The 57,671-nt window shown below is 65.6% G+C and carries 40 protein-coding genes (2 of these 40 cut by a window edge); 20 read left to right on the top strand and 20 right to left on the bottom strand.

The genetic code is table 11. From position 1 onward, the window contains the following. Positions 1-1,014, top strand: the 3' portion of a protein-coding gene (gene ggt, locus ACQY5B_RS22800; RefSeq protein WP_420327205.1) for a gamma-glutamyltransferase. Its footprint begins 774 nt before the window's first position; only the last 1,014 of its 1,788 coding nucleotides appear in the window; its start codon lies beyond the left edge, outside the window; its stop codon occupies positions 1,012-1,014. A gap of 6 nt (positions 1,015-1,020) precedes the next feature. On the opposite strand, the gene ACQY5B_RS22795 is transcribed toward ggt, so the two are convergent. The 3 genes from ACQY5B_RS22795 to ACQY5B_RS22785 all read right to left on the bottom strand — a co-directional run bounded on the left by ACQY5B_RS22795 (position 1,021) and on the right by ACQY5B_RS22785 (position 4,296). After that, entirely contained in the window at positions 1,021-1,989 is a 969-nt protein-coding gene (locus ACQY5B_RS22795; protein ID WP_420327206.1) for a GGDEF domain-containing protein, read from the bottom strand. Between the two features lie 70 nt (positions 1,990-2,059). Beyond that, positions 2,060-2,569 carry a methanogen output domain 1-containing protein gene (locus tag ACQY5B_RS22790; protein ID WP_420327207.1) on the bottom strand — a complete coding sequence of 170 codons (510 nt, stop codon included), beginning with the start codon at positions 2,567-2,569 and terminating at the stop codon, positions 2,060-2,062. 158 nt (positions 2,570-2,727) lie between these two features. After that, entirely contained in the window at positions 2,728-4,296 is a 1,569-nt protein-coding gene (locus ACQY5B_RS22785; protein WP_305970127.1) for a 2-isopropylmalate synthase, read from the bottom strand. A 429-nt stretch (positions 4,297-4,725) separates the two neighbouring features. On the opposite strand from ACQY5B_RS22785, the gene ACQY5B_RS22780 reads away from it, so the two are divergent. Then, positions 4,726-7,680 carry a calcium-binding protein gene (locus tag ACQY5B_RS22780; RefSeq protein WP_420327209.1) on the top strand — a complete coding sequence of 985 codons (2,955 nt, stop codon included), beginning with the start codon at positions 4,726-4,728 and terminating at the stop codon, positions 7,678-7,680. 166 nt (positions 7,681-7,846) lie between these two features. Here ACQY5B_RS22780 and epsE read toward each other — a convergent pair whose 3' ends face one another. Further along, on the bottom strand, positions 7,847-9,064 hold the full coding sequence (gene epsE, locus ACQY5B_RS22775) for an exopolysaccharide biosynthesis GT4 family glycosyltransferase EpsE (RefSeq protein WP_420327210.1): 1,218 nt from the start codon (positions 9,062-9,064) through the stop codon (positions 7,847-7,849). Positions 9,065-9,250: 186 nt separating this feature from the next. On the opposite strand from epsE, the gene ACQY5B_RS22770 reads away from it, so the two are divergent. The 7 genes from ACQY5B_RS22770 to ACQY5B_RS22740 all read left to right on the top strand — a co-directional run bounded on the left by ACQY5B_RS22770 (position 9,251) and on the right by ACQY5B_RS22740 (position 25,853). Beyond that, positions 9,251-10,096: a glycosyltransferase family 2 protein gene (locus ACQY5B_RS22770; RefSeq protein WP_420327212.1), complete on the top strand. Its 846-nt coding sequence runs from the start codon at positions 9,251-9,253 to the stop codon at positions 10,094-10,096. After that, entirely contained in the window at positions 10,093-11,454 is a 1,362-nt protein-coding gene (locus ACQY5B_RS22765; protein WP_420327213.1) for an oligosaccharide flippase family protein, read from the top strand. Before ACQY5B_RS22770 ends, ACQY5B_RS22765 begins: the two co-directional genes overlap by 4 nt. A gap of 172 nt (positions 11,455-11,626) precedes the next feature. After that, entirely contained in the window at positions 11,627-18,091 is a 6,465-nt protein-coding gene (locus ACQY5B_RS22760; RefSeq protein ID WP_420327215.1) for a type I polyketide synthase, read from the top strand. Between the two features lie 5 nt (positions 18,092-18,096). Further along, entirely contained in the window at positions 18,097-19,113 is a 1,017-nt protein-coding gene (locus tag ACQY5B_RS22755; protein WP_420327216.1) for a glycosyltransferase family 2 protein, read from the top strand. Positions 19,114-19,118: 5 nt separating this feature from the next. Next, positions 19,119-23,615 carry a MupA/Atu3671 family FMN-dependent luciferase-like monooxygenase gene (locus ACQY5B_RS22750; RefSeq protein ID WP_420327217.1) on the top strand — a complete coding sequence of 1,499 codons (4,497 nt, stop codon included), beginning with the start codon at positions 19,119-19,121 and terminating at the stop codon, positions 23,613-23,615. Between the two features lie 5 nt (positions 23,616-23,620). After that, positions 23,621-24,295, top strand: coding sequence for a 4'-phosphopantetheinyl transferase family protein (locus tag ACQY5B_RS22745; RefSeq protein WP_420327218.1), 675 nt, complete (start codon positions 23,621-23,623; stop codon positions 24,293-24,295). A gap of 229 nt (positions 24,296-24,524) precedes the next feature. Beyond that, entirely contained in the window at positions 24,525-25,853 is a 1,329-nt protein-coding gene (locus ACQY5B_RS22740) for a GumC family protein (RefSeq protein ID WP_420327220.1), read from the top strand. Between the two features lie 83 nt (positions 25,854-25,936). Here the strand turns inward: ACQY5B_RS22740 and ACQY5B_RS22735 are convergent, their stop codons facing one another. The 6 genes from ACQY5B_RS22735 to ACQY5B_RS22710 all read right to left on the bottom strand — a co-directional run bounded on the left by ACQY5B_RS22735 (position 25,937) and on the right by ACQY5B_RS22710 (position 33,846). Next, the gene (locus ACQY5B_RS22735) at positions 25,937-27,214 is read right to left on the bottom strand and encodes a CpsD/CapB family tyrosine-protein kinase (protein WP_420327221.1); all 1,278 of its coding nucleotides are present in this window, start codon (positions 27,212-27,214) and stop codon (positions 25,937-25,939) included. Positions 27,215-27,502: 288 nt separating this feature from the next. After that, the gene (locus ACQY5B_RS22730) at positions 27,503-29,605 is read right to left on the bottom strand and encodes an NAD-dependent epimerase/dehydratase family protein (protein ID WP_420327222.1); all 2,103 of its coding nucleotides are present in this window, start codon (positions 29,603-29,605) and stop codon (positions 27,503-27,505) included. Between the two features lie 11 nt (positions 29,606-29,616). Then, a complete protein-coding gene (locus ACQY5B_RS22725) occupies positions 29,617-30,576 on the bottom strand; it encodes a glycosyltransferase family 2 protein (protein WP_420327224.1) in 960 nt (319 codons plus the stop codon). Further along, complete coding sequence (locus ACQY5B_RS22720) at positions 30,573-31,802, bottom strand: glycosyltransferase family 4 protein (protein ID WP_420327226.1); 1,230 nt, start codon at positions 31,800-31,802, stop codon at positions 30,573-30,575. Before ACQY5B_RS22720 ends, ACQY5B_RS22725 begins: the two co-directional genes overlap by 4 nt. Then, positions 31,799-32,785, bottom strand: a complete 987-nt coding sequence (locus ACQY5B_RS22715) for an NAD-dependent epimerase/dehydratase family protein (protein WP_420327228.1) — start codon at positions 32,783-32,785, stop codon at positions 31,799-31,801. Before ACQY5B_RS22715 ends, ACQY5B_RS22720 begins: the two co-directional genes overlap by 4 nt. Continuing rightward, positions 32,773-33,846, bottom strand: a complete 1,074-nt coding sequence (locus ACQY5B_RS22710) for a Gfo/Idh/MocA family protein (RefSeq protein WP_420328578.1) — start codon at positions 33,844-33,846, stop codon at positions 32,773-32,775. Before ACQY5B_RS22710 ends, ACQY5B_RS22715 begins: the two co-directional genes overlap by 13 nt. Positions 33,847-34,130: 284 nt before the next feature. Here ACQY5B_RS22710 and ACQY5B_RS22705 point away from each other — a divergent pair, with 284 nt between their 5' ends. Next, the gene (locus ACQY5B_RS22705) at positions 34,131-34,895 is read left to right on the top strand and encodes a WecB/TagA/CpsF family glycosyltransferase (protein ID WP_305970143.1); all 765 of its coding nucleotides are present in this window, start codon (positions 34,131-34,133) and stop codon (positions 34,893-34,895) included. Positions 34,896-34,931: 36 nt separating this feature from the next. On the opposite strand, the gene ACQY5B_RS22700 is transcribed toward ACQY5B_RS22705, so the two are convergent. The 3 genes from ACQY5B_RS22700 to ACQY5B_RS22690 are packed head-to-tail and all read right to left on the bottom strand — an operon-like array spanning position 34,932 to position 39,294. Then, a complete protein-coding gene (locus tag ACQY5B_RS22700) occupies positions 34,932-35,696 on the bottom strand; it encodes an SDR family oxidoreductase (protein WP_420327230.1) in 765 nt (254 codons plus the stop codon). Further along, positions 35,693-37,246: a GMC family oxidoreductase N-terminal domain-containing protein gene (locus tag ACQY5B_RS22695; protein WP_420327231.1), complete on the bottom strand. Its 1,554-nt coding sequence runs from the start codon at positions 37,244-37,246 to the stop codon at positions 35,693-35,695. Before ACQY5B_RS22695 ends, ACQY5B_RS22700 begins: the two co-directional genes overlap by 4 nt. Next, positions 37,243-39,294, bottom strand: a complete 2,052-nt coding sequence (locus ACQY5B_RS22690) for an acyltransferase family protein (protein WP_420327233.1) — start codon at positions 39,292-39,294, stop codon at positions 37,243-37,245. The genes ACQY5B_RS22695 and ACQY5B_RS22690 overlap by 4 nt, the downstream gene beginning before the upstream one ends. Before the next feature lie 156 nt (positions 39,295-39,450). Between ACQY5B_RS22690 and ACQY5B_RS22685 the strand changes: the two genes are divergently transcribed. Further along, positions 39,451-39,942, top strand: a complete 492-nt coding sequence (locus tag ACQY5B_RS22685) for a serine acetyltransferase (RefSeq protein WP_305970147.1) — start codon at positions 39,451-39,453, stop codon at positions 39,940-39,942. Between the two features lie 11 nt (positions 39,943-39,953). Here the strand turns inward: ACQY5B_RS22685 and ACQY5B_RS22680 are convergent, their stop codons facing one another. The 4 genes from ACQY5B_RS22680 to ACQY5B_RS22665 are packed head-to-tail and all read right to left on the bottom strand — an operon-like array spanning position 39,954 to position 43,161. Then, entirely contained in the window at positions 39,954-40,463 is a 510-nt protein-coding gene (locus ACQY5B_RS22680; protein WP_420327235.1) for a GNAT family N-acetyltransferase, read from the bottom strand. After that, complete coding sequence (locus ACQY5B_RS22675) at positions 40,460-41,746, bottom strand: glycosyltransferase family 4 protein (protein ID WP_420327237.1); 1,287 nt, start codon at positions 41,744-41,746, stop codon at positions 40,460-40,462. Before ACQY5B_RS22675 ends, ACQY5B_RS22680 begins: the two co-directional genes overlap by 4 nt. A gap of 11 nt (positions 41,747-41,757) precedes the next feature. Beyond that, positions 41,758-42,441: a hypothetical protein gene (locus ACQY5B_RS22670; RefSeq protein WP_420327239.1), complete on the bottom strand. Its 684-nt coding sequence runs from the start codon at positions 42,439-42,441 to the stop codon at positions 41,758-41,760. A gap of 54 nt (positions 42,442-42,495) precedes the next feature. After that, entirely contained in the window at positions 42,496-43,161 is a 666-nt protein-coding gene (locus ACQY5B_RS22665; RefSeq protein WP_420327240.1) for a hypothetical protein, read from the bottom strand. Between the two features lie 202 nt (positions 43,162-43,363). Between ACQY5B_RS22665 and ACQY5B_RS22660 the strand changes: the two genes are divergently transcribed. From ACQY5B_RS22660 to ACQY5B_RS22640, 5 genes are all read left to right on the top strand, one after another. Further along, on the top strand, positions 43,364-44,554 hold the full coding sequence (locus tag ACQY5B_RS22660; protein ID WP_420327242.1) for a glycosyltransferase family 4 protein: 1,191 nt from the start codon (positions 43,364-43,366) through the stop codon (positions 44,552-44,554). Between the two features lie 91 nt (positions 44,555-44,645). Beyond that, a complete protein-coding gene (locus tag ACQY5B_RS22655; RefSeq protein ID WP_420327244.1) occupies positions 44,646-45,482 on the top strand; it encodes an SHOCT domain-containing protein in 837 nt (278 codons plus the stop codon). 136 nt (positions 45,483-45,618) lie between these two features. After that, positions 45,619-46,197, top strand: a complete 579-nt coding sequence (locus tag ACQY5B_RS22650) for a hypothetical protein (protein ID WP_420327246.1) — start codon at positions 45,619-45,621, stop codon at positions 46,195-46,197. A 256-nt stretch (positions 46,198-46,453) separates the two neighbouring features. Then, complete coding sequence (xsc, locus tag ACQY5B_RS22645) at positions 46,454-48,247, top strand: sulfoacetaldehyde acetyltransferase (RefSeq protein WP_420327248.1); 1,794 nt, start codon at positions 46,454-46,456, stop codon at positions 48,245-48,247. Continuing rightward, the gene (locus ACQY5B_RS22640; protein WP_424976705.1) at positions 48,244-49,398 is read left to right on the top strand and encodes an acetate/propionate family kinase; all 1,155 of its coding nucleotides are present in this window, start codon (positions 48,244-48,246) and stop codon (positions 49,396-49,398) included. Before xsc ends, ACQY5B_RS22640 begins: the two co-directional genes overlap by 4 nt. Positions 49,399-49,402: 4 nt before the next feature. Here ACQY5B_RS22640 and ACQY5B_RS22635 read toward each other — a convergent pair whose 3' ends face one another. Continuing rightward, a complete protein-coding gene (locus tag ACQY5B_RS22635; RefSeq protein WP_420327252.1) occupies positions 49,403-50,254 on the bottom strand; it encodes a phosphate acyltransferase in 852 nt (283 codons plus the stop codon). Positions 50,255-50,484: 230 nt separating this feature from the next. Here ACQY5B_RS22635 and ACQY5B_RS22630 point away from each other — a divergent pair, with 230 nt between their 5' ends. The 4 genes from ACQY5B_RS22630 to ACQY5B_RS22615 all read left to right on the top strand — a co-directional run bounded on the left by ACQY5B_RS22630 (position 50,485) and on the right by ACQY5B_RS22615 (position 56,884). Continuing rightward, complete coding sequence (locus ACQY5B_RS22630) at positions 50,485-53,298, top strand: molybdopterin oxidoreductase family protein (protein ID WP_420327254.1); 2,814 nt, start codon at positions 50,485-50,487, stop codon at positions 53,296-53,298. A gap of 115 nt (positions 53,299-53,413) precedes the next feature. Further along, positions 53,414-54,163, top strand: a complete 750-nt coding sequence (locus ACQY5B_RS22625) for a 4Fe-4S dicluster domain-containing protein (protein WP_305967841.1) — start codon at positions 53,414-53,416, stop codon at positions 54,161-54,163. Continuing rightward, entirely contained in the window at positions 54,164-55,036 is an 873-nt protein-coding gene (locus ACQY5B_RS22620; protein ID WP_420327256.1) for a dimethyl sulfoxide reductase anchor subunit family protein, read from the top strand. It abuts the gene before it with no gap. A 363-nt stretch (positions 55,037-55,399) separates the two neighbouring features. Further along, a complete protein-coding gene (locus tag ACQY5B_RS22615) occupies positions 55,400-56,884 on the top strand; it encodes a hypothetical protein (protein WP_420327257.1) in 1,485 nt (494 codons plus the stop codon). A 33-nt stretch (positions 56,885-56,917) separates the two neighbouring features. Here the strand turns inward: ACQY5B_RS22615 and ACQY5B_RS22610 are convergent, their stop codons facing one another. Together ACQY5B_RS22610 and ACQY5B_RS22605 are read right to left on the bottom strand one after the other, a co-directional pair. Next, positions 56,918-57,532, bottom strand: a complete 615-nt coding sequence (locus ACQY5B_RS22610) for a DUF1523 family protein (protein ID WP_305967844.1) — start codon at positions 57,530-57,532, stop codon at positions 56,918-56,920. A 14-nt stretch (positions 57,533-57,546) separates the two neighbouring features. Further along, positions 57,547-57,671: the 3' portion of a hypothetical protein gene (locus tag ACQY5B_RS22605; RefSeq protein ID WP_305967845.1), read on the bottom strand. The gene runs 145 nt beyond the window's last position; 125 of the gene's 270 nt are visible here — the last part of the coding sequence; its start codon lies beyond the right edge, outside the window; the stop codon is at positions 57,547-57,549.

Here is a 57,671-nt window from a genome sequence, read left to right as displayed (position 1 = left end):
CAGGGTGAGATCGCGCAGGACATCGTCGACACGGTGCGCGGGTTCGAGCCCAATCCCGGTGTCATGAGCCTGGCCGACCTCACCGCCTACGAGGTCAAGGAGCGCCCGGCGGTCTGTGCGCCGTTCCGGGGGCTTGAGGTCTGCGGCATGGGTCCGCCCTCTTCCGGCGCGCTGACCGTTGGGCAGATCCTTGGGATGCTGGATGCCTCCGAGCCCGGGGCGGCAGATGATCCGCAGACCTGGCGCAAAATCGGCGACGCCTCGCGGCTCGCCTTTGCGGATCGTGGCCGGTACATGGCCGACAGCGATTTTGTCCCAATGCCGACCGATGGTCTGGTCGATCCGGCTTACCTAGGCGAACGCGCGCGCCTGTTGGAAGGCGACGATGCCCTTCCGGAAGTGGCGCCGGGGATGCCGGCGTGGGACCATGCGAAGCTCTGGGCCGATGACGAGAGCATCGAGTTCCCCTCGACCTCGCATATCTCGATCGTCGACCAGTACGGAAATGCGCTGTCGATGACGACGACCATCGAGAACGGCTTTGGCTCGCGCCTGATGACCAACGGGTTCCTGTTGAACAACGAACTGACGGATTTTTCCTTCCGCTCGCACCAGGACGGGGTGCCGATCGCGAACGCGGTGGCGCCGGGCAAGCGGCCCCGGTCGTCGATGTCACCGACCATCGTGCGCGAAGAGGGCAAGCCGGTGCTGGTGATCGGCTCTCCCGGCGGGTCGCGGATCATCGGCTATGTCACGCAGGCGATCATCGCGCATGTGGACTGGGGCATGGACGTGCAGCAGGCGGTGGCCATGCCGCATGGCGTCAACCGCTTCGGCACCTTCGACCTGGAGGCGGGGACGCCGATGGCCGAAATGGCGGCGGCCCTGGCAGAGATGGGGTTCAACACCGATGTGCGTGACCTGAATTCCGGCCTTCATGCCATCGCCATCGGGGCGGACGGTCTGCAGGGCGGCGCCGATCCGCGCCGCGAGGGCATCGCGCTGGGTGAGTGACGCCGCTCAGCCGGACAGGTGCAGACAAGTCCCCCGTCGGCGGGTCTTGTCTGCGTACATGCGCGCATCCGCCCTTTTCAGCAGCATGTCCACGTCGGTGCCGTCATCCGGGGCCGTGGCCCGGCCAAAGGCGGCATTGATTCCGGGCAGGACGATATCCGTTCCGCCCGGTCGTTCCAATGTCATCGGTCGGGACAATGCGGCGCGCAGGTCGTTGACACAGGTCAGTATGGTCCTCTGGCTGGTGTCCGGGTGCCAAATTCCGAACTCATCGCCCCCCAGGCGGGCAGCGTTGCCGTCGTTGCCCAGGGTTTCGCGCAGGCGTCGGGCAACCCGGCTAAGCACCTCGTCGCCGGCGCAATGGCCGTACTGGTCGTTGATCGGCTTGAAGCCGTTCAGGTCGATGTAGATCAGCCCGACGGTGCCTTGCGGCTTGGCCAGCAGCCGTTGCCCCTCTTCACGGAAACTGCGGGCGTTCATCAGGCCGGTCAGAGGGTCAGTCATGGCAAGGCTGGACAGTCGGCGCGCCGTATGACGTAGCCTGTCGCGCTCCTCTTCCGTCTGGCTCAACCGGCGGCGGGTGTTGTCCTGCTTGCGTTCGAGAGAGGTGAGGCGTGCGGCAAAGAGGTTGGACGGGTCGGATTTCAGCATCACCAGAGGGTGTTCCGAGCCGGGCAGCGGGTCGATCCGCCAAGCCTGGAAGGTCATCGGCTCCTCGGTGAAGGTCAGGCGAAGCGGAATGCCACGCGAAATGGAAATCGCCTGTCTCAACCCACTTGTCATGGTCTCGGCGCCTTCGCGGGCAAGGCTGGTCAGGTGCAGGCCCACCGTCAGCCCGGGCAGATCGCGCGCCTGGCGATTGGCCAGCAGGATGGTCCACTCATGGTCCAGCAACATCATCGCGCGCGGGGCGCGCTCGATCGCCTGGCCGATGGCCCCCAGGGCCGCATCCAGCACGGCGTCGGTCACTATCATTCCTTTGTCAGGCTCCGGGACAGGGAACAGCCCTGATCCCGGTCGCGGTTGTTTGCGTGCACAAGACCCTTCATGCGAAAAACTCGAACAAGTCCGCGTCCTCGCTTCGGACCAGGTGAACCGTGACGTGACAGCGGGAATGCCCTATCGACAGGGCCTCGTCGATCTCGACCGAGGCATAGCCATTTGCCTCGGCGGCGATGCGGCCAAAGACGTTGGTGGTCATCATGCAAAGCGAGGGCCTGCCCTCGACCCGCTGACCAAAGGGGCAACTGGACGCGGTGAACACCAGCTTGTCGGGCCCCGCCTCGATCAGTTCGAAATGCCCGCCGATCTTTTGCTTGAGATCACAGAGGATGCGGCCGATTTCGGCCGGTTCGGCAGGCAGTGCACCGTCGTCATCGCGGTAGCGGTCGGCGATGCTGCGGCCCATGTCATCCCCGACGCGCGCCACGAAGGCCGAAGCCTCGTCCATGCCCACGACTTCCTGCAGGGTACCGGACAGGGCGCCAACGATATCCGCGAAGAAACCCTTGGGGTTCAGGTCGTCAATGTCGGGCTTTGGGGGCGTCGGGGCCATCGGGGCCTCCAGAAAACGGGTAAACTCGGTTAACAAAACATCAAAATGGTTAAAATGCTGTAAAGACCTGATCCGGGATCACACGCATTCGGCCCCGTCAAATCGCGCTTTCCGAGGGGCTCCGCCAACGAGAACGCCGGCGGAGCAGAAGGGCGTGGTCAGCCCATTTCCTTGTAGGAGATTTCACGCGTGTCCGCGCCCGGTCCCATCTTGGACCGGCGCACCATGAGCCGGTTCAGGGCCTGGATATAGGCGCGTACCGAGGCGACGACCGTATCGGTATCCGCCGACTGGCCGGTGGCGATGATGCCGTCCTCTTCGAGTCGCACGGAAACGGTGGCCTGCGCGTCGGTGCCCTCGGTCACGGCGTGCACCTGGTAGAGCTGCAGCTGCGCCTTGTTGGGATGCAGTTCCCGCACCGCCTTGAAACAGGCATCCACGGGGCCGTCTCCATGACAGGTCGCGCTCTGGTCCTCGCCGTCGACCTCCATCTCCAGCTGGGCCTCGGCCGGTCCGCCAGTGCCGCAGACCACGCGCAGGTTCACCAGCTCAAGACGGTTCGAATCGCCGTCCGTGGTCGCGGTGACAAGGGCCAGGATGTCGTCGTCAAAGACCTCTTTCTTGCGGTCGGCAAGATCCTTGAACCGCACGAAGATGTCCTTGAGCTGGTTGTCCCCGACCTCGACCCCAAGATCATTGAGTTTCGCCCGCAGCGCCGCGCGGCCCGAGTGCTTGCCGAGCGGCAAGGAGGTGCCCGCGATACCCACGTCTTCGGGGCGCATGATCTCGAAGGTCTCGGCGTTCTTCAACATCCCGTCCTGGTGGATGCCGCTTTCGTGCGCAAAGGCATTCTTGCCGACGATGGCCTTGTTGAACTGCACCGGAAAGCCCGAGACGGTCGAGACACGGCGCGAGATATGCATGATCTTCTTGGTGTCGATCCCGGTGTGATAGGGCATGATATCGCCCCGCACCTTGAGCGCCATGACCACCTCTTCGAGCGCGGTGTTGCCCGCGCGTTCGCCAAGGCCGTTGATGGTACATTCGATCTGACGCGCGCCCCCGGCAACGGCGGCAAGGGCGTTTGCCGTCGCCATGCCAAGGTCGTTGTGGCAATGGGTGGCAAAGACCACCTCGTCCCCGCCGGGCACGGTCTCGATCAGCTTGCGGATCAGGTCCGCGCTTTCGACCGGCGCGGTATAGCCCACCGTATCGGGGATGTTGATCGTGGTGGCGCCGGCCTTGATGGCAATCTCGACCACGCGGCAGAGGTAATCCCATTCCGTCCGGGTCGCGTCCATCGGCGACCACTGGACGTTGTCGCAGAGGTTGCGCGCATGGGTCACGGTTTCATGGATGCGTTCGGCCATCTCGTCCATCGTGAGATTGGGAATGGCGCGGTGCAGCGGCGAGGTGCCGATGAAGGTGTGGATGCGCGGACGCTCGGATTTCTTGACCGCCTCCCAGCAGCGGTCGATGTCGGGCAGTTGCGCGCGTGCAAGCCCGCAGATCACCGACTGTTTCGAACGTTCGGCGATTTCGGAAACGGCGCGGAAATCGCCCTCGGAGGCGATCGGGAACCCGGCCTCGATGATGTCGACGCCCATGTCGTCGAGCAGCTCTGCGATCTCGAGCTTTTCGGCATGGGTCATGGTGGCGCCGGGCGATTGTTCGCCGTCGCGGAGGGTGGTGTCGAAGATGACAACGCGGTCTTTGTCGGTGCTCATGGTCTGTCCTCAGCTATGCGGGCGGAACGCCGGGGCGTCCCGGAATGTCTTGGGGGGTTGACCTGCCGGCACGCGCGCGGGCTCCGCGAAGGCGGAGGGATGACGGCCCCGGTACTGGCCTGATGTGTCTGTCATCGGAAAGATCCCAACTCGTGTGCGTGCAGGTCCCGGCGCGTCACACATCTCCTCTGAGCACGCGCGCCGAGGGGGCCACGCTCAGAGGCGAGTTAGCAGTAGACCGCTGCCAAGCGCAAAGACCGCCGAAAGGCGGGTCTGGCGGGCGTTATGGCGGGTCTCGGTCATGGCGGCCACTATACGGAGCAAATTCCAAATGAAAACCCATGATTTGACCTGATTTCCGGGACCGGCCCGTTTCGTACGCTTTGTCCCGGATGCGGTTTGAGGCATAGTCGCGGCAGGCAGGAAAACATGAGGCAGACCAACATGCGCAAATGGCTGAGGGCGCTCGCGCTGGCTTTGATTCCGGCGCTTTGTGCAACCATCACGGTGGCGGAACGGGACGAGGCGCGCGTCTACGTCTTTGGCAATTCGCTGGTGCATCACCTCAGCGAAACGTCGGACCATACCAACGTTCCCCACTGGATGAACCAGATGGCCAAGTCCGATGGCCGGTCGCTGGCATTGGACGGGCAATGGGGGTTCCTCCGGAACTTTGCAGACGGCCTGCCGCCGACGGCGAACTGGTCCTTTCCGGGTTTGCAGGGGGCCTGGTCGCCGGAACAGGGGCTGTTCCGCGACGGGCGCTACGACGCGGTGATCGTGACGCCCGCGAACTTCATCCAGTACCAGTTGCCCGACGTGCCCTACGACGGCGACAATCCGGACCGCGAAAGCCCGCTGGGCGCCTTGCAGCGGATCTTTGACTGGGTCGAGGTCAATAGCCCGGACACGCGGCTGTTTGTCTACGAGGGCTGGTCGGACATGGCCAGTTTCTCGCGCAGCTTTCCGCCGTCGAACCGGCAGTTGCGCCGCTACCATGCCTTCAACGCGGGCGAATACCACCAGTGGTATCGCGACCTGCTGAACGTGATGTCCGTCACCCGCCCCGACACGCAGGTCGAGGTGATCCCGGTGGCCTCTGTCCTGGCCGGGTTCTTTCAGCGGGGCGGCCTGCTGGAGGGGCTGCCGGCAGAGGCGCTTTATACCGATAATGCTCCGCATGGGACGCCGACGCTTTACATGCTGGCGGCGATGGTCACTTATGCCTGGGTCTATGACGCGCCGCCGCCGGACGGGTTTTCGCCCCCTGCGGTGCTGCACCCGGATGTCGTGGCCAATTACGCCCAGCTGGCCGAGGCGATCTGGGAGCAGGTGCCGCAGCGCGAGGCCGCGACCCCCGCTCCCGCCGACCCGCCGGTCGAAGAGGCCCGCGCACCGGACCTGCCCGAGCGCCAGCCGATCTCGCTGCCGCCGCGCGGGGTCAGGCCGCAGGGCGCCCCCGCGCTGGGGCTGGGCCTGAACGGCATATCCGACTGGTCGACGCAGCATCCCTTTCTGGACCTGATGAAATCCTCGCGCGGCTGGGTCGGCAACATCGGCGACCAATGGGGCGCCGTAAGCACCGAAGAGCTGCGCGCCGGTGGCCATCTGGACGAAGACGACTGGCCTCTGCGGGTGCCCGAGGGTGTCGATGCCATCGAGACGGTGATCCTGACGAACCAGCCCAAGGCTGCCGGGTCCCTGCGCGGCGACTATGTCCTGACCTATGACGGCAAGGCCAAGTTCAAGCTGGTCGGCCGGGCCCGGCGTGTCCGCACCGAGCCGGGCCGCATGACCTTCAGCTATGAACCGGGCGAGGGCCTGGTGGCGCTGTCGATCACCGAGATCGATCCCGCCGACCCGATCCGCAATATCGTCATCCTGCGTGAAGAGCACGAGGCGTTGTACCGTGCCGGGGCGCTGTTCAACCCGGATTTCCTGGCCCGGGTCGAGGACGTGCGTGTGTTGCGCTTCATGGACTGGATGATCACCAACGGCTCTCCGGTGACCGGCTGGGAGACGCGGCCGACGATGACCACCGCCAGCTGGTCGGAATGGGGTGTGCCAGTCGAGGTCATGGTGCGGCTGGCCAACGTGATCGGGGCCGATCCCTGGTTCAACATGCCCCATCTGGCCGATGACGATTACGTCCGCCGCTTTGCCGAGGTGGTGAAGCGTGACCTTGACCCGCGGCTGAGGGCCTATGTCGAACTGTCCAACGAGGTCTGGAACCCGGGTTTCCCGCAGGCGGCCTGGGCGCGCGGGCAGGCAGAGACGCTCTGGGGCGCGACGGACCAGGGATGGGCGCAATTCTACGGGCTGCGGGCGGCGCAGGTGATGGACATCTGGTCGGATGTCTACGGCGATCAGTCCGACAGCCTTGTGCGCGTGGTGGCGACACACACAGGTTGGCCCGGTCTGGAAAAGGAGATCCTGCAGGCGCCTCTGGCCTTTCTGCGACTGGGGCACATGCCGGTCGACAGTTTTGACGCCTACGCGGTGACCGGCTATTTCGGCTACGAGATGGGTGGCGAGGAAATGGCGCAGCGCATGGACGGCTGGCTGGATAAAGCCGCCGAACTTGCCCGGGACGCGGGTGAGGCCGAGGGCCTGCAACGGGTTGCGCTGCGGGAATTTGTCAAGGACCGCAGGTTCGAGGCCGCTATCGCCCCCGTGGCCGAGGCGCTGGAGAAAGGCTCGCTGCGGCAATTGGTCGAGGAGATCTTTCCCTATCACGCCGGGGTGGCCCGCAAGAACGGCCTGCGCCTGATCATGTACGAGGGCGGCACGCATCTCGTCGGGCACGGCGCGCGGGTCAACGACGAACGGCTGACCGCCTTTTTCGAAACCTTCAGCTATAGCCCGGAAATGGCCCGCCTGTACGAGATCCTGTTGGCGGGATGGGTGGATGCGGGTGGCGTTCTGTTCAACGCTTTCGTGGATGTCGCCCCCTCGTCCATGTGGGGCAGCTGGGGCGGGCTGCGCCACCTCGAGGACGAGAACCCGCGCTGGGACATGCTGATGGCCTACAATGCTTCCGGCCCCAACAGCTGGGAGGCCAGGGACGAGGCTGCCTTTCTGAATGGCATTAGAGTGCTGGGCGGAGAGGGCCGGATCGAGGGCACCGCGCAAGAAGACTACCTGACCGCCGGGCCGGGGGATGATGTTCTGGTCTCGGGCGGCGGCGCGGACGTGCTGAACGGCGGACCGGGGCAAGATCGTGCGGTCCTGCCCGGAGCGCGTGAGCGCTATGAATTCAAACTGGAAAACGGCATCGTCCATGCCCGTGCCGACAGCGGCCTGCTGCGCATGGTAGGGATAGAGGAAGTGGTCTTTGACGCAGCTCCCGAGGCCGCGATTTCCGTGGCGGACCTGCTCCCCTGACGTTGTCTGCCTGCGCCGAGATCGTCACCTCGACTTTGGCGGACCGTGTTTGTGCCGACGAGGTTCCGACAATTCGGCTGAGGAACGGCGACAGGGTCCAGAGTGGCTGTGCAAGTGGCTTGAGGCCAGAGAGGAGCGAGCAGGGCGGGGCGGCGGGGATCCCGCGCTACATCTCCTGGGCGCTGTCCGGGTTCCGCAGGCGCTCGATCTCTTCGACCAGCACCTCGGCCCCCAGCGAGGCGCGGAAACTCTCGACGATGTGCTGGCGCCCGGCCTCTGACAGGCGCTTCAGCGCGTCCGGATCGCCGACGAGGCTGCGGATCGTGCGGGCCAGCATCCCGGGGTTCTTCGGTTCGACAAGATAGCCGGTGGACCCGTCCGTGATCAGTTCGCGCACGCCGCCCGCATCGGTGCCAATGGTCGGGACACCCATCGACATGGCTTCCATGTAGGCGACGCCCAGCGGTTCGTGCCAGGACGCCAGCACGAACAGATGCGCCTCTTCCAGCTTGTCCTTGACCTCGCCCGCGTCGATCGCGCCCAGAAGCTTGACGTGATCCTGAAGGCGCAGCCGCTTCAGCGTCTCTTCCAGTTCGATCCGGTAGCCGGTGCCACCGTCGTCATCCTCTCCGGCGATTTCGACACGCACGTCGACGCCCTGGTCCAGAAGCTGACGGGTGGCGGCCATCAGGTCCTGGTGACCCTTGACCAGGTTCAGACGCCCACAGGCGAAAATGCGGATCGGGCGGCCATGTTCGGGCGGCTGGTAGGGCGTGCGGCGCTGCAGTTTGTCAGTGTCCACGCCCATCGGGCGGATGATCCGCCGTTCGGGGAGCGATCCGGCCAGGGTCTCTTCGATTTCGGCGAGGATCTTGCGCGTGATGATCGTGGCGAAACTGGCGTGCCGCCATTTTACCCGCTGACCGGGGCCGTAGTCCGACAATGGCCCGTGCAATGTCATCGAGTAGCGCGGCCCGCCCATGAGATGCGCGAAACAGGTGATGAGCGCGACGCGACCGCAGGAATGGGCGTGGATGTGATCGAGCCCGCGCGCTGCCGCCTCGCGCCGCAGCCTTTCGGCGGCGGCCATCGTCATCAGCGCGTCCCGGGCGAATCCGGGGCCCTCGCGCAGCATCCAAAGCGGCAGTCGCTTGGTGCTCAACTTGGTCAGTGCGGTGGCGGCAAGCAGCGGATCTAAATGCCCCAGGTAAGTGGTGCGCGCGATCGCCTTGTCGGACCAGTCGTGCGAAATCAGGCGGCGCGGCGGCTTGCGGGTCGAGAATACATGGACCTCATGTCCCATCGCTTCCAGTGCGCGGATCTCGCGCCAGAAGAAGATGTGCGTCTGTCCCGGGAATTGCGGGACGATGTACCCTATACGCAAGCCTTGCGTCACCTGATATTCCTATGGATGGCAGCCGCGCCTCTTGTGGGCGTTCGTCGTGATCAAACCTAATCGATTCCATGCTTTGGCCACAGTTCCGCAGCAGTTTCCAGAGCAGGCCGAGGTGTATTTTTTTCATGTGTGGCCCCAGTGGTACGGGTGTGAGTATGAGATATGGATACAACCATGCAGAGGCGGAACGCGGGCGTTTCGGTGATACTTCCGGCAAGCAACGAGGCAGCGCTGATTGGCGGCTGCCTCGAAGCATTGCTGGACTCTGAAGAGCCCGGCGCAGGCATGGTCGAGGTGATCGTGGTGGCCAATGGCTGCCGCGACGACACGGCCGATGTCGCGCGCGGCTACGCGGCGCGGATGGCGGCGCGGGGCTGGCATCTGGTGGTGATCGAACAACGGGCGGGCAGCAAGCCCGGCGCGCTGAACGCGGGGGATGCGGCGGCCAGCGGGGCGATCCGGGTTTACCTCGACGCGGATGTGATCGTCACGCCGGGGCTGCTGGCTCAACTGGTGACGGCGCTGGACGTGGATGGCCCGCGCTATGCCAGCGGCCGGGTCGAGATCGCCGCAGAGGGCGCGATCAGCCGGGCCTATGCACGGATCTGGCGCCGGGTGCCCTTCATGCGGGACGTGGTGCCGGGATGCGGCCTGTTCGCGGTGAACGCGGCGGGCCGGGCGCGCTGGGGCGCATTCCCGGATATCATCTCGGACGATATCTATGTCCGGCTGCAATTTCGTCCGGGCGAACGGCAGGGCGTGCCGGCGCCCTATCGCTGGCCCATCGCAGAGGGTTGGCGCAACCTCGTCAAGGTGCGCAGGCGCCAGGACGCCGGCGTGGACGAGATCGCCGCGCTTTATCCGGCGTTGACACGGAACGACGACAAGCCGGGCTTTCCCTTGCCCAAAAAACTGCGCCTCGCGCTGCGCGACCCGCTGGGTTTCATGGTTTATGCGGGCGTGGCGATCGCGGTAAAGCTGACCCCGCACGCCCGTCAGACCTGGAGCCGCGGAAGATGAGCGCGATGGAGGCCTTCCGAAGCGAATCCGTCACCGCGCGTGCGATGCGGTCGTCCCTGTTCACGCTGGGCAGCTTTGGCTTTGGCCAGGTGGTGCGGCTGGGATCGAACCTGATTCTGACCCGGCTGCTGTTCCCCGAGGCCTTTGGCCTGATGGCGCTGGTCATGGTCTTTCTGATGGGCCTGGGACAGTTTTCGGACGTCGGGGTGACGCCCGCGATCATGCAGTCGAAACGTGGTGATGATCAGGATTTCCTCGACACTGCCTGGACGATCCAGGTGGCCCGGGGGATCGGCCTGTGGCTCTTGGCCTGCGGCCTGGCCTGGCCGATGGCCTGGGTCTATGATCAGCCTTTGCTGGCATATATCCTGCCAGTCTCGGCTCTGACCCTGCTGATCACCGGGTTTAGGCCAACGCGGATGATCACCGCGAACAGGCACCTGCTGCTCGGGCGGGTCACGGTCCTCGACATGGCCACTCAGCTGGCGGGGGTCGCCGCCGCCGTGGGTCTGGCCTGGTGGTGGGGGTCGGTCTGGGCGCTGGTGATCTCTGGTGTGATCGGTGCCCTTGTCGAGGTTGTGTTGAACTGGCGTTACCTGCCCGGCCCAGCCAACCGCCTGCGCTGGGAAGGCCCCGCCGCGCGCGAGCTCATCTCCTTTGGGAAATGGGTGTTCCTGGCGACGGTATGCGGTTTCTTCTTTACCCAGGCCGACAAGATGCTGATCGGCAAGTTCATCGCGCTGGATACTTTCGGTGTCTACAACATCGGGTTTTTCTTGGCCTCTTTCCCGCTGATGCTGGGCAACCTTCTGACCCACAAGATCCTGATCCCGGTCTACCGGGAAACCCCGCCAAAGGAGAGCCGTGAGAACTTTCTGAAATTGCGCAAGATGCGCTTTGTCGTGTCCATCGGCTTGATCGGCTTTGTCGGGATCTTCGCCCTGATGGGCGTCTGGCTGGTGCAAACGCTGTATGACGCGCGATACGCCGCAGCGGGCGCGGTGGCGGTGGTTCTGGCCTGCGCGCAGATCCCCATGTTGATCGTCATGACCTATGATCAGGCCGCGTTGGCGGCGGGGGACTCGCGCCGGTACTTTTACCTGGCTCTGGTGCGTGCGGTGCTGATGGTGGGGTGTATCCTGATCGGCCTGCAGGCGGCAGGGCTGATCGGGGCGCTTGCCGGGCAGGCGGCGGCCTTTGCGCTGGCCTACCCGGTGGTGGTCTGGCTGGCGCTTCGCATGGGGGCTTGGGATGCGCTGCACGATGTTGTCTTTGCTTGTGCCGGGCTGCTTCTGGCCGGGGTCGCAATATGGTTGAACTGGGGCCCGATCCTGCAGTTGTCACAACAGGGCGGATGAGGCCGGTGTCCCGCAAGGCGCGGTTTCGAAAGGATGGGTTCAGTGTTCAGACCCCGGTCAGGAAATCGGTCGGCACGGCCCGGATACGGATCGAAATGGCTGCGGCCCACTGGAAATCGCCGCAGTTCCGCGCAACTTGCGGGTGGTGGCATTTGTTTTTTCGAGGGCCTGCATGACGGATGAAACAGCGCAGCAGTACGGCGAAACCGACATTGCCATCGTGGGCATGGCCGCCCATCTGCCGGGCGCCGCCGACATCGCCGCATACTGGTGCAATCTGCGTGACGGCATCTCTTCGATCCGGCGCTTGTCCGAGGACGAACTGCGCGAAGCGGGCGAAGACCCCGGGTTGATGCGTCACCGCGATTACGTCCCCTTTGCCGCCCCGCTGGAGGGTTTTGACCATTTCGATGCCGAGTTCTTTGGGTTCAGCCCAAAGGAGGCGGCGATCATGGACCCCCAGCATCGCCAGTTCCTGGAGACCGCCTGGGAGGCTCTGGAAAACGCGGGCCACGTGCCTGACAGCTTTGATGGCCAGGTGGGGGTCTTTGCCGGTTGCGGCATGGGTTCGTATTTCTATTTCAACGTCTGTTCCAACCCGGACCTGGTGGAAAGCACCGGTATGTTCCTGCTGCGCCATACCGGGAACGACAAGGATTTCATGACGACGCGGCTCAGCCATGTGCTGGACCTGCACGGGCCCTCGATCAACCTGCAGACCGCGTGCAGCACCTCTTTGGTGGCGACGCATTACGCGGTGCAGGCGCTTTTGAACGACGAATGCGACATGGCCATCGCGGGCGGCGTCACCATCGAACTGCCGCAGGGGCGCGGCTATCTCTACAAGGAAAACGAGGTCCTCTCGCCCGACGGGGAATGCCACGCCTTCGACCACCGTGCCAAGGGCACGGTCTTTGGCTCTGGCGCAGGGGTCGTGGTGCTGCGGCGGCTGGCGGATGCGGTGGCCGATGGCGATCACATCTACGCGGTGATCAAGGGGTCGGCGGTCAACAACGACGGTGCGCAAAAGGCCGGCTATCTGGCGCCCAGCGTCGAGGGGCAGGCAAGCGCCGTGGCCGAGGCACAGGCCTTTGCCGGGATCAGCGCCGATACGGTGGATTACGTCGAATGCCATGGCACCGGCACCTACCTGGGCGATCCAATCGAGGTCGCAGCCCTGACCGAGGCCTTTCACGAGACATCGACCGCCTTGGGGCATTGCCGCATCGGGTCGGTCAAGACCAACATCGGCCACCTGGACACGGCGGCCGGCGTGGCGAGCCTCATCAAGGCCTCTCTGGCGCTTCACCATCGGCAGATGCCGCCCTCTCTGGGCTTTGAGGCGCCGAACCCGGCCATCGATTTCGAGAGTTCGCCCTTTCGCGTGAACGACCGGCTGACCGACTGGCCCCGTGCCGACCATCCACGCCGGGCGGGCGTGAACTCTCTGGGTGTAGGGGGCACAAACGCGCATGTGGTGCTGCAGGAGGCCCCCGAGCGTGCGCCGGGCGACGAGAGCGACTGGCCGTTCCAGATCCTGACGGTCTCTGGTCGCAGCAAGACCGCTCTGGAGGACAATACCGCAAGATTGGCCGCGCATCTGCGCGCGCATCCCGAACAGCACTTGGCGGATGTGGCCTTTACCCTGAAGGAGGGCCGCCGCGCATTCGCGAAACGCCGCGTGGTGGTGGCCGAAAACCACGAGGAGGCGGCGCGCCTGCTGGAGGGCAGCGATGTGCGCCGTGTCTTTACCCATGACGCGCTGGACCGGCCCGAGGTCGTCTTCATGTTTCCCGGCGGCGGGGCGCAATACGCCGGCATGGCGCGCGACCTGTACGAGACGGAGCCGGTCTTTGCCGAGTGGATGGACCGGGGGCTGGAACACCTCGACCGGATCGCGGGCGGCGAGGAATCGGGGAGTATTTCAGGAGAGAAGAAGCCAGGGGTGCGCGCGCTGTGGCTGCCTGGGCGCGGGGCGGAAGCGGTAGCGGACCAAGAGTTGTTGCGGCCTTCGCTGCAGCTGCCACTGATCATGATCACGGAATACGCGCTGGCACAGCTCTGGATGAGCTGGGGTGTGACGCCCGCCGCCCTGACCGGTCATTCGATGGGGGAAAACACCGCCGCCTGCGTCGCAGGTGTGATGGGGTTCGAGGAGTGTATCGGGCTGGTCCACCTGCGCGGGCGGCTGTTCGATACGGTGCCCGCCGGAGGCATGTTGTCGGTTGGGTTACCGGCGGAGGAACTGCGCCCCTTGCTGGGGGAGGACCTCGACCTTGGCGCGGTGAATGGGCCGGAGCTTTCGGTGGCCTCCGGGCCGCAGGCGGCGCTGGACGCCTTGCAGGCCGAACTGGAGCGGCGCGAGGTTCAATGCACGCGTATCGGCATCAACATTGCTGCGCACAGCCGGATGCTGGAGCCGATCCTTGCGGATTTCGGCGCCTACCTGCAGGGGATCGAGTTGCGGGCGCCCGAGTTGCCGCTGACTTCGAACCGCACCGGAGCGTTGATGACGGCGGAGCAGGCGACGGACCCTGAGTATTGGGTTGCCCACCTGCGCGGGACGGTGCTGTTTGCCGATTGCATCGGCACGCTGGACAGGGACAACCGGGTTTTCCTTGAGGTCGGGCCGGGCAAGGCGCTGACCTCGCTGGCGCGGCAGCAGGTGGGGGGCAACCGGGTGCTGTCCTCGTTGCGGCACCCGGAGGAGGCGATTGCCGACGACAAGCACATGTTCGAGGTGCTGGGCCGGCTGGCGGCGCTGGGCGTCGGGATCGACTGGGCACAGGTCTGGGGCGAGGCGCGGCGCAACCGCGTGGTGTTGCCGACCTATGCCTTTCAGCGCAGCCGATATTTCATCGAGCCGGGAGAAGCGGCGGCGAAGGCGCCCGGCTATCTGATGCGCAATGATGAGATCGGAGAGTGGGGCTGGCAGCCGGTATGGCGGCCGCGCTCTGCCCCGGTCGAGGTGGATGTGGTCGATGGCCTGTCCGATGCCGCGCCGCAGGTCTGGCTGATGTTTATGGACGAGGCCGGGTTGGCCGAGCGGGCGGCGGACCGGCTGCGCATGGCAGGGCACAGCGTCGTCGAGGTGCGGCCCGGAGATGCCTTTGCCCGGGTGGGCGAGGGCTATGTGCTGGCGCCGGAGCGCGGGCGCGAGGGTTATGACCTGCTGGTGCAGGACTTGGCGGCACGCGGGATGGTGCCGACCCGAATCGGGCAGTTCTGGCTGCTGACAGAGGGCGAAACCCACCGCCCCGGGTCGAGCTTTTTCCACCGGGTGCAGGAACAGGGTTTTTACGCCCTGATGTTCTTGGCGCAGGCCATCGAGGGCGAGGGCCTGCCGCGCCCCCGGCAGATCACCGTGGTGACAAATGGTGCGGCACAACTGCGGGACGAGCCGCTGCCCTACCCTGAAAAGGCAACCGTTGCCGGACCGGCGCGGGTGATTCCTCGCGAATTGCCCGGGGTCAGCGTGGCGACGCTGGATGTGGTCTTGCCTGCGCCGGTCGAGGCGGCTTTCTGGGGCCGCGCCAAGGCAGAGGCCGCGCATGAGCGCGCAATGGAGGCGCTGACGACGAGGGTGCTGGAGGACCTGTTGAGCGAACCGGGCGACCGGATCGCCGCGTTGCGCGGGGATCGACGGTTCGAACGCGTGATGAAACCCGTTGCGCTGAACGAGGCGCCCGAGGTGCAAGAGGGCGGCACCTACCTGATCACCGGCGGGTTCGGCGGCATCGGCCTGACCCTGGCGCGGGATCTTGCGTCACCCGGGGCGAAACTGGCGCTGATGGCCCGCCAAGCGCTGCCCGACCGGGCGGATTGGGACGATTACCTGCGCCGTCACGCGCCGCAGGACCGGGTGGCGCGGCGCATTCGGGCGGTCATCGCGCTGGAAGAGGCAGGTGCCGAGGTCAAGGTGGTGGCGGCGGATGTCTGCAACCTGGGCCAGGTGCAGGCGGCGCGGCGCACGATCGAGGACCGCTTTGGCCCGATCACCGGGGTGATCCACGGCGCGGGCGTGATCGACGATGCGCCGCTGTTGGCCAAGTCGCCCTCCAGCGTCGAGGATGTGTTCACGCCCAAGATCCACGGCACAGAAGTCTTGGGAGAGGTCTTTCCGGACGGCAGCCTTGACTGGATGGTGCTGTTTTCGTCGTCCTCGACCGTCACGGCGCCCGCTGGGCAGGTGGATTACGTCGCCGCCAACGAGTTCCTTAATGCCTTTGCCCGCGCGCGCAGCGGCAAGACGCGCGTGGTGGCGATCAACTGGGGCATCTGGAACGAGGTTGGCATGGCGGCCGAGGCTGTCGCCGCACGAACCGGAGACCTGCCCAAACCGCCGGTCACCCCGGTCGTGCAGGACATGCTGGCCGAGGCGAGTTTTGACCGTCACGGCAACCGGTTGTTTACCGCGCGCTACGCAGAGACGGACTGGTTCATCGACCAGCACCGGACACGGGCCGGGGAGGCGCTGCTGCCCGGTACCGGCTACCTGTCGCTGGCGGCGCAGGCGCTGCGGGCGCATGGCGAAAGTGGCGGGTTCGAAATCCGAGACCTGACCTTCCTGCGGCCCTTGCGGGTCGCTCCTGATGGCGCGCGTGATGTGCGCATTCGCCTGACGCGTACCGACGATGGCTATGGGTTCGACGTGCTGGCCGATGCCACGCTGAACGGGCGGCAGGGCTTTGCGCTGACCGCGCAGGGCGCGCTGTCGCTGATGCCTCTGGCGCGGCCCGCGCCGCTGGATCTGGGCGCGATCCGGGCGCGTTGTCCGGCGCGCCTCGATGGCAATGGTGCCAAGCTGACCTCGGCGCAGGAGGTGCATCTGGCCTTTGGCCCAAGCTGGAAGGTGCTGGATGCCCGCGCGTTGGGCAAGGGGGAGGGGATTGCCGATCTGTCCTTGCCCGCCGATGCCGCGGCGCCCGACATGCCGCTGCACCCTGCGCTGCTGGACATTGCCACCGGCTGGGCGATGGAGCTTATCGCGGGCTATCAGCCGACGCACCTCTGGGTGCCGGTGCGCTATGGTCGGGTGCGGGTCCATGCGCCGCTGGGGGAAAATGTGGTCAGCTGGGTGCGCAATGCCGCCAACAACCGGGCCGATGGCGAAACGGCCAGCTTTGATGTCACGCTTTGCGATCCCACGGGTGCGGTGCTGGTGGAAATCTCCGGCTTCGTGATCCGCAAGCTGGAGCGTGTCGCGCTCTTGACGACGCCACCGAGGCTGACGGCGGCAGAACTGGAAGTGGATGAAGGCGATGCCGTGCAGCCGCTCTCCCCCGCAGAGGAACGGCTGGCCCACAACCTGAGCCAGGGCATCCGGCCGGCCGAAGGTGTCGAAGCCTTCCACCGGGCGCTGGCGCTGGACGCTCGGCAGGTCGTGGTGTCATCCATGGACCTCGACGCGCTGACCGCGCAGACGGCGGCCTCGGTGGTCGAGGCCGCGTCTGGTCAAACCTTTGAACGTCCGCAACTGGACAGCGATTATGTTGCCCCCGAGGGCGAGATCGAGACCCGGCTGGCCGGCTTCTGGGAGGATCTGCTGGGCGTGACAGATGTGGGCATCGAGGACAGTTTCTTTGATCTGGGTGGGCACTCCCTGATCGCCGTGCGGCTGTTTGCGATGGTCAAAAAGGCCTTTCGCGTCGATTTCCCGATTTCCATCCTGTTCGAGGCGCCGACGATCCGTGCCTGTGCCGCGTTGATCGAGGCGCAGATCGGCCCTGTCGAAGGCGACCCCGAAACCGCCCCGAAAGCGCCGCAGCGCCGGTTCACCCATCTTGTGCCCATGCATGACGGTGACGGCGGCGCGCGGCAGCCCTTCTTTCTGATCGCGGGCATGTTCGGCAACGTGCTCAACCTGCGCCACCTCGCGCATCTGCTGGGCAGCGACCGGCCGTTCTATGGCGTGCAGGCTCGTGGCCTCTACGGGGGTGAGGCGCCGCATGACACCATCGAAGAGGCCGCACGCGACTACATCGCCGAGATCCGGCAGGTACAGCCGCATGGCCCCTACATGGTCGGCGGTTTCTCGGGTGGCGGGATCAGCGCCTACGAGGTCGCCCGCCAGTTGGAGGTTGCAGGTGAAGAAGTGTCGCTGGTGGTGATGCTGGACACGCCATTGCCGCAGCGGCGTCCGCTGTCGCGGCGCGACCGGATGATGATCCAGTGGCAGCAGGCAAGGGAAAAGGGGCCGCTCTACCCGTTCATCTGGGCAAGGAACCGCATCGCCTGGGAGTTTGCCAAGCGCCGGCAGACAGGGCAAACCGGCGCCGAACATGCCTTCCACAACGCCGAGATCGAGGCGGCCTTCTACCGGGCCATCGCCGCCTACAAGGTGCGGCCCTGGGATGGCCGCGTGGTGCTGTACCGTCCGCCGCTCTCGGGCAAATGGACGGTTTCGGGCGGGGCGCTGGTCAACGGCGAACGCACCTATGTGACCCATGACAACGATTGGGGCCTGGTGGTGCCGGGGGTCGAGGTGCACGAGGTGCCGGGCGACCACGACAGCATGGTGCTGGAACCCAACGTGCGGGTGCTGGCCGGGCTGATGCGCGAGGCGATCGAAAGCGCCGAGGCCAAAAGCTTTGGTCACGGCGAAATTGTGGCCTTTCCCGGCCACGCGGCGGAGTGAGCGGCATGGCGCGGATCCTGGTGGTATCGCTGAACTATCGTACGGCAGAGATGACCCTGCGGTCCGTCCGCGCGGCCCTGCAGGCGATGCAGGGGATGGATGCGGAACTGGTCATCGTGGACAATGATTCCGGTGACGGGTCGTTCGAGCGTATCGCGCAGGCGCTGGCGACAGAGAGCTGGGCGCAGGGCGCGCCGGTCCGGCTGCTGCAATCGGGAAAGAACGGCGGTTTCGGTGCGGGCAACAACGTCGGCATCCGCGCCGGGATGAGCGATGGCGGCATACCGGATTACGTCTACCTTCTGAACTCCGATGCCTTTCCGGCGCGGTACGCGATCCGGCGCCTGCACGACCACCTTGAGACGCATCCAATGGCCGGTTTCGCGGGCAGCTATATCCACGGCGAGGATGGCGAACCGCATGTGACCGCCTTCCGCTTTCCCTCGATCTGGTCGGAACTGGAAGGCGCGATGCGGTTCGGCCCGGTGTCGCGAGCCTTGCGACATAAAGCCGTGCCCATCGGCGTGCCGAAGACAACGCAACGCGTGGATTGGCTGGCCGGGGCGTCGATCATGATGCGGCAGGGCGTGCTGGACGAAATCGGGCTCTTTGACGAGACGTTCTTCCTGTATTTCGAGGAAACCGACCTGTGCCTGCGCGCCGCGCGCGCGGGACATGAAACGCATTACGTCCGAGACAGCGAGGTGGCGCATATCGGCTCTGTTTCGACCGGCATGAAGACATGGCAGCGCATACCGGGGTTCTGGCTGGACAGCCGCTGGCACTATTTTGCCAAGAACCACGGGCGCGGCTATGCGGCACTGGCGACGCTGATGCACGCGCTTGGCGGTGCAGTCTGGCGGCTGCGCATGTTGCTGCAACGCAAGCCGCCCGCTGATCCCGCGCATTTCCTGCGCGATCTGATCCTGCATGACACCAAGGCACTGGTCCGGCCCCTGCCGGAACGGCGCGAGGCTGCGCGCGCCACGGCCCGGGTTGCAGCCAAGGCACAGGCGGAGTGACCGAGATGGCGATGACCTGCGTGCTTTGGGGGAATGAGTCACTGCTGGTGCAATGTGGCGAGATGGCGCTCGACCGAGGCAACACCATCTCTGCGGTCGTGACCGACAACACGGATGTGCGGCGCTGGGCGGAGGGCCGTGGCCTGCGGGTGGAAACGCCGGGCAAGGATCTTGCGGCGCGTCTGGGGGACGGGTTTGACTGGCTTCTGTCCATCGCCAACCTTTCGATCATTCCCGAGGACGTGCTGGCCTTGCCCACCAGGGGCGCGGTCAATTTCCACGATGGACCCCTGCCGCGTCATGCCGGGCTGAACGCGCCGGTCTGGGCGCTGATCGAGGGCGAGACACGTCACGGCGTCACCTGGCACCTGATCGAGGGCGGGGTGGATGAGGGCGACATCCTCGTGCAGGCGGGGTTCGACATCCGGCCGGGGGATACGGCGCTGACCCTGAACACCAAGGCCTACGAAGCGGCGATGGAGTCTTTCCCGGCGCTGCTGGACCAGCTGGAAAGCGGCGCGTTGGTCCGTGTGGCGCAGGACCTGACCCAACGCAGTTATCACGCGTGGTCAGATCGGCCCGGGGGCTACGGCGTTCTGGATTTCACGCGGCCGGCGGTAGAGCTGGAACGGCTGGTGCGGGCGCTTGATCACGGACCCTATTGGAACCCGCTTTGCGTGGCCAAGATCCGGGCGCGGGGGGCGCTCTTCGGGGTTGGTCATGCGCGCCTGACAGAGGGGTACGGGACACCGGGCACGGTGCTGGACGTCTCGGATGACCGGCTGACCGTGGCCTGCCGGGAACACGCGCTGGTGCTGTCCGGGCTGACGCGCATCTGCGGCGCGCCAGTCGAAGCGGGCCAGATCGCACGCGTTGGCGAGATCCTGGACCGGCCGCCAGAGGTCGATATGGCGCCTGTCGCACGGGCCGACGGGCAGATGCGCCGGGTGCTGGCCGAGCTGCAGCCCGCTGCACTGGGCGGATTGACCGAAGGCGAACGCGCCTTGCAAACCCGTGCCCTGACGTTGCCTTCTGGCGATGCCTTGGCGCGGGTCATGCGCTGGGCGCAGGCACTCTGCGGGCGCGAGGCGGTAGACCTTGCCTGGGCCGATGGCGCGCTGGAGGCATTGGCGGGAAGTGGTCTGGTCGCGCCCTGGGCGCCGCTGCGTACCGGATCGACGGCCAGGCCACAGCCCTGGGCCACGGACCTGCCTGCTCGCGCGCCCGAGCTGACCTGGCCCGAGGTGCCGCAGATTGGCGTTGCTGTCGATGGCGCGGGCCATGTGCCGGGAACGGTGATAACCGTGATCCTCGATGACGCGCCGGCGCTGTCCTACGATGCCGGGTGCCTGCCGCCTGCGCAGGCGGAACTGTTCGCCGCCCGTCTGGAATTCACCGGCACGGGCCTGCCCAAGGCAGAGCGCGACCTGGTCCTGAACCAGTGGAACGCCACCACGACCAGCCATGACCGCGGCCGGACGATGCACCGCGCCTTCGAGGCGCAGGTGGCCGTATCGCCCGATGCGGTCGCGCTGATCTTCGAGGATCAGAAACTCACCTATGCCGATCTGAATGCCCGCGCCAATCGCGCCGCACATCTGCTGCGCGAGATGGGCGTGGCGCCGGGAAAGGTGGTCGGCCTCTGCTGCCGGCGGTCGATCGACCTGATGGTTGGCGCGCTGGCGATCCTCAAGGCCGGGGGCGCCTACCTGCCAATGGATCCGGCCTACCCATCGGACCGTCTGCAGCATTTCGTCCAGGACAGCGGCGCGCAGGTGATCGTCACGCAGGCCTCGGTGGAACCCGGCCTGCCGCGCCATGACGCGCAGTTGCTGGTGTTGGACGCCGAACCACGCCTTGCTGCGCAGCCCGTCGAAAACCTGCCCGACACCAGCGGACCAGCGGATCTTGCCTACCTGATCTATACCAGCGGATCGACGGGCAGACCCAAGGGCGTGATGGTCGAGCATCGCAATGTATGCAACTTTTATACAGGGATGGACGCGCACATCCCGCACGACGGTGGCACTTGGCTGGCCGTCACCTCGCTGTCCTTCGACATCTCGGTGCTGGAACTCTTCTGGACCACTGCGCGCGGACTGACCGTCGTTCTGACCGGGGACGAGGACCGGGCGTTGATCTCCAAGGGGCCGATGCCGCGAGGCGAGGGCATGGAATTCTCGCTGTACTACTGGGGTAACGACGATGGGGCCGGGCGGGACAAGTACGCCCTGCTGCTGGAAGGGGCGAAATTCGCCGACCGGAACGGATTTGTCGCCGTCTGGACGCCCGAACGGCATTTCCATGCCTTTGGTGGGCCCTATCCGAATCCCAGCGTGACCGGGGCCGCCGTTGCCGGTGCGACCAGGAACATCGGCGTGCGCGCCGGATCGGTCGTGGCGCCCCTGCACCATCCCGCGCGGATCGCCGAGGAATGGGCGGTGATCGACAACCTGACAAACGGGCGTGCGGGTATGGCGATTGCCTCTGGCTGGCAGCCGGACGATTTCGTGCTGCGCCCCGAGAACACCCCGCCCGAGAACAAGCCTGCCATGCTGCGCGACCTTGAGACCCTGCGAAAGCTGTGGCGTGGCGAGGCGGTGGGGTTTCCGCGCAAGGACGGTTCGATCCACGAGGTCGTGACCCAGCCGCGCCCGGTGTCGAAGGATCTGCCGGTCTGGGTGACGACCGCCGGCAATCCCAAGACCTGGCAAGAGGCCGGGGCGGCAGGGTGCCATGTGTTGACGCATCTTCTGGGCCAGTCGGTCGAAGAGGTCGGCGACAAGATCAAGCTGTACCATGCGGCCCTGCGCGAGGCCGGGCACGATCCGGCGGACTTCAAGGTCACGCTGATGCTGCACACGTTCCTCAGCAACAGCCGCGACCACGCCCGCGAGATCGCGCGCGCGCCGATGAAGGACTATCTGCGCTCTGCCGCCGGGCTGATCAAGCAATACGCCTGGGCCTTTCCGGCGTTCAAGCGGCCCGAAGGGGTGTCCAATGCCTTTGACCTGCAGCTTGACGGGTTGGAGCCCGACGAACTGGAGGCGATCCTGGACTTTGCCTTCGAGCGCTATTTCAAAGAAAGCGGCTTGTTCGGCACGGTCGAGGAGGTGCTGAAGCGCACCGACGAGGTGCAGGCTATCGGCGTAACGGAAATCGCCTGTCTCATCGACTATGGCATCGACCGCGAGACCGTGCTGGACGGGCTGAAACCTCTGGCCGAGGTCGTCGCCCGCGCGGGCGGAGAAACGGAGCTTGCACCGGACGATTTCTCGATCGCGGCGCAGATCGTGCGACATGGTGTGACGCATCTGCAATGCACGCCTTCGATGGCCCGGATGATCGCGATGAACGACGAGGCGCGCTTTGCCCTCAAGGGTGTACAAAATGTATACCTTGGTGGAGAGCCCTTGCCCGGCGCGCTGGTCAAGGAGTTTGCCCAGATTACCCAGGTCACGGTCACCAACATGTACGGGCCCACGGAAACGACGATCTGGTCTTCCTGCACGCGCGCCGATCCGGATGAGCCGGTGGTCAATATCGGCCTGCCAATGGCCAATCAGCAGCTCTACGTCCTCGACGAGAACCGCGCCCCGGTGGGCGTGGGGCAGGAGGGCGAACTTTGGATCGGCGGCGAAGGTGTGACGCGCGGCTATTGGAACCGCCCCGACCTGACGGCGGAACGGTTCGTCGAAAACCCTTTTCACGGTGGGCGCATGTATCGTACCGGCGATCTGGTGCGGCGGCGCGCCGACGGTCGGATCGATTTTGTCGGTCGGGTGGATCACCAGGTGAAACTCCGCGGACACCGGATCGAACTGGGCGAGATCGAGGCCTGCCTGGAGGCAATCGCCGGGATCACCCAGGCCGTCGTCATGGCGCGTGAGGATGTGCCTGGTGATGTGCGACTGGTGGGTTATTACACGGGTGCGGCCAAGGATGAGGCTGCGGTCAAGGCCGCAATGGCCCGTGATCTGCCCGGCATCATGGTGCCCGGACGGTTCGTGCATCTCGACGCCTTTCCGCTGACCCCGAACAAGAAGGTCGACCGCAAGGCGCTGCCCGCACCGCAGGCGGTGGCAGCGAAATCGGCATCGCCGCCGATTGCCCCGGCGATTTCGGCCGCGGAAGGGGATGCCGCGCTGGTCGAGGCCGCGGTTGCCACGATCTGGCAGCGCACGCTGGGCGTCGCGCCTTCCTCCCGGGACAATTTCTTTGACCTCGGCGGGCATTCCCTGCTGGCGGTTCAGGCGCATCGGGCGATCCGCGAGGAACTGGGCGCCGCGAGCCTGTCGATCACCGACATCTTCCGTTTCCCGGTCCTGGCGGATCTTGCCGCGCGCGTGGCCGGATTGGCGGAGGGGCCGGTGCGCGCGCCCGCAGCGCCCGTTGCGCCGAAACCCGGGCCTATGCCCGTTGACGCGACATCGGACAGGGCGCGATCTCGCAGCGAGGCGATGGCGCGACGGCGTGAGATGCGCGCCCGGCGCCGGGTCTGAACATCGTGTCGGCAGTCGAACTGGAACGCCTTGTTCGCCAGATCGGGCCCTTGCGCGGTGTGGGCTGGGGCCTGGCCGTCCCCGGCGAGGGAGACCTGTATCCGGAAGAGGAGGCGGCCATCGCCCGCGCCCTACCGGAGCGGCGCGCAGAGTTCGCCGCCGGTCGCCTAGCGGCCCGCCGCGCGATGGCGCAGCTGGGTTTGGCGGATGCCGCAATCCCGATGGGCCCCGACCGCGCGCCCGTTTGGCCCAAGGGGGTGGTTGGCAGTATCAGCCATGCTGCGGGCTTCTGCCTGGGCGTGGTCGCACGGTCCGACAAGTTTCGCAGCCTGGGCATCGACATCGAAGGTGATGCCCCCCTGGCTGAGGACCTGATCCCCGAGATCTGCCTTCCAGAAGAGTTGGCCCTTGTACCCGCAAACCTTCGGGCAGCCCGGGCCAAGCGCCTGTTCTCGGCGAAGGAGGCCGCCTACAAGGCGCATTATCCTTTGGCCGCACAGGCTTTTGGCTTTCACGGGTTGCAGGTGGATCTTGCGCAGGGCTTTGCCCGGTTCACTGACCATCCCGAAGTTGCCTCAATTCCGCCCGAATCCCGGGCGGACCTGCCACTGCGCCAGGAAATCGGGTCCGTGCTGATTCTGTCGCTGAGCGCCATCCCGGCGGACATCTCCCGACGCTAGGACACGGATTTGCCACAATTGGCCGGTGAAGCCCTGCAATCTGCCTGAAATGAGGCGAAAACATGGCTCCGGTTCGCAACCTGGACACGCTTTGTTTCCGGCTTTTCCTTGGTCAGGTCGTGGCGAAATTTGGGCGGCATTGCTAGATTGCGGCCTGAAGATGGCGCTTTCGGGGTAAAACACGTTCGCGCTGTCTCCGCACCGGGGGCGGTCTTGCGGGAGAGTTGAAATGAGTCAGTTCCAGTCGATCGGCGAAGTGTTCGCCGCCCTCAAGCGTCGTGCCCTGTTGATCCTGGTGGTCACGTTCCTGGGTTGTCTCGCCTCGCTCTACTACGCGATGGGGCAGGCCAAGGTGTTCGAGGCGACGGCGATTGTCCAGATCGAGGACGCGCAGGTGCCCGACCAACTGGCCGGGGCTCTGGCCGCGACCAACGACGCCGCCCGCCGGGTCCGCCTGATCGAGCAGCGCCTGACTGCCCGGGACAACCTCGTGCGGATCATGGAGAAACACGCGCTGTTCAGCGCCGACCCGACCATGACCATGAGCGAGCGCGTTGGACGTCTGCGGGATTCAGTGCGTATTCAACAGCTTGTTGGCCAGGAGCAGAGCTTTGCACCCGGCGGCAACGCGCCGTCCGGCCTGATGATCTCCGTGCAGTTGGACGATGCGCAAAAGGCAGCGGACGTCGCCAACGAGTTGATGCAATCGGTGATCGACCAGTCGCGCGACCGCAGCGCAAGCCGCGCCCGCGACACGCTGGAGTTCTTCGCCGCCGAAGAGACGCGCGTGGGCGCCGAAATCGACGCGCTCGAAGCCGAGATCGCGGAGTTCAAGCGCCTGAACGCAGAACAGCTTCCCACGGGCGTGGTTGACCTGCGGTCGCAACTGGGCAGCCTGCGGGACACTGATCTGGACCTGGATCAGCAGATCCTGACGTTGCAGACATCCAGCGACCGGACCCGGGACGAGGTACGCGAGCGCCAGATCGCCGCCCTGCGGGAACAAAAGGCCCTGATCGCGGCGCGGATCGCCCAGATCGAAACCCAGATCCAGGGGGCGCCCGAGGTCGAGCGCGAGCTGAACCGGTTGGACCGCGAGATGACCCGCCTGCAGGAGCAATACGGCGTGATCACCCGCCGCAAGGCCGAGGCCGAACTGGGGCAACTGCTGGAGGATCGCAAGGCCACCGACCGCTTCGAGGTTCTCGAGACCGCCTTGGTGCCTGAATTCCCGGTGTCGCGCAGCCGCAAGAAGCTGGCCGTGATGGGCGGCGTGGCAAGCCTGATGGCCGCGCTTGGCCTGGCCTTCCTGATCGAGACGATGAACCCGGTGATCCGCAGCGCGGCCCAGATGGAGCGGGCGCTGGGTGTGCAGCCGGTGGTCGCGATCCCGGTGGTGACGACCCGGCAGGACCGGCGCAGCGGCGGGCTGAGAATGCTGGGTAAATTGCTGGCAATCTTCGCGATCCTGGGTCTGGGGCTCAAGCTGCTCTGGGATCGTTCGCCGGTTCTGGCAGAATTCACCGAAAGGTTCCTGCCGCGGGCGATCCGGGGCTAGGCACGAGACATGTCAGAGGTACGGGTGCGCTGTCCTTGCAGCTGGAGAGCGCACTTGCGGGCCGGGCACGGGGGCGCCCGGCCTCAATAACTGTAGCGGTCGATTTCGGTGCCCTCGGCCTTGTTCAGGATCATCCCCAGGATCGGGGTGCCATCGCCCAGGCGCCGTTCAACCTCGGCAATTTCCTTTTCCGTCGTCAATCCGCCGCCGATCACCAGCAGAACGCCATCGAACAGCGGCCGCGCGGCGATCACGTCGTCGTAGGACAAGGCCGGGGGCAGGTCGATCAAAACGACGTCGGGATCGTATTCGTCCTCGATCCGGTGCAGGCAGGCCTCGGAACGCGGGTCCTGCAGCAGTTCCGAGGCATAGGCCTCGGGCCGGTTGTTGAGTCCAAAGGCGATGTTGCGCCCGGCGTTGACCGGGTTGCGCCCCATCCGCAGCAGGTGATCGCCCGGCGCGGTCATGCCGCGCAGCATGTCGCCCAGCGAACCCGGATCGGAGACGCCCAGGATCTTGTGCAGGCTGGGCCGGCGCATGTCGAGGTCCAGCAGCAAGGTACGACAGTTCTCCTGCCGTGACAGGCTGATGGCCAGATTGGCGGCGGTGAAGGTCTTGCCGCATTCCTTGCCGGGAGATGTGATTGCCACGCGGCGCCAGCCGTTTTCGTGCAGGGCCTGCAAGAGACGCGTTCGCAGCACGTCAAAGGCCGCATGGGCAGGATCATCGCGGCTGGCGGTGATGATGCGGTTCCGGTCGAGGTGGACCTTGTCGACCGTCATTTCCGACAGCCCGGCCCAAGCGGAGGCAGCCGGGTCCGGCTGCTGTGGTGGCCGCGCCGATGCCGGCGTGCCTGTCGGCTGGTCCGTGACCGGGACCATGTCCGTCAGCGCCAGCGGGGGCAAGTCCCGTGGTACTTTGGTGCGCTCCCGTGCAAGGCGCTCTTCCTCCGCGCGGCGCGCGGCCTCTGCGGCCTTGGCATCGGCCAAGCGTGCCTGTTCGGCTCGCTTTTCCTGTTCGGCACGGTGCGCGGCCTCGGCCCGCTCTGCCACTGCCTTCCGCCGCGCCTCTGCGGCGCGTTCCTCAGCCGCGCGTTGTTTGTCCTCTTTCTCGGCCTGCAATGCCGCCTCAGCCTCGGCGCGTTCGGCGGCTTGGCGGGCTTCTGCTTCGCGTCGGGCACGCGCGGCCTTGACCCGTCGCAACGCCTCTGCCCTTGCCATCGCTTCGATTTCCGCGCGGCGGCGAGCCCTTTCCTGTGCCTTTTCGCGGGCCTTCGCCTTGTCTGCATCCGACTTGACTTGATCCGCGGCGGCGTCGTGTTTCCGGGCGACCTCTTGGGCAGTCTCGTCCAGTTGGGGCACGGAATCAGGTTGTTGGGCCACGGGGCGTGCGGACCCCGTGGCGGAAGTGCGTTTGCGCCGGAATTTTGGGCTGTCCATCATGTTCATGACCCTTGCTCCGCAGCTTTCCGGGCGGCGCGTGCCGATTGCGCACACCATGCTTCCCTTGTGCTCCGCCAACGTGCGGGGTGCGATTCAGTTTTCCGTGTTCGGGGCCGCCAGAAGGAGACCCGGTCGATTGTCGTTAAAACAGCCAATTCTGGCCAGAATAAGGTGGAAACACAGGGATTGTTGACGGACCTCGCAGTGTCAAAAGCCAAAGAGGTTGGCCTTGGTGATCGCCTCTTCGATGAAACGGTGCTTGTCGGTCTCGGGCTGCCAGCCCAACACCTCTTTGGGCCGCGTGTTCACGAAGGGTGAGAAATGCGCCCGGCTTTTCCAGTCGGCCAGCGAGGGACGAACGACGCCCTGCCGCCGCAGGGCATATTTCTTGAGCAGGTATTTCACCGCGTCCGAGGCGTAAAAGGCATTCAGATTTCCCGGAACAACGCGAATCCGTGCCCCCAGGGCCTGTTCGATGGCATTGAAATAGCCCCGGGCCGAAAACATCGGCTCGCCCACCAGGTTGAAGCTCTGGCCAATGGCGGGCGCGTCGATCATCCGCACCAGCCCGTCCGCCACGTCGTCTATCAGAACGAAAGGCAGGATGTTGCGGCCGTGCCCCCAGATGCGCACGGCCCCTGCACCATGCCAGCGCCCGATACCCCAGTGCTGCAGCGGCCCGCCGTGACCAACGACGATTCCCGGGCGCGCAATGACCAGCGGCAGGCCCCGGTCCCGGTGCAACTCCAGCAGCTTGCGTTCGCATTCCGCCTTGGACCGGGCGTAGAGGTTGCGATCTGTCATGTCCTCGGCAAAGCCCGTGTCCTCGGTGATCTGCACGTTTGGATCGGACATGTCGTAGCTGGCGATTGTGCCGGTGTAGATCAGCCGATTCACGCCCGCCTTCTCGCTTGCCATCGCGATCCGCAGCGCCACGCCGACATCGTTCTTCAGGCAGCCGGCCCAGGTGTCGTCCAGCGACTTGGCTAGGTTGAAGACCACCTCGATCCCCTGCATTGCCTCCGTCAGCGCATCGAGATCATGCAGCGAGGCAGAGACCGTCTCGACGTTGTCTGGCAGATCGGGGAAGGGGCCGGTTTTCCCGCGCGACAGCACCCGCACGTCGCGTCCATCGGCCACAAGCCGCCGGGTCAGGGCGCGCCCGATGAACCCGGTGCCGCCGATGACCATGGCGGTCGGTTTTGGGTGTCGGGTCTGCACCGCAGGGGCGGCGGTCTTCAGGATCTCGGGGGGCAGTTTCGCGATCATCGCATCGACGGTGCGCATGACCTTGACCGCGCTTTCCCCGGAAAAGCGGGCATCCTGGGGTTTGCCCTCGGCCAGCGCGCCATAGATCGCGGCGGTCATGCCCCGGAAAGACAGGCCATAGGGATTTCGGGTGTTCAGCGAGCGGAACTGTGTCCAGGCATTCGCCAGACCCTCACGCCGATGCTGGCGGGACAGTTCCATCTGTTTCTTCAGCGGGTTGGCGACGAGGTCGGCGGCATTTTCCCGTTCGACCACCAGCACGTCCTGGGCAAAGTCCAGCCGCGCCCGGGCAGAGGAGCCGCGCAGGGTGACGGAACGGTCGTCGATGGTTTCCACCATTGCCAGTGTAAAGGTGATCTCGACCTGACCGGCACGGGCCAGGACTCGAAACCCCTGCGGGCGCGGGTCCTTGCCCGGCAGCATCACGGGGTGAGTGGCATGAGCGTGCAGGATCTCGATGTCACCGAACAGGTCCTGCGCGAAGGCCACGAGGTGTGGTCCCAGTTCCAGCAGCAGGTTCTTCGGCTCACGCAAGAGCCAAAGGTTGAACGGACCCGACCGCAGTGGCGCCAGCGGCAGTGCCCAGGTGATCTCTGCCGAGAAGACGCGGCCATAGTCCCCGGCGGCCAGCGCCTCTTTCATGCGGACATAGGATGGCAGGCCAAGAAAGTTGTGCCCTGCGTGGAATTTGCGGTTTGCCGCAATCGCTGCCCTGTGGATGCATTCGGTCTCTTCACCGGATTCGGCCACAGGTTTTTCCACAAGCACGTGCAGCCCGCCGGTGAGGCACTGAGTCGCTATATCCTTATGTATATCTGGCGGCGTCAGGATGTGTACGGCATCGCAGGCTTTCGAATCGATCAGCTCGGCGACAGTTGTGAACACCCTCGCGCCCAGCGGCTCTGCCAGGGCTCGGGCGGCGCTGTCGCGCTTGTCGCAGACCGCCGTGATCTCGACGCCCGGGGTCGCGCGCAGGGCGTCAGCGTGCCAGTCTGCGATGTAGCCGGCCCCGATCAGGCCGACACGGATGGGTGTGGACATGGGTTGAACCCTCATTTGTATTCTATAATCCGCATGTTGGCGCCAGCAATCCGCCGGGCGTGGAACCGCGCCATGCCGATCAGGTTCGGGAATTTCGACAGGGTGAGCAGCAGGGCGAGCCGGTGCGCCTGTCCGGGCGGTAATCCGTCGGCGTGCAGCCCCCGGATCGAGCGGAAGTGGCTGTAGCCGTACATCAGCAGGACAAGTGCGCTGATCCAGGACGTCGTGAGGAACCCGGCCAGGAACAGCAGCGGCAGGACGAGGGCAAAGGTCAGGACGCGGCGGCGTTCTGTCCGGAAATACTCGGGGTGCAGGTGGCCCACCTGTGCAAACCCGTGGCCGGTGCGCACCGCCCGGCGCCACCATTGGCCAAAACGCAGCATGGCCGCGTCATGGCGCGTCATCTCCAGCGGCAGGCGTTCCAGCTGCCAGCCGGCCTTGCGCAGGCGGGTGCAGAACTCGTCATCCTCGGCGGCGATCACGCGGGGGTTCATGCCGCCCACGCCCCTCCAGGCCGCTGCCCGCACCATCATGTCGCCGCCGCAGGCCCGGATCGGCCCGGCGGGGCGATGCCATTCCCAGTCGCAGATCGCGTTGTAGACCGAGGCGTCCGGGTGGATTTCCGACCGCCAGCCAGTGACGAGGCCAAGGCGCGGATGCGCCTCGAAATGCGCGCGGGCGGCTTCGAGAAAGCCGGGCTGCAGGGTGCAGTCGCCATCAATGAACATGACGATGCGCGGCTGGGACAGCGCCTCGAACCCGGCGTTCCGGGCGCGCGCGGCGGTAAATGGCGTGGACATGTCCAGTTCGACCACTTTGGCGCCAGCGGCGCGCGCCTCGGCCGGGCTGTTGTCGGTAGAGCCGGAGTCGACGTAGACGATCTCGCGCGCCTGCCCCTGGACAGAGGCCAGCGCGGCCACCAGCCGCGCGCCCTCGTTGCGGCCGATCAGGACCACATCGACGGGCGTCATGGGCGTTTCCCCTGCGGCGGCGACCCGGCGGCATAGCCACGGAACAGCGTCGAGAGCCAGCCCGCCTCGCGCGTGATGTTGAATTCGGTCTCGACTCTGGCGCGGCCTTCCAGGCCCATCCGCTGGCGCCGCCCGGGGTCGTTGATCAGGGCCTTGATGGCGTCCCGCAGCCCCTCGGCGTCACCGGGTGCCACCAGCAGGCCCGAGGTGCCATGCGCCACCAGCTCCGGCACTCCGGCGATGCGGGTGGCGATGACCGGGACGTGAGAGGCCATCGCTTCCATCAGGACCACGGGCACGCCTTCGGCGAAACTGGGCAGAACAAAGAGATCCGCCGTCGCCAGGGCGTCCGCGACCTCGGATTGCGACCGGTAGCCGGTGAACGTGACGGGCAGGTCCTGTGCCTGCGCCTCCAGCGCGGCGCGGTCGGGGCCGTCGCCGATGATCGTCACGCGCAGGTTGGGCGTGTCCGGCGCGATCCGGCGCAGTGCCTCGATCAGGATCGGCACGCCCTTGACCCCGGCCAGCCGCCCGACGAACAGCAGGTGCATGTCCGCCCCTGCGTGCGGGCTGGGGGAATAGCGGTCGGGATCGACGCCGCAATGCACGACGTGAAAACGGTCCCAGTGCGTCTGATCGGCAAAACACATCAGCTGCGACCGGCAGTACTCCGAGATGCAGGCAACTAACGTGGCGCGGGTCGCTTTTTCGTCGATGCGCCATTGGTGCGGCTCAAAGAAGATGTCCGGGCCGTGGATGGTGAAACTGTAGGGAATGCCCGACATTTCCGAGGCCAGCATGGCCACCGTGCAGGAGGCCTTGGCGATATGGTTGTGCAGGTGGTCGATGCCCAGATCCGCGAGATGGGCGGCCAGCACCCCGGCTTCGAGAAAGTAGATCAGGTTGTAAAGCCGGCCTTTCACGCCCTTGGGCGCTGTCCGCCAGGCCAGTTTCAGCGCGGCCAGGTAGCGGCCCGGGCGGCGCATCCAACGCAGATGCGCGCGCAGCAGGGTCAGCGGGTTCTTCGCCGCGTCCAGCACCTTGTAGGTCCGGGCGTGTTCTTCTCGCTGCTCCGGTCCGACAAGATGTTCGGCCCCGGTTGTACGGATCGAACAGGTTTCGACCTCGTGCCCGAGCGCGCGCAGGGCGGCAACCTCGCGCTGGATGAAGGTGTCGGAGGCGCGGGGGTATTCGCCCGTCAGATAGGCCAGTTTCGGCAAGCTCATGCGCGATCCTCTGCCGCGCGGGCCATCAATCCCTCGAAGGTATCGACGTCCTCGCCCGGAAAGGCGCTGCGCATCCGGGTGTTGGGGTAGCGCAGCGGCATGAGCCGTGCCCGCAGGATGCTCTCTCGGAAGAGGCCGGGCAGATGGCCGGAGACGGGTTTCAACAGGCGCGCCAGCGCCAGCCAGGCCCGGTAGGGCACCGTCACGTTCAGGCGCGGCCAGCCGAAACAGCGCCTGTGCGCGCGCAGGAAGCGCGCGCGGGTGGGGCGGTCGTCGTCAAAGACATTGACGATGCCGGGACCGGAGGTGGGCGCGTGCGCGGCCTCGACGGCGATTTCGGCACAAAGGTCCACATGCGCCAGCGGCAGTTCGCCGTGCGACCCGATGGTGACAAAGAGCTTGGACGCCCAGAACCCCTGCATCCCGTGCCACGTCCGCCCCGGCCCCCAAAGCGCGCCTGGCCGCAGGATCCAGCCGTCTTCAAAGCCGGCGTCGCTGAGGAACAGCGCTTCTTGCAGCCGCTTTGACCCGGCATAGGCGTCGCGGGCCTGTTCCGGCGTATCGGGCAACGGGATCAACGGGCTGGCTTCGTTCAGCGCCTCGCCCGGCGACAGCGCGTCGGTATCGTAGACGGCAAGCGACGAGATCAGCACAAGCCGAGCAGCGCTGTCCCGCCAGACCTCGCGCAGCGTTCGGGTCGCGCTCAATGTGTCGCGGGCGACTGCAGCCGGGTCGCCGCCCAGGTGGGCCGCGGCATGGATGATGGCACAGTCCCCGGGCAGGGCCGCGCGCAGGCGGTCTGCGGCATCGGTGGCGGTCAGGTCCAGTTGCAGCGGCGTGATCCCTGCGTCCCCGGCCCAATCCGCCGGCAGGGTGCTGCGATACAACGCAAGGACAGGCAGTTCCCGGCGTCGCGCCTCTGCCACGCAGGCGCGGCCGAGAAAGCCGCCCGCACCGGTGATGACAACCGTCAACTTGCCCACGGCATCGGTTCCATTGGTTCGCAGGTCGTGGTCATGGTCTGGGCGCCTGTCGTTTCTCCGGCGTTCTGGATCGCCAGCGAGACTTCCGTCAAGTGCAGGGCAAAATCGTTCGACATGCGGCAGGGGCGGCCCTCTTGCAGTGCGCCCAGCACCTCGGCGGGGCCCAGCATGAAGTTCATCGCGGCGGCTCCCCAGCGCGTGACCTTGGGGTGCGTGGGTTGCGGCAGGCGCAAGGTGCGGGGCAAGGGATGTTCGATCTGGCGCCGCCGCAGCGTCAGGCGGCGGGCAAATTTCACCTTGGCCGCATTGTCCCATGCGGCATTGCAGGTCAGCACGCCCTTGTCCCCGAAGACGCGGATACGGTGATCGTGCGGCGCGGTGATGGAACAGGTCAGCCGGGTGACCGGCCCGTTGTCGAAGAACAGCATTGCCACCGACAGGTCCGGCGCAAAGGGGCCCGTCCCCTCCTTGGCGGGGATCGTCTCGGCAGAGGCGGCGACCACGGTGCGCACCGGTCCGAACCAGGAGATAAGCCAGGTCAGGTAATAGCCCGCGTGTTCCATCGTGCACCCGACGCGGAATTCATCCTCGTAGGGCCAGGGGGCGCCGGAATCCGACAGCCACTTGTGATAGGCGGCCTGCGGGATGAACCCGTCGTCCAGTTCGGCGTAGATGGCCCGGGGCGTGCCGGCAACGCCGGTGCGCAGGGCGTGGCCCAGGGTCTGTGCCGCCTCGCCCAGTGCGGAACAGGGCGCCGAGGCGAGTGCCAGCCCCTTGTCCCGGGCCAGCTTGTGCAGTTCTTTGGCCTGCTCCAGCGTCATGGCCAGAGGCTTTTCGGAATAGACGTGACGGCCCGCCTGAAGGCAGGCGCGCGAGGTTTCGAAATGGGCGCGGGGATTGGTGAGGTTGAGCACCAGCGCGCCCGGCGCGCGGTCCATAAGATCCGCCAGGCTGTCGCGGACCGGCAAACCCCAGAAGTCACAGAAAACGCGCAACCGGTCGGGATCATGGTCCCAGACGCCGGCAACGCTGATCCCCGGCATGGCGGGCAGCGAACGCATGTAGAGATCCGCGACAAAGCCACATCCCAGCAACACGACCTGCCCGGCCTGCGCGCCTTGACCCGCGCCCGACTCCGACTTGCTCGAATTCACTGTGCCACCCTTGGCCCGCCTGTGTTTCCGCAAAGATAGAACACTTAAACATGGCCATATTTCGACGTGCACCGGGAAATTGCGGCAGTGCGGCACCAGTGATTTCAAAAAGGGCAAAACTATTGTGGAAAGGTCACTGCGAATGTCGCGGGAACAGGCTATTGCTGCGGGCGGGGGAACAGGGTGCCGTTATGGAATTCCGATTTGGCGATGACACGGTTGTCGTGAACGTGCCGACATGGGCCGTGCTGGAGGCACGGGTGCGCGAGCGGTTTGCCCGCCGTGCCGGTTTTTCGCTGGCCACGATCAACCTCGATCATATCGTCAAGCTGCGCGGTTCGGACAGTTTCCGTACGATCTATGCCGCACAGGACTTCGTTGTGGCCGATGGCTATCCGATCGTCTGGCTGTCGCGGCTGGCGGGGCGGCCCGTGTCACTGATCCCGGGATCCGAGGCGATCATGCCGTTGGCGCAGATCGCGGCGGCGCAGGGCGTGACCGTTGCGCTGTTCGGATCGTCCCGACCGGTGCTGGAGGCGGCGGCGGAATACCTCGAGCGCGAGGTGCGCGACCTGAAGGTGGTCTGCCAGATCGCGCCGCCGATGGGATTCGACCCGGTCGGGCCGCAGGCCGAAGAGATGTTGCAGCAGATCGCGGACTCTGGCGCGCGTCTGTGCTTTGTCGCGCTGGGGGCGCCCAAGCAGGAGAGTTTCTCCGCGGCGGGCCGTCGGGTCGCGCCCGAGGTGGGCTTTGCCTCGATCGGGGCGGGACTGGATTATTTTGCCGGGACCCAGCAGCGGGCGCCGAAATGGGTGCGCCGGATCGCGATGGAATGGGTGTGGCGGATGATGCTGGACCCGGGACGCCTGGCTGGACGCTATGCCAAATGCGCCCTCGCGTTGCCGGGGCTGGCGGTGCGGGCGATGCTGCTACGCTTCCGCGACCGCAAGACCTGAACGGGGTGACGGACACGGGTCAGCCTTCCCAAGGGATCAGAGCCTTCGGCGCCGCGGGCGCCGCAGCAGCAGGGTATCTTTCAGTTTGGTTTTCAGCCCGCGTGGCGGCAGAAGTTCCATGTTTCGCTCGAACGTGGCGCCGTTCAAGGTTTGATCCCGCATCAGGGCCAGTTTCACCCCCCATTGCGCGGCAGTCTCTGGCGGCAGCCCCTCGGAGACGCCCATGCCGGTGGCCAGCGCGCCGGGCAGCCAGTCGGTGATGACGATGCCGGGGAAACGGTCGTACAGATCGGCGATCAGGGCGCGGCTCAGCACCCTTTGCGCACCCTTCGACACGGAATAGGCGGCGGAGGCGGGCAGCGGGGCGATGTCGGCATAGCTGGAAACGTTCAGGATGCGCCCCGTGCCGCGCGGCGCCATGTCCTGCAATGCGGCCCAGGAACAGGCGTAAACTCCACCGAGGTTGACGGACATGCTCTGCCAGAACATCTCTGGTGTCTCGTCCAGGACATCGCGCTTGGGGTAGACGGCGGCGTTGTTGATCAGCAATGCCAGCGCGCCGTGACGGACAGTGGCCTGCGCAAAGCCCTGCCGGACCGCTGCGAAATCCGACACGTCCATCGGCAGTGCCTCGAACCTTCCTGCGCAGGTTGCGCCGGTTTCCTTCAGCGCTTCGGCCCGGCGCCCGGTGCCGACCACGGTAAACCCGGCGTCGCTCAACTGGCGGGCCAGCGCGCGGCCCAAACCGGAGCCGGCGCCGGTGACAATTGCAAACCCGTCTTCCGGCGTGATCCGGGTCATCGCTGTTCCTCCAGGATGTGGCTGGCGACGCGCAGCGCATGGGCGGCGATCGTCAGGCTGGGGTTCACGCCCATCGAAGTGGGCATGAAACTGGCATCCGCAACCCAGAGGTTTTCCAGATCATGGGCGCGGCCATCGGCGCGGGTGACCGAATGCATCGCGTCATGTCCGAACCGCAGCGTGCCGCAGGGATGCCCCCAGTTCAGTTCCGGCGCCATCGACAGGAACAGATGCCTGTGCCCCCGCAGCCCCTTGCGCAGCGCTTTGCGAAAGGCGCGACGGCGGAGGCGCAGCTCATCCGACAGGGTATATGTCACGGCCAGTTTTTCCGGGTTCGCGGGATCGTACAGCACCCGGTTATGGGCGTAAGGGAAATCCTCCATCAGCCCGACGAACAGTTGCGCATGGCCCAGAAGGATCTGTGCGGCTGCGGCCAGTGGGCGCGACAGGGCGCGCAGGCGCGGCTGGCCGCGCAGGTCGAACATGCGGTTCAGGAAATGCACCATCTCGCCATAGGAGGCGCGGATGCCCATCGCCTGCACCGCGCCCAGCCTCATTTCCTCGCAGTGATAGAAGTCGCGGAACGAAATCGCCTTGGTCGCGCCGCTCTCCGGTACGCCGCGTTTCGGCCACAGGGCAAAGCGTTCGTCGACATGCAGCATCAGGTTGCACCCGACAAGCCCCGAGGAATTGGCAAGGCCCTTCGGGGCGGCCTCACAGCCCGATGCCAGCAGCAAGCGGGGCGAATGCAGGGCGCCTGCGGCGAGGATAAAGCGCTTGGCGCCGAGCCTGCGCGTTTGGCCATCGGCGCGGACCTCTGCGCCGGTGATCCTCGTGCCGTCGGTCAACAGGCGGGTGACCGCGAGCCCGGTGACAAGATGCGCGTTGCCTGTGGCCAGTGCCGGTTCCACCCCGGCAGAGCGTCCATCCATCTTGCAGGCCCTGGGGCATTTCTTCCCCAGGCAGTTCTCACATCCCTCGACCCGGGCGATGCCGGTATGGGTGTGGTAGGGATGCAGGCCTGCGGCGCGCAGGCTTTCGGTCAATGCGGCCTCTGCCGCCTGCAGGGGCGGCGGGGTGTCCAGCGGCATCGGCGCCTCGGGCGAGAGCGGGTCGGGCGTGCCATGCACCCGGAATTGCCGCGCGGCGCGGTCGTACCAAGGGGCCATTTCATCATAGCCAACGGGCCAGCCACCTGTTGGATGGGGCTGTCCGGGCTGGTCGTCCAGGTCGTGCCGTTCAGGCCGTTCCAGCGTTGCCGCGTAAAAGACAGAACTGCCGCCCGGACCACTGCCCAAGGGGGCAAAGAATCGCGTTTCCACGCCATCCAGCGAGACATGCAGCGGATCGGGCCAGAGGCCGCGCGCGGCGCGGGCCTCGGGGACAAAGACATCTGTCAGGCCATTTCTTTCGCTGCGCAGGCCCTTTGCGCCCTTCTCGACGAACAGCACCTTTTGCCCGGCCTCTGCCAGGGCGCGGCCCAGCGTGCCGCCACCCATGCCCGCGCCGATGACGATGGCATCCCAGTCCGTGTCGAACGGTGACGTCATCCGTCCGAGGCCCCTTGCATCGAAACCTCAGGGATCAGCGATTGAAAGACCGGCTGCAGGACCGTGCGAATGCGGATCGCGGCGGAATTGGTCAGGTGGTTGTTGTCGAAATACTGGCCCTGCCCGCCTTGGACGGCAGAACAGGTGCCCTCTGCGCAGAACTGTGGCCATGTGTCGAGCAAGGTGATCTCGCCCCGCTCGGCCAGCGGCAGCCAGGACGCATCGGACAGGGTGGCCCGCAGCACGATGGCCGCCGCCGGAACGCTGGCCTCTGTCCGTGGGCGCGCGGCCAGGGGCAGGCCCGCATGGGCCGCCTCGCGCGCGGCAAGACGGCTGTTGTACAGCGGGATTTCCGGCGGCTGGCGCAGGACATGTACGCGGGGCACATGGCGGCGTAGCTCTGCCACCGTGTCGCGCGCGGCCTCCGCCAGCAGTTGTGCCTGCGTCACCTTGGTGGACACGGGCCGGTCCGTGGGGTGCAGCGCGATCCTGTCATGGGCATTCAGCCCGACGCCCTGCCCGGTCGCATAATAGCTCCACCGCCCGATCAGAAGGATCGAGTCGAGGCTGTCGAGCGCGGGCAGGGCCTGGCGGATCTGGATGTTGGCCTGGGTGCAGGCCATGTCCTGTCCGGCGGTGGCGGCGCTTTCGACCTTGCGCAGCCTGAACAGCGGCGGGCACCCGGCGCGCCAGAGGATGATGCCGGGCACCCCGGCCTCATGCGCGGCGACCTCCAGCCCCTCTTTCATGGCGCGGACATGGCTGTCGCCCCAGACTAGTAGACGCGGCGCGCCCTCTGGCCCGATCGGGCAGACTTCCAACCCGTCAAGCGGGCCGTCATCGGGCGTATAGCAGCGGCTCCAGTCCTGGAGGAAGTCGCCGGAGGCGGCGATATGCACCCGCGCCTCGGGGCCGAAACGGGATGGCACCCCGTCACCCTTGAACAGGACCCCGCCAATGGCCAGCGCGACAGTCGAGGCCAGCACCGCCCCTGAAAATACAGAGCGCCCGGTGAGCGTGCGGGCATGGCGCACGGGCAGTTCGACAAAGCGCCAGGACAGCCAGGCAAGCCCGAAAGAAAGCGCCATCCATGCCAGTGATTCCGGCAGGCCCATCTCGCCCCGCAGCGATGTGGCCAGTGTGTAGACCGGCCAGTGCCACAGGTAGAGAGAGTAGGAAATCAGCCCGACCATCCGCATCCAGGGATGCGTCAGCAGCCGGTTGACCGCACAGGCCCCGGTGCCCGATGACAAAAGCAGCACGGTGCCCAACACCGGCGGGATGGCCAGCAATCCGGGAAAGAGCGGCCCCGCGGGAAGGAACCAGATCGAGGCCAGCACCATGACCAGCCCGACCGAGGACAGCGCCGGATGGCCCCGCCATGTTGCGCGGGTCTCATGCCCCCAGATCGCCAACAGAACGCCCGAAAGCAACTCCCACGCCCGGAAGGGGAAGAGGTAGAAGGTGGCCGTGTGTGACAGTGGCGTGATCAGCACGCAGGCGGCCAGCGACACGGCCCAGCAGGCCACCAGAACGCCGATCACCCCCCAGCGCCAGCGCGCCAGCAGGACAATCGCCAGCGGCAGGAAGATGTAGAACTGCTCCTCGACCGCCAGAGACCATGTGTGCAAAAGCGGCTTGTCCTCGGACGCGGTGTCGAAATAGCCCGCCTGCCTGAAGAACAGCACGTTCGACAGGTAGACCGTGGAGGCGATCACCGCCTTGCCGTATTCGCGGAACTCGAACGGCAGCAGCAGGACCCAGCCCAGCGCCGTCGTCACCAGTAACATGGCGAAAAAGGCGGGGGCGAGGCGGCGAAAGCGGCGGATGTAGAAATTCGGCAGGCTGATGCGGCCCGTGGAATCATATTCGCGCCAGAGGATGCCGCCGATCAGAAAGCCCGAGATCACAAAGAAGATGTCGACGCCCACGAAACCGCCAGAGAGCGGCAGGCCGAAGTGATAGAGTACGACGGCCAGCACGGCGACCGCGCGCAGCCCGTCGATCTCCCCCCGGTAGGGGAGAGGCGTATGCGCAGGCGCGCTCATGCCTGCGGATGTCCTCGACCAAGGGGCGAGAGCGTCATTTTCGTCCTTCCGGAGGCTCCGGGTTATGCGCACCCTGCGGTCAGAGTGTTGCCATACCCCTTAGGATACCGCATTTCAGGGCAGTAATATGGCGGATCGCGGGCGTTGGATACCGGAATGGCGGAAAATCTGATCTCGGCCAAAGTGCCGGACTGGTCGCGCGAGCGGATCGAGCGGTTCTGGGAACCGGGCAAGAAGATGATCCGCGCGGTCCGCCGGTATCAGGCCTGGCGCGGACGTGGTCCCCTGGGACGGATGGTGGCGCGATACTGGGTGCTCAATCACTGGTTCTGGTCGCTGATGTGCCAGAGCGAACTGCATCTGACGACCGAGATCGGCGGCGGGCTGCGCCTGACCCATCCGACGGGGATCATCGTGCACCCGGAGGCGAGGATCGGCGTGAACTGCATGATCTTTCACCAGGTGACGCTGGCCGGGCCGGTGGTGCTGGGCGGTCACGTCGACGTGGGCGCGGGGGCCAAGCTGATCGGGCCGCTGACGGTGGGGGATCACGCGGTGATCGGCGCCAACGCGGTGGTGACGCGGGATGTGCCCGCCGGGGCCACCGTGGCGGGGGTTCCGGCGAAGTTGATCACCCGGTCAGATTGACCTGCCGGCGGTCACCGTGGCGGGCGGCGAAAGCGCAGGGTTTCGGGACTCCCCGCCCCAGGATCGGGGAGAAAGCCGGACTTTTCCAGCACGCGGGCGGAGGCGGGGTTGCTGCGGTCCACGCCGGCGCGGAGTGTCATGGGAGCGGTGGCGTCGAGATGCGCTGCGAGGCCCTGGACCAGTTCGGTGGCAAAGCCCTTGCCCCAGGCCTCTTCGGCGAAAAGGTAGCCGAGATGTGCAGAGTCCCGGTCGCCCTCGGGATCGGAGAAAAGCATGAGCAGGCCGATCAGGGCCTCGCCGGTCTCGACCAGCCAGACCTCCGATGCGGCCCGGCGCGTGGCGATCCAGTTGGCGATCTGCTCTGCTGTGCCGTCCAGTTGCACGGACGGCGGCAGCGGGCGCAGGACGGGCGGTGTGAGGATCCGGGCAAGGCGGTCTTCGATCGCCGCGCGGCTGGCCGGATCGTCGAGCGCCGTCCCCCAGGGGGTGACGCGCAGCCGTTCGGTGGTGAAGCCGGTCAATAGCCCAGCCCTTCAAGCTTGCGCCCGTCGAGCAGGGCGCGATAGACATCGACGGTCTTTTCGCCCTTTTTCGCCCAAGGGAAATAGCCGTCGGCATAGGATTTCGCGCGCTCTGCGGTCTCGGCCATGTTGGCGGGGGCCTCGGCGCAGGCCTCCATTTCCAGGCGGAAACCGTCCACCATGCGGTCGAAGGTGCCCATGTCGACCCGCGCACCCCGACCCTGATCGGCGAGGTCGCCCGGCGCGCCGTAATTCGCCACGATCACCTGGCAGCCACAGGCCATCGCCTCGATCACCACCCCCGCGCCCAGTTCGCGGATCGAAGGAAAGACAAAGGCGTCGGACTTGCGCATCATCTCGGCCACCTCGTCCTGGCTCTTGCGACCATGCATCGTGATGCAGTCCCCCAACCCGTGTTCGGCAATCAGCGCCTCCATCCTCGTACGTTCAGGGCCATCGCCGACCACATGCAGGTGGTGGCGGCGTAGCGCTGCGGAGGCGGCAAAGGCGCGGATCGGCAGTTCGGGCAGCTTGTAGGGGACAAGGCGGCCCGCATAGAGGAAATCCAGTCGGCCGTTGCCACGGCGCCCCGCGGGCGCGGCGCCAGTCGCGTGAAAGATGGCAGGGTCAAAGCCAATCTCGGGGAAGGAAACGATGCGCCCATCCTCGACCCGGGGCAGGTCGGCGCGCGTGTGCGAAAAGGCGCAGAGCACGGCGGCGGCATCGTCATAGGTGCTGCGGGCAAAGGGCAGATACTTGTAGAACTTCCGCAACTTCCGCAGCCCTTCCTTTTCGCGCGCCTGTTCGGCGGCAAAGGCGCGCGGCCAGTCGAGGTTGCCGTTCAGCGGGCCGATCACGAAGGGCTGTTGTACCTTGTGCGCCAACCAGCTGGGCAGGGTGGGCGACATGGGCGTGATGCGGTGCACGATGTCGAAACGCCCGGCCCGCAGGTCATCGCGGAAATGGCGCCAGACGCCGCGTTCGAAGGCAAGATAGGGCAGGTAGTTGAAGATCATCGAGGTCGACCAGCCGACCTCATCGCCGCCCCGGATCAGCCTGCCGAGCCGATACATGGGTGAGGCGATCCACTCGTTGTCGATATAGACCACGGGCACGGATGGCCCGTCCTTCTCGATGTTCTCGCGGTTGCGGACATGTGTGGCCACGGTCACATCCGCCCGTTTGCCGATTTCCAGCGCGTACTTGTAGCCGACGATGGGCAGAGAGGGCCACTCCGGGTTGCATTCGTCGGCGACCAGGAGGACGCGGGGTCTTTGGGACATCAGGGACCTCTCTACATCGCCGTGCGCCGCCGCAGGTGGCCTGCAGCGGTGGCCTGCCGCCGCTTGGGTGCGGTTTCGCGCAGGCGCTCGGCGTAGCCGGTCAGCGCGCCGGCCATCAGCCAGGTCATCGGTGTCAGCGTCGCGTTGGGGATCATGTCCGCCACGTTGATCGCCAGCATCAGCGAGAGCGGCCCGACAAAGGGAGACACCGCATCGGGGGCCTGCATCGACATGGCGCGCCATATCAGCACCAGTGGCCATAGCAGCAGGCCGAACTGGGCCAGAAACCCGACCCAGCCATAGGTACCAAGAGAGACGATCCAGAACCCGTCGGTCACGGTCAGGATCACCCCGCTGAACGGATCGAGGATGTGGTTTCGCCCCCAACTGCCCCAGCCGAAGACCGGTTTCATGTAGGCCCGTTCCAGCAGCGTGTCCTCGTTCTGGAAACGGAAGCGCAGAGAGCCGGCGCGGTCCGGGTCGATCTTTTCAGCCTGCGCCAGCATCTGCTCCTGCGGCACCAGGTCGGCGCCTTTCAGGATCGGGTAGGCCAGGGCCACCGCGCCGATCAGCAGCGCGATGCGCAGCTGCGCACGGGGGGCCAACAGGACCACCAGGGGCACCAGCAGAACCATGAAGATCAGCGCCGCCAGCGACTTGGCCATGATCAGGACCAGGGTCAGGTAGCCCGCCACGGCCAGCGCCTTGATCCGGGTCTGGCCTTCGTGCCAGCGCCACAGTGCCCATGCCTAGACAACGGAGGTCATCAGGAAAAAAGCCACCCAGATGCCGTGGTAGAGGAACACGATGGGCCGGTAGCCGCCAAAACGGATGGTCTGGGCGAAGAAATGCTGGAAATAGCCGTAGACCCAGTTGTTGAGCTGGGGAGAGACGCGCATCTCCAGCAACATCAGCGGCGTGTAGATCAGACCGCCGAAGACCAGCGCGCGCAACAGTTCCCGCATCGCGCCGCCAGAGGCCAGGTGCTGGCGGGCTAGCAGGAAGGGCAGCACCATCAGGATCTGTTCCAGAACCAGCGCCGCCGCGTCCTTGATCCCCAGTGCAGGCAGGCCGACGATGCCGAAGAACACCGGCTCTGCGTTGTTGAGGACCGTCATCACGGGTGAGAACAGGAAAGTCAGCAAGAGCACCTTGCCAAGCCGCGATCGGGGCAGCAGCGGGCCGCTGGCTTCTTTGCGCCACAAGGTCAGGGCAAAGACCATCAGCGCTGGAATGTTGTGCTTGTCCAGCGGCGGCATCATCGGGAAATCGAAGACCGCCGGCGGTTCCGGCAGGAACAGGTAGCACAGCATCAGCGACCAGATGATCGCACGATCAAGGCGCAGCCGTGACATCATCACGGCCACGAAAATCGGGCTTGCCGCCAGTGCAAGAAAGGCAATCTGGTTGGGCATGGTCGCTTTGCGTTTGGACGCGGGATGCGCCGGGTTCCAGTGTGACCTAGCAAGGGGGCGGGGCAAAGTCGCGGCTGTAATGAAGCAAAAGAGTGAAATCCGGCGCAATTCGGGCGTCGTGTCCTTTTGGGCGCGAAACGGTCGTAAAAAGGCCAGTTTCTCTTATCATTGCAGGGATCAGACCCGCACCGGGAAGAGGCCCATGACCCCCGACACTCTCCGCATCGCCTATCTGTGCGATATGTCGCCGCTGGACCGGAACCTGTATTCCGGCGGAAATGCGCGGATTTTCGATGCGTTGCGGAGCCACGCGGGCGAGGTCACGGTCTTGCCGCAGACCTGGGGCGCGGCAGACCCCCTGCGCCGCCTCATTCAAGCCATGCCGGAGCGGGTGAGCCTGCGCGCGCGCTGGCGTGCGCATTATGCCTTGCGCCGGGTGATCGCGCGTCCGATCGAGGCAGAGCTGCGGCGGGGCCGATACGATGTGCTTTTCGGGGCCTATGCGTTGCACGCGCTGGCGGGGGTGCGGGTGCCTTCGGATACGGTCGCGGCCTTCACCTCGGACGCGACGCAGACGGTCTACCGCGAATCCGAAATCGGGCAGGCGCATGAACGCATCTTCAAGCTGGGCCGGCTCCTTGACGATTGGGTCGAACGGCAGGAGCGCGCGGCGCTGGCGCGGGCGGATCTTCTGCTCTGGCCGTCGGAATGGCTGCGGACGGCCGTCGAAAGCCGTTATGGCATCACACCGGACCGCAGCCGGCTGGTGCCCTGGGGCGCCAATATCCCCGCTCCGCCGCCGCCCGCAACGCGCAGCCTGCGCCGGGGACAGCCCGTGCGCCTGCTGGTCGTCGGGCGTGACTGGCTGGCCAAGGGCGGGCCGGTGGCCTTCGACACGATGATGGCGCTGCGCGATGCGGAAGTGGATGCGCGGCTGACCGTGATCGGCTGCGTGCCGCCAGAGGATCATGTTAACCCGTTCGTCACCGTCTACCCGCAGTTGAACAAGGCCGTGCCCGAGGAGCAGGCCATCTTTGACACCGCCCTGGCCGAGGCGCATTTCATGGTCATGCCGTCCTTCGAATCCTACGGCTTCGCCTTTTGCGAGGCCGCCGCCCACGGCCTGCCGTCGCTCTGCCTGCGGGTGGGGGGCGTGCCGGTTCGTGACGGGATCACGGGCCATACCTTGCCGCTGGGGGCGAAGGCCACTGATTTCGCGCGCATCATCCTGTCCTATCTCGATGCGCCCGACAGCTATGCCCGGCTCGGCCGCGCGGCGCGGGCCGAGTTCGAGGAGCGGCTCAACTGGGATGCCTGGGGGCGACGGACCGCGGCACTCCTGCACGAGGCGGTGGCGCGCAAACGCGATACGCGCAGGGTCCGGAGCGCCTGACACCGCAGGCCCCTGCTGGTGCTGCGGCGCGGCATGTGCTACCGGTTGGGTCCGAGTCTTTCCTCAAAGCCCGAAGCGGCCGGAGCACATCATGTCCCCCCTCACAGATCACGGTTTGGCCGTGCAATCCCGCCTTTCGCAGGCCTATGGGCTGAGCCCCGACGCGGTCCTGTCGATGATGGATGCCGTCAGCCGTGGCGGCGGAATGCAAGCGCAGTTCAACGTCCCGGAACTGGGCGGCATGGGCCAATGGCAGTCCGGCGGCATGACGATGGTCGGCGACATGTTCAACACCGGGTTGCAGAACACGGTGAACAACCTCTGTGGGGAGATCGCCAATGCCTATTACCAGGGCGCCTTCTACCAGCCCGCGCCGCAGCCGCAGGGCAGCTGGCAGGGTCAGCAGCAGGGCGGCGCCTCGATGACATTCTCGGGCGGCAGTTTTGGCTCCTGGTGGCCATCGGAGCTGGGCCAGCCCTCGTCGCAGGGCTCGCAAAACAACCTAAGCTACGCGATCTTTCCGCAGTCGCGGCGGCTGGCGGTGAACCTGAACGGGCAGGTGACGGTCTATGACACCGGCGACCACCTGATCGGCGGCGTCGGGCAGCAGCAGTCAGGCGATGCCAGCTGGACCTTCACCAGCCAGTACGGGACGGTCTACCTGAACCAGCTTCCGGTGATTTCGGGGGCGGGGTCCGCGCCCGAGCCATCCTTTGCCCAACCAGAGCCGGCGCCGTTGCAGCCAGAGCCGGTCTACCAGCCCGAACCCAGCTTCCAGCCCGAGCCGGCCCCCGCGCCGGTTCAGCAGGACGGCGATTCCGACCAGATCTTTGCCGCGCTGGAAAAGCTGGGCAGCCTGCGCGACATGGGCATCCTCAGCGAGGACGAATTCGCCGCGAAGAAGGCGGAGTTGCTGTCGCGGTTGTAAGGGAAGGTGCCGCGAGGTCCGCTTCGAGCCCAAACCTCCAAGACCTAGCACCTGCAGCGAATGAAGGTTATCATACCGCCTATGGATAGTGGGGCCAGCTTTCAAATGCTATGAAGCTGGCAGAAACGCACCCAACATGTTGATCATCGCGATGTTCCAAGCGTTAGCCTTCCGATTGGTTGTGGCTTTTTTGACTTTTTTTGCTGCACACGAGAGCCGCGCTGAGTCGATTGACGTCATCTGTTCTAATATGTCGGCTTTGAATTCTCCATTCGTTTTCCTTTTGGCAAGGCACTTGGATTTCGAACCGAACGTTGCCATTAACCCGAGTCAAAGCGAGATCGTGGCCGGTGGCGGCGTGGGAACGGTTCGTCTTGTCATCTCAGGCCGTAGCTACAATGACGTTCTTGCTTGTACAGATGCGCTCAAGATTGAACGAGTTGTCCTTGAGCGTAGAATTCGAACACTCCGCAAGCGATTAGGTAAATTGGGAGAACCCATTTTCCCCGGAGCACCGCGAGGTACAGTGACCTCGCTTGGAGAGGCCGTAACAGTCAAAGGGGTGCAACTCTTTATCAGTGTCTCAGTAGACGACGATGCAATCGCGGCAACTGAAGCAGTTCTACAAGCGCAAAATCTGAACAGTCAGACGTGCTGGTCTGACGCCGCTTGTTTGTCCGCAGTAGAAGCATATTGGTCGAACGCGGTAAAATAAAGACCAAGGCTTTGCCGACAGCGAATGCGCTCCTGAAAGTAGTCTTTACGAGGTGTTCTTTAAACGTCCATTGCGTCCGCAATTCGGTCGTCGTCGGCACATGTATCACGGACCTCGTATCGTCATACTCCAGCCGCTGCATTCTGGCCTTAATCCGCCCCTCTAACTGGCCCTATTCGGCGCTCCGTCCCGCCAGTAGATTGGCCCGCAAACGCCGGCACCTTCTGCCGGCGCCTTTGCCTTGGGAGCGCGGCCTATGAAAATGACCACCGAAGAAGCCTTCGTGAAGGTGCTTCAGCGTCACGGGATCGAACATGCCTTCGGGATCATCGGCTCGGCCTTCATGCCGATTTCCGATCTCTTCCCGCGCGCGGGCATCATGTTCTGGGACTGCGCGCACGAAGGCTCGGGCGGGTTCATGGCCGACGGCTATACCCGCGCCTCGGGCAAGATGAGCATGATGATCGCTCAGAACGGGCCGGGCATCACCAATTTCGTCACCGCCGTGAAAACCGCCTACTGGAACCATACGCCGCTGTTGCTGGTCACGCCGCAGGCCGCAAACAAGACCATCGGGCAGGGCGGGTTCCAGGAAGTCGAGCAGATGAAGCTGTTCGAGGACATGGTGGCCTACCAGGAAGAGGTCCGCGACCCTTCCCGCATCGCCGAGGTGCTGACCCGCGTGATCGCCAAGGCCAAGCTTGCCAGTGCGCCCGCCCAGATCAACGTGCCGCGTGACTACTGGACCCAGGTCATCGACATCGACCTCCCCGAGCCGATCGAATTCGAGCGCTCTTCGGGGGGTGAAAATTCGGTCGCTGCCGCGGCCGCGCTGCTGTCGGAGGCGAAGAACCCGGTGATCCTGAACGGCGCCGGGGTGGTCCTGTCCGAGGGCGGGATCGCCGCCAGCATGGCGCTGGCCGAGCGTCTGGAGGCGCCGGTTTGCGTGGGCTACCAGCACAATGACGCTTTCCCGGGTGGCCACCCGCTGTTCGCGGGGCCCTTGGGCTACAACGGATCAAAGGCCGGGATGGAACTGATCAAGGAGGCGGACGTGGTGCTGGCGCTGGGCACGCGGCTGAACCCGTTCTCGACCCTGCCGGGGTATGGCATGGACTACTGGCCCAAGGACGCCAAGGTGATCCAGGTCGACATCAACCCCGACCGCATCGGCCTGACCAAGAAGGTCAGCGTGGGCATCATCGGGGACGCGGCCAAGGTGGCGCACGGCATCCTCGACAAGCTGGCCGACACCGCGGGCGATGAGGGCCGCGAGGCGCGACGCGCAAGGATTGCCGAAACCAAGAGCCGCTGGGCGCAGCAACTGACCGAGATGACCCACGAGGACGACGACCCAGGCACCAGCTGGAACCAGCGCGCCCGGGCCGACAAGCCCGACTGGATGAGCCCGCGCATGGCCTGGCGCGCGATCCAGAGCGCCCTGCCGCGCGAGGCGATCATCTCTTCGGACATCGGCAACAACTGCGCGATCGGGAACGCTTATCCTTCTTTCGACGAGGGGCGGAAATACCTGGCGCCCGGCCTCTTTGGCCCCTGCGGCTATGGCCTGCCTTCGATCATCGGGGCCAAGATCGGCTGCCCCGATGTGCCAGTCGTCGGCTTTGCCGGTGACGGTGCCTTTGGCATTTCGGTCACCGAACTGACCGCCATCGGACGCGGCGAGTGGCCCGCGATCACCCAGATCGTTTTCCGCAATTACCAATGGGGCGCGGAAAAGCGGAATTCGACCCTGTGGTACGATGACAATTTCGTCGGCACCGAACTGGACGAGGGCGTCAGCTATGCCGGGATCGCTTCGGCCTGCGGTCTCAAGGGCGTCATCGCCCGCACGATGGATGAGCTGACGGCGGCGTTGAACCAGGCGATCACCGACCAGATGCAAAACGGCGTGACCACGCTGATCGAGGCGATGATCAACCAGGAACTTGGCGAACCCTTCCGCCGCGACGCGATGAAGAAACCGGTTGTGGTGGCGGGGATCGACCCCTCGGACATGCGCCCGCAGACACCGGCCAAAGCGGCGGAATGATGGCTGACCCGGCGGGAGGGGATGTTCTTGTCCTGAACGTCGGGTCCTCCTCGATCAAATGCGTGGTCTTCGACGCTGCGCTGCACGAGGTGCTGCGCGGCGGGGTCGACGGGATCGGCCAACAGGCGGTGCTGCGCATGGGTGTCCTGCGCCAGAAGGTGATGGCGCCGGATCACGGTGCCGCATTGTTGGAGGTGCTGGACGCATTGGCGGCTCAGGGCGTCGCTCTGACCTCGTTGCGCGTGACCGGCCACCGCGTCGTGCATGGCGGGCCGAACCTGGCGGACCCCTTGCTTGTCACCCCCGAGGTGCGCGCCGAGATTGATCGTTGCGCACCGCTGGCGCCCTTGCACAACCCGCATAACCTTGCGGCGATGGAGGCGCTGGCCACGCTGGCGCCCGACCTGCCGCAGGTGGCCTGTTTCGACACCGGCTTTCACGCCGGCTGCCCAGAGGTCGCGCAGCGCTATGCGCTGCCGCCCGACTGCGCCGAGGCCGGTATCCGGCGCTACGGCTTCCACGGGCTCAGCTATGCCGGGCTTGTCGCGCGGCTGGAGGCTCTGGCCGGGGCCTTGCCGGAACGTGTTCTGGCCTTTCACCTGGGTAATGGCGCCTCGGCCTGTGCGATCCTGCGCGGGCGCAGCGTGGCGACGACGATGGGGTATTCCCCGACCGACGGGCTGACGATGGGCACACGGTCCGGCAGCATCGACCCGAACGCGGTTCTGCGCATCGCCGAAGAACGCGGGCTGGACGGCGCGCGCGACCTGCTGAACAATCGCGCCGGGCTGGCGGGCCTTTCGGGCGGGATCTCGGACATGCGCGCGCTGGAGGAAAGCGGCGCCGACGACGCGGCCTTTGCCATCGAGCATTTCACCTACTGGGCGCGGCGCCATGGAGGCAGCCTGATCGCGGCGATGGAGGGGTTGGACGCCGTCGTCTTTACCGGCGGCATCGGCGAGAACTCTGCCCGTGTCCGCGCGGCGATCCTTGACGGGCTGGCCTGGGCCGGGGCTGGGTACGACGCGGAAAAGAACGCGCGAAATGCCCCGCGGCTGCATGTCGAGGGGGCGGCCGTCACCGCCTGGGTGTTGCCCGCCGAAGAGGAACGGGTCATCGCCCGCGCCGCGCTAGACCTGGTGCAGGCATGACGGGTCAGTCCAGCGCCAGCGTCACCGCCGTTGCCGCCACGATGTCATCAACCGTGGCGCCGCGCGACAGGTCGCAGACCGGCTTGCGGAACCCCTGCAGGATCGGCCCGAGCGCCTGCGCCCCGGCCAGTTCCTGCACCAGCTTGTACCCGATGTTGCCGGAATCGAGATCGGGAAAGACCAGCACGTTGGCATCCCCCGCCCCCATGCCCTTTTTCGCGGCGATCAAAGGGTTCAGTGCCGCATCCGCCTGCACCGGCCCCGCGAAACCCGTCATTTCTGCCGCGGCGCGCACCTTGTCCACGCTGTCACCGGCGCCGCTGGTCCCGGTGGAGAAGGACAAGAGCGCCACCCGCGCTTCGCCCAACAAGGCCCGTGCCGTGCGTTCTGAGGCTCGCGCGATGGCGGCCAGACCTTCGGCATCCGGCGACAGGATCACCGCGCAGTCGGCAAAGATCAGGCTCCGTCCGTCGGGCATCAGCATGGCAAAAAAGGAGGACGGCAGGCTGACGCCTTCGGCCAGGCCAATGGCGATCGAGGCCGCCTCGATCACGCGCCGCGTTGGCGCATCGGCGCCTGCCACCATTGCCTCGGCCTCTCCGGCCGCGACCATCGCGGCGGCACGGTACAGCGGGCGGTCCAGCATCCGGCGGGCCAGGCTTTCCTTCACGCCGCGCGCCTCGACCAGCGTGGCGATCATGGTGTCGCTCGTCGGGACCAGGCCGACGGGTTCTGCCAGGCCTTCTGCGCGCAACCTTTCACAGGCTGCCGCTACGCGCGGCTCCGCGATCTCGGGAAAGACGACGCGCGCGCGGCGCGCCCGCGCCCGGTCAAATGCCTGCTCCAGGAATGCCATGCCGGTCGTCCTCCCTCCGTTCGTAGCGGTGACTTTGGCGCGATGCAGGGTCAAAGATCAACGCGCCTCGTCGGGAAGACAGCTCTTGTCAGGCGATGCAATTCGGGAAAATCATCCCGTACGGAGCAAGAAAACGGAACGGTGTTGCGCAGGCTTGCGGAACGGCAGAATTGATATACGAATGATGCATCAACTTTTGCGCCGATCATAAGGCGCTGTAGGGAGGGGACATGGCACAGCCTCGGGTTGAGACGTCGCCCAAGGTCTCGGACGAAGTCCGCAAGACCACTTGTTACATGTGCGCCTGCCGCTGTGGCATCAACGTGCACATGAAGGCTGGCAAGGTCGCCTATATCGAGGGCAACCGCGATCACCCCGTCAACAAGGGCGTGCTTTGTGCCAAGGGCAGCGCCGGGATCATGCAGCACAACGCGCCGTCGCGCCTGCGCGCACCGCTGAAACGCGTCGGTCCACGCGGCTCGGGCCAGTTCGAGGAAATCAGCTGGGAGGAGGCGCTGAAAACGGCGGTCGGCTGGCTGAAACCACTGCGAGAAACCGCGCCCGAAAAGCTGGCCTTCTTCACCGGGCGTGACCAGAGCCAGAGCTTTACCGGCTGGTGGGCGCAGGCCTATGGCACGCCCAATTTCGCCGCGCATGGCGGTTTCTGTTCCGTCAACATGGCGACGGCAGGCATCTACACGATGGGCGGCGCCTTCTGGGAGTTCGGCGCGCCCGACTGGGAACACGCAAGGCTGTTCCTGCTGTTCGGCGTGGCCGAAGACCACGACAGCAACCCGATCAAGATGGGACTCGGGCGGTTGAAGGCGCGCGGCGCCAAGGTGATCGGGGTCAATCCGATCCGTTCCGGCTACAACGCCGTCGCGGACGACTGGATCGGGATCACGCCCGGCACCGATGGGCTCTTGATCCTCTCGCTGGTGCATTGCCTGCTCAAGGCCGGACGGATCGACCTCGATTACCTGGCGCGCTTCACCAATGCGCCGGTCCTGCTGGATTGCGACCCGAAATCACCTGACTATGGTCTTTTCCTGCGCGGCGAGGATGGCAAGCCGCAGGTGATCTGCCGCGAGTCCGGCAAGCCGACCGCCTTTGACTTGCCCGGCGTATGGCCCGACCTGACTGGCCAGATTCGGCGCGCGGGTGTCACCCATACCTCTGTCATGCACCGCATCGCGGAACGCTACCTCGATCCGCAATATGCACCAGAGGCCGTGGCCGAGCGCTGTGGCCTGACGCCCGAACGGATCCGCGCACTGGCCGCGGAGCTGGCCCGCGCGGCCTTCGACGACCCGGTGATTCTGGATCAGCCCTGGACGGATTTCCGCGGCGAAAGGCATGACCGCATGGTGGGACGCCCGGTGGCGATCCATGCGATGCGCGGGATTTCCGCCCATGCCAACGGGTTTCAGACCTGCCGCGCCCTCCACATCCTGCAGATCCTTCTGGGCGCGGTGGAAACCCCCGGTGGCATGCGTTTCAAACCGCCCTATCCGAAACCGGCCGAGGCCCATCCGCGCCCCCATGCGCAGGCAGCGCCCGGCCAGCCGTTGAAGGGGCCGCACCTTGGCTACCCGCAAGGGCCCGAGGACTTGGCACTGTCGGACAAGGGCCAGCCGTTGCGCATCGACAAGGCCTTTACCTGGGAAAACCCGCTGTCGGCGCATGGTCTGATGCACATGGTCATCTCCAACGCGCACGCGGGCGATCCCTACCGGATCGACACGCTGTTTCTCTACATGGCGAACATGGCGTGGAATTCCTCTATGAACACCAGCGGTGTCATGGAGATGCTGACCGACACCGACGAAAACGGCGACTACAAGATCCCGCGCATCATCTATTCGGATGCCTACTCATCCGAGATGGTCGCCTATGCCGACCTGATCCTGCCCGACACGACCTACCTGGAACGCCACGACTGCATCTCGCTGCTCGACCGCCCGATCTCCGAGCCGGACGCGGCGGCGGATGCCATCCGCTGGCCGGTGGTGGAGCCGGACCGGGACGTGCGGGGCTTCCAGTCGGTGCTCCTGGACCTCGGCGCGCGGCTTGGCCTGCCGGGCATGATCGACGAGGACGGAACGCCGACCTACGCCGACTACGCGGACTACATCCAGACCCACCAACGGCGCCCGGGCATCGGTCCTCTGGCCGGCTGGCGCATGTCGGATACCGGCCTGACACACGGGCGCGGCGCACCCAATGCCGCGCAGATCGACAGCTACATCGCCAACGGCGGCCACTTTGCAATGCACATCCCGGTAGAGGCGCAGTATTTCAAACCCTGGAACCGCGCTTACCAGGACTGGGCGGTCACGGCCGGGCTCTGCGATTCGGCCGCACCCTACCTCTTTCAGCTCTACGTCGAACCCTTGCGTCGCTTTCAGCGAGCGGCCGAAGGGCAGGGCGACCGCCAGCCGCCCGACCACCTGCGCGGACAAATCCGTGCAAAGCTCGACCCGATGCCGATCTGGTACGCGCCCGACGCCGGCGATCCCGGCACATACCCTGTCCACGCCCTGACACAGCGCCCGATGGCGATGTACCACAGTTGGGGCAGTCAGAACGCCTGGTTGCGGCAACTGCATGGTCACAACCCGATGTACCTGCCCACGCGCCTGATGCGGGACCACGGCCTCTCGGACGGCGATTGGGCACGCATCACCTCGCCTCACGGTGACATCACAGTGCCGGTGATGGAAATGGCCGCGCTCAACCCGCACACGATCTGGACCTGGAACGCCATCGGCAAGCGCAAGGGGGCCTGGGCGTTGAAACCGGGCGCCCCCGAGGCGACGCAAGGCTTCCTGCTCAACCACCTGATCCACGAACTGCTCCCCCCAAAGGGCGACGGACTCCGCTGGTCCAATTCCGACCCGGTCACGGGCCAGGCCGCCTGGTTCGACCTGCGTGTGCGCATCGAAAAGGTCACTCCAGCCGCCGAAAGCCAGCCGTCTTTTGGTGAAATCACTTCGCCTGTCGGGCAGGGGCCGGCGCAACTGGCATGGAAGACCAAACCCTGATGTTTCTTTGGGCCAAAAATACCTCCGGGGGAGTCGACCAAAGGGAGACGGGGGCAGCGCCCCTTGAAGAAACCTGTGCCGCGTCAGCGGCGCCGCTGGATCACGGGGGCCGCACATGACGACCTTGCCGGAACAGACGACCCGCAGCCTCGGGCTTGTCATCGATCTCGACACCTGCGTCGGCTGTCATGCCTGCGTGATCTCCTGCAAGGGCTGGAACACCGAGAATTACGGTGCGCCGCTCTCGGACCAGGATCCCTACGGCGCCGATCCCTCGGGCACTTTCCTCAACCGCGTGCACAGCTACGAGGTTCAGCCCGACGACGCCCCGGCACAGCTGGTGCATTTCCCCAAGTCCTGCCTGCACTGTCAGGACGCGCCCTGCGTCACCGTCTGCCCCACCGGGGCCAGCTACAAGCGCACCGAGGACGGCATCGTGCTCGTCAACGAAACCGACTGCATCGGCTGCGGCCTCTGCGCCTGGGCCTGCCCCTATGGCGCGCGCGAACTGGACCTCGCCGAAGGTGTCATGAAGAAATGCACGCTTTGTGTCGATCGCATCTACAACGAGACCCTCCCCGAGGAGGACCGGACCCCCGCCTGCGTGCGGACCTGTCCGGCAGGCGCGCGGCATTTCGGCGATCTTTCTGACCCCGACAGCGACGTTTCGCGCCTGGTGGCGGACCGAGGTGGCATGGACCTGATGCCGGAACAGGGCACGAAGCCCGTCAACAAGTACCTGCCGCCGCGTCCGCGCGACAGCTGGCAGGGAGAGGTCGACGTCCTGGCCCCGTTCCTGGAACCGGTGGCCGAAGAGCCGCGCGGTTTTCTTGCCTGGATCGACAAGACGCTGGAGAAACTCTGAATGCACCCGGCGCCTTCGATCATCGCCTTTACCACCTTCTCCGGCCTCGGTCTTGGCCTGCTGTTCTGGCTTGGCGTCGATCCGGATGCGCCGACCGGCTGGATTGCCTTCGCCTTCTTCCTGATCGGCCACGTTCTGGCCATCGGCGGTCTCATGGCCTCCACGCTGCACCTTGGCCGTCCCGAACGGGCGCTCAAGGCCTTTACGCAATGGCGGTCAAGCTGGCTTTCGCGCGAGGCATGGACGGCCTGTGCGGCGCTGGTCGTCATGGGGGTCTACGCGGCTCTGCTGGTGTTCTTCGGTCTGCAGGTTCATGTGCTTGGCTGGTTGGGGGCGATCCTGTGCCTCGCCACCGTTTTCACCACCTCGATGATCTACACCCAGCTGAAAACCGTTCCGCGCTGGCACCATTGGTCGACGCCGGTGCTGTTCCAACTCTACGCGCTGGGCGGTGGGGCTCTGCTGTCGGGCCGCGTGACCACGGGGCTTGTCCTGATCGGGTTGGCCGCGCTGGCACAGGGGGGGTGGTGGCTGGCGGGGGACCGACGGCTGGCCGCCTCCGGCACCACCATCGAAAGCGCCACCGGACTCGGCCAGATCGGCAAGGTCCGTGCCTTTGAGCCGCCGCACACGGGCAGTAATTACCTGCTGCGCGATATGGTCTTTGTGGTCGGGCGCAAACACGCGCACAAATTGCGGCTGATTGCGCTGGGACTGATGGTGGGCCTGCCCGCATTCCTGCTGTTGTTGCCTTTCGGGCATTGGCTGGCGGTCCTGGCGGTGCTGGCCCATGTGGCGGGCGTGCTGACCGCCCGCTGGCTATTCTTTGCCGAGGCCGAGCATGTGGTCGGTCTCTACTACGGCAAACGCTGAACCGGGGCCGGATGCGAGAGCGATCCGGGGAACGATGCGATAGGCTGGCTGTTCTCGGAGCGCCGTTGGCGGCAATCGGTGCGTCGCGTCGGCACCCGGGGCAAGAGGTCCGGAACCTTCCCTTGTCCCATTGATCAGAATCGCGTTTTGAATACACTTTCTTCAGTCTCACGGTGGGGCGCAGCTGTGCCCGGCCAGGGACGTCATTTTACAGACGCTTTTTCAAGAAACGCATCGGGAGTGAATTCATTGCTTGAACACGTCCATTCATTGACACGCACGCAGCGTCGCAAAGGATCTGACGCCATCTGGGCGCCTCGGGTCCTGGCCATGATCCTTGGAGTCTTTGGCGCAACATGTACGATGGCACAGGACATGAGCCTGCAGCCCTTTGATGAATCCGTTCCGCTGGAAGGGGCTTCCGACATCGTACGCGAGGTCATGGGGTTCGAACTCGTGCACGGCGCTGATGGGTTCGTCCTTGGCGGTTTCAATATTCTTGCCCCGCGTATTCCGCAGCGGTTTGACACGGGTTTGACTTTTTCCGGCTTCAGAATCCGGCCATTGGACGGGCAAGATATCAGGTGCTCTGACATGGCCTGCGTAGAGGCGGCCCTGCAGGGTGGTGTCCAATTCATTCAGCCCGGCGGCCGTCCGATCCCGCCCGAGTTGCGGGGCGGCGAAGAGTTCATGGTTGCGCTCGGCGGGAACACCTTCGAGGTGGCTAATGAACGGGCCCGCCAGGTGGTCTATGCAAAGACCGGCATCCTTTATGCGCCAAAGCTGAACTCGCGGACCATCGAGGCCGTGGACCCTTTGAGCCCGGCTCATTCGGCCGGCCTGCGCGCGGGCTATGAGATGTCTCGGGTCGGGGACTCCCGTGCTCTCGTCGGGCTTCTCGAACAAAAGGTTCTGGCGGGCGAACCGCTCCAGCTTTTCTGGCGAGCCAGTCCTGACGACCGCTGGGATACCGAGGGTGGGCTTGTGCCTCGCGAAGGTCCGCTCACGGTCGTGGACGGGATCATCCGGATCGCCGGGACGGCACAGCCCGGCGACACGGTCCTGCCCGCGCCAATGGCCGCGCTGACCGACGAAAAAGGTTTGATGTCCCTGCTGCGGGACAAGCCGGAAATGGCGACGGAGCAGGAACGGCGCGTTGCGGCGCTGCGCGTGCTGGAAGGATGGAGCTACAATACAAATGCCCGCAAATGCCTGTCCGAGCCCATCGTGCGCATCGACATCCGCACAACCATCGAGATGGAGGAGCGCAATCTCTTGGGTCAGAGCAGGACCTCGTTTTCAGCTTCGAGGGTCGACCCTCTGTTCGTGGAGCGCAGTTTGGAGCGCTTCGTTCGCTCCATGAGCGCCTCTTGGTCGTCGCCGGAATCCATCGGCAAGATCGAGGCCGCCGCCGCGCGCCTCGTGCAGCTCGAAGGGTGTGATGGTCCGAACGTTCGCAGGCTGCAGAGCGCTATCTCAAGGCTGGCTGGAGTGTCAGGTCCGGATGAGCTGGCGGACGCAGCGTCGACCGGCTTTCAGCCGGATTGGCGGCAGTTCATGGCTCAGTGCTATCCGGCCTACATGCAATCGGCCCGAATCGAGGGAAGAAATGTGCCCGATCGTGGTGCCGTCGCCTTGTGCATTTGCATGGAATATGGAGCTGCCGATTACGGTGACCCGGCGATATATGCACGGCACCGGGCCTTTTCCTTCGACGGCATCCCGCAGGAGACCTTGAAGGAGGTCTGGAGCCGGACGCAGAACGGCGCCTGCAATCGCGGCGGCAACCCGGTGGATCCGGAACTGGTCAGGCGTTACGAGAGCTTTTTGAGCGACAACGGGCTGTGAAGGGCAGCCCGCCGGGGCAGGGCACTTCGGTCCTTACTTCGACCGACCGAAGAGACCGCGCACGCGATCGCCGCCCTCGTCCAGCTTGTCCCCTGCGGCGCCCAGAACCGGGTCCACCCGGTTTTCCCAGAAGCGCAGCCAACGCACGCGAATCGCCCAGTAGAGCGCGGCCAGCGTCACCAGGATGATGATGTTCAGCCAGGGAATGATGGTGACGTCGGGACCTTCGACCTCGCGGATCGAGACGGCATTGGGAAAGATCGAGATGAACTCGTTGCGCCAGCCATAGTGGCGGATCACCACCCAGGTGGGGTTCTCGGCAGTCGAGCGCAGGTCCGCGGCCTCCGCCTGCAGGTTCGAGGTGTCGAACTTGAAATAGGGCGGCCAGCCCCAGCCGGTATCCTCGTTGCGGTAGACCATGATGTCGTTGTTGGCGCGCCGCGTCTGGATGAAGAAGACGTCGCGCGGTCCGCCGGGCGCGCTGCCCGTGTTGGCCTGCGACCAGAACCAGGGGTTGTCGCTGGGGTTCTCGCGCTTTTCGTAGGTGTCGGTGATCCGCGCCACGTCATGCTGGGGCAGCGTGTAGTGAAGGAAACCCGCCACCAGCAGCCAGAACAGAATGATCAGGGTCCATTTCACATATTTCATGCGCGCGGCGCCTTTCAGTGGAAATTCGTCAGATACACGATCAGGGTCACGAGGCAAAGAGGCACGGCATAGACCAGAAGCACAAGGGTCCGATGGCGCCTGCGGTCGAATTCCTCCAGCGCCTTTTGCACATAGTCCT

It is taken from the genome of Antarctobacter sp. (assembly GCF_965277915.1).
Taxonomy (GTDB): Bacteria; Pseudomonadota; Alphaproteobacteria; order Rhodobacterales; family Rhodobacteraceae; genus Antarctobacter.
Note: the sequence above shows the minus strand (reverse complement) of the source record. Positions and strands in the feature narration are given on the sequence as shown.

What these genes read in the sequence shown, in the direction of transcription:
- ACQY5B_RS22705 (WP_305970143.1), top strand. Translation starts at nt 34,131, where the DNA reads ATGGAATTCCGATTTGGCGATGACACGGTTGTCGTGAACGTGCCGACA.
- ACQY5B_RS22730 (WP_420327222.1), bottom strand. Translation starts at nt 29,605, where the DNA reads ATGTCCACACCCATCCGTGTCGGCCTGATCGGGGCCGGCTACATCGCA.
- ACQY5B_RS22655 (WP_420327244.1), top strand. Translation starts at nt 44,646, where the DNA reads ATGTCCCCCCTCACAGATCACGGTTTGGCCGTGCAATCCCGCCTTTCG.
- ACQY5B_RS22755 (WP_420327216.1), top strand. Translation starts at nt 18,097, where the DNA reads ATGGCGCGGATCCTGGTGGTATCGCTGAACTATCGTACGGCAGAGATG.
- ACQY5B_RS22750 (WP_420327217.1), top strand. Translation starts at nt 19,119, where the DNA reads ATGGCGATGACCTGCGTGCTTTGGGGGAATGAGTCACTGCTGGTGCAA.
- ACQY5B_RS22675 (WP_420327237.1), bottom strand. Translation starts at nt 41,746, where the DNA reads ATGTCCCAAAGACCCCGCGTCCTCCTGGTCGCCGACGAATGCAACCCG.
- ACQY5B_RS22720 (WP_420327226.1), bottom strand. Translation starts at nt 31,802, where the DNA reads ATGAGCTTGCCGAAACTGGCCTATCTGACGGGCGAATACCCCCGCGCC.
- ACQY5B_RS22690 (WP_420327233.1), bottom strand. Translation starts at nt 39,294, where the DNA reads ATGAGCGCGCCTGCGCATACGCCTCTCCCCTACCGGGGGGAGATCGAC.
- ACQY5B_RS22635 (WP_420327252.1), bottom strand. Translation starts at nt 50,254, where the DNA reads ATGGCATTCCTGGAGCAGGCATTTGACCGGGCGCGGGCGCGCCGCGCG.
- ACQY5B_RS22700 (WP_420327230.1), bottom strand. Translation starts at nt 35,696, where the DNA reads ATGACCCGGATCACGCCGGAAGACGGGTTTGCAATTGTCACCGGCGCC.
- ACQY5B_RS22665 (WP_420327240.1), bottom strand. Translation starts at nt 43,161, where the DNA reads ATGCCCAACCAGATTGCCTTTCTTGCACTGGCGGCAAGCCCGATTTTC.
- ACQY5B_RS22740 (WP_420327220.1), top strand. Translation starts at nt 24,525, where the DNA reads ATGAGTCAGTTCCAGTCGATCGGCGAAGTGTTCGCCGCCCTCAAGCGT.
- ACQY5B_RS22610 (WP_305967844.1), bottom strand. Translation starts at nt 57,532, where the DNA reads ATGAAATATGTGAAATGGACCCTGATCATTCTGTTCTGGCTGCTGGTG.
- ACQY5B_RS22615 (WP_420327257.1), top strand. Translation starts at nt 55,400, where the DNA reads ATGGCACAGGACATGAGCCTGCAGCCCTTTGATGAATCCGTTCCGCTG.
- ACQY5B_RS22625 (WP_305967841.1), top strand. Translation starts at nt 53,414, where the DNA reads ATGACGACCTTGCCGGAACAGACGACCCGCAGCCTCGGGCTTGTCATC.
- ACQY5B_RS22630 (WP_420327254.1), top strand. Translation starts at nt 50,485, where the DNA reads ATGGCACAGCCTCGGGTTGAGACGTCGCCCAAGGTCTCGGACGAAGTC.
- ACQY5B_RS22790 (WP_420327207.1), bottom strand. Translation starts at nt 2,569, where the DNA reads ATGGCCCCGACGCCCCCAAAGCCCGACATTGACGACCTGAACCCCAAG.
- ACQY5B_RS22785 (WP_305970127.1), bottom strand. Translation starts at nt 4,296, where the DNA reads ATGAGCACCGACAAAGACCGCGTTGTCATCTTCGACACCACCCTCCGC.
- ACQY5B_RS22770 (WP_420327212.1), top strand. Translation starts at nt 9,251, where the DNA reads ATGCAGAGGCGGAACGCGGGCGTTTCGGTGATACTTCCGGCAAGCAAC.
- ACQY5B_RS22795 (WP_420327206.1), bottom strand. Translation starts at nt 1,989, where the DNA reads ATGATAGTGACCGACGCCGTGCTGGATGCGGCCCTGGGGGCCATCGGC.
- ACQY5B_RS22660 (WP_420327242.1), top strand. Translation starts at nt 43,364, where the DNA reads ATGACCCCCGACACTCTCCGCATCGCCTATCTGTGCGATATGTCGCCG.
- ACQY5B_RS22765 (WP_420327213.1), top strand. Translation starts at nt 10,093, where the DNA reads ATGAGCGCGATGGAGGCCTTCCGAAGCGAATCCGTCACCGCGCGTGCG.
- ACQY5B_RS22710 (WP_420328578.1), bottom strand. Translation starts at nt 33,846, where the DNA reads ATGCGTTCGCTGCCCGCCATGCCGGGGATCAGCGTTGCCGGCGTCTGG.
- ACQY5B_RS22780 (WP_420327209.1), top strand. Translation starts at nt 4,726, where the DNA reads ATGAGGCAGACCAACATGCGCAAATGGCTGAGGGCGCTCGCGCTGGCT.
- ACQY5B_RS22725 (WP_420327224.1), bottom strand. Translation starts at nt 30,576, where the DNA reads ATGACGCCCGTCGATGTGGTCCTGATCGGCCGCAACGAGGGCGCGCGG.
- ACQY5B_RS22640 (WP_424976705.1), top strand. Translation starts at nt 48,244, where the DNA reads ATGATGGCTGACCCGGCGGGAGGGGATGTTCTTGTCCTGAACGTCGGG.
- xsc (WP_420327248.1), top strand. Translation starts at nt 46,454, where the DNA reads ATGAAAATGACCACCGAAGAAGCCTTCGTGAAGGTGCTTCAGCGTCAC.
- ACQY5B_RS22760 (WP_420327215.1), top strand. Translation starts at nt 11,627, where the DNA reads ATGACGGATGAAACAGCGCAGCAGTACGGCGAAACCGACATTGCCATC.
- ACQY5B_RS22695 (WP_420327231.1), bottom strand. Translation starts at nt 37,246, where the DNA reads ATGACGTCACCGTTCGACACGGACTGGGATGCCATCGTCATCGGCGCG.
- ACQY5B_RS22685 (WP_305970147.1), top strand. Translation starts at nt 39,451, where the DNA reads ATGGCGGAAAATCTGATCTCGGCCAAAGTGCCGGACTGGTCGCGCGAG.
- ACQY5B_RS22620 (WP_420327256.1), top strand. Translation starts at nt 54,164, where the DNA reads ATGCACCCGGCGCCTTCGATCATCGCCTTTACCACCTTCTCCGGCCTC.
- ACQY5B_RS22650 (WP_420327246.1), top strand. Translation starts at nt 45,619, where the DNA reads ATGTTGATCATCGCGATGTTCCAAGCGTTAGCCTTCCGATTGGTTGTG.